Annotated in this window: 58 protein-coding genes, 2 pseudogenes and 1 riboswitch (1 of these 61 running past the window's edge); of the genes and pseudogenes, 46 read left to right on the top strand and 14 right to left on the bottom strand. The window is 38.8% G+C overall.

Translation table 11 applies throughout. The features are described 5' to 3' along the window. The 7 genes and pseudogenes from xerD to ORH16_RS17370 all read left to right on the top strand — a co-directional run. On the top strand, positions 1–633 hold the 3' portion of the coding sequence (gene xerD / locus ORH16_RS17400) for a site-specific tyrosine recombinase XerD (RefSeq protein WP_265460172.1). It extends 258 nt beyond the left edge of the window; the window shows 633 of its 891 coding nt (coding positions 259–891); its start codon lies off the left edge, out of view; the stop codon is at positions 631–633. Between the two features lie 35 nt (positions 634–668). After that, positions 669–1,427: a segregation/condensation protein A gene (locus tag ORH16_RS17395; RefSeq protein WP_265460171.1), complete on the top strand. Its 759-nt coding sequence runs from the start codon at positions 669–671 to the stop codon at positions 1,425–1,427. Continuing rightward, a pseudogene (gene scpB / locus ORH16_RS17390) lies at positions 1,420–2,028 on the top strand (SMC-Scp complex subunit ScpB); the annotation flags it as partial. The gene ORH16_RS17395 and the pseudogene scpB, both read left to right, overlap by 8 nt. 237 nt (positions 2,029–2,265) lie before the next feature. Beyond that, the gene (locus tag ORH16_RS17385) at positions 2,266–2,982 is read left to right on the top strand and encodes a pseudouridine synthase (RefSeq protein WP_265460170.1); all 717 of its coding nucleotides are present in this window, start codon (positions 2,266–2,268) and stop codon (positions 2,980–2,982) included. Between the two features lie 84 nt (positions 2,983–3,066). Then, a riboswitch (FMN riboswitch) is annotated at positions 3,067–3,192 on the top strand. Positions 3,193–3,321: 129 nt separating this feature from the next. Continuing rightward, on the top strand, positions 3,322–3,918 hold the full coding sequence (locus tag ORH16_RS17380; RefSeq protein ID WP_265460169.1) for an ECF transporter S component: 597 nt from the start codon (positions 3,322–3,324) through the stop codon (positions 3,916–3,918). A gap of 181 nt (positions 3,919–4,099) precedes the next feature. Beyond that, on the top strand, positions 4,100–5,569 hold the full coding sequence (locus ORH16_RS17375; RefSeq protein WP_265460168.1) for a UDP-N-acetylmuramoyl-L-alanyl-D-glutamate--2,6-diaminopimelate ligase: 1,470 nt from the start codon (positions 4,100–4,102) through the stop codon (positions 5,567–5,569). A gap of 117 nt (positions 5,570–5,686) precedes the next feature. Then, entirely contained in the window at positions 5,687–6,028 is a 342-nt protein-coding gene (locus ORH16_RS17370) for a carboxymuconolactone decarboxylase family protein (protein ID WP_265460167.1), read from the top strand. A gap of 46 nt (positions 6,029–6,074) precedes the next feature. Here ORH16_RS17370 and ORH16_RS17365 read toward each other — a convergent pair whose 3' ends face one another. Next, entirely contained in the window at positions 6,075–6,275 is a 201-nt protein-coding gene (locus ORH16_RS17365; RefSeq protein ID WP_265460166.1) for a hypothetical protein, read from the bottom strand. 226 nt (positions 6,276–6,501) lie between these two features. Here ORH16_RS17365 and ORH16_RS17360 point away from each other — a divergent pair, with 226 nt between their 5' ends. Then, entirely contained in the window at positions 6,502–7,398 is an 897-nt protein-coding gene (locus ORH16_RS17360; RefSeq protein WP_265460165.1) for a phosphate ABC transporter substrate-binding protein PstS family protein, read from the top strand. Between the two features lie 236 nt (positions 7,399–7,634). On the opposite strand, the gene ORH16_RS17355 is transcribed toward ORH16_RS17360, so the two are convergent. Then, the gene (locus ORH16_RS17355; protein ID WP_265460164.1) at positions 7,635–9,401 is read right to left on the bottom strand and encodes an ATP-binding protein; all 1,767 of its coding nucleotides are present in this window, start codon (positions 9,399–9,401) and stop codon (positions 7,635–7,637) included. Continuing rightward, on the bottom strand, positions 9,398–10,126 hold the full coding sequence (locus ORH16_RS17350) for a response regulator transcription factor (protein WP_265460163.1): 729 nt from the start codon (positions 10,124–10,126) through the stop codon (positions 9,398–9,400). The genes ORH16_RS17355 and ORH16_RS17350 overlap by 4 nt, the downstream gene beginning before the upstream one ends. 175 nt (positions 10,127–10,301) lie before the next feature. On the opposite strand from ORH16_RS17350, the gene ORH16_RS17345 reads away from it, so the two are divergent. From ORH16_RS17345 to ffh, 3 genes are read left to right on the top strand one after another with little or no spacing between them, the layout of a single operon-like run. Further along, positions 10,302–10,796: a DUF523 domain-containing protein gene (locus ORH16_RS17345; protein WP_265460162.1), complete on the top strand. Its 495-nt coding sequence runs from the start codon at positions 10,302–10,304 to the stop codon at positions 10,794–10,796. Continuing rightward, positions 10,786–11,124 carry a putative DNA-binding protein gene (locus tag ORH16_RS17340; protein ID WP_265460161.1) on the top strand — a complete coding sequence of 113 codons (339 nt, stop codon included), beginning with the start codon at positions 10,786–10,788 and terminating at the stop codon, positions 11,122–11,124. Before ORH16_RS17345 ends, ORH16_RS17340 begins: the two co-directional genes overlap by 11 nt. A gap of 16 nt (positions 11,125–11,140) precedes the next feature. Further along, positions 11,141–12,562, top strand: a complete 1,422-nt coding sequence (gene ffh / locus ORH16_RS17335) for a signal recognition particle protein (protein WP_265460160.1) — start codon at positions 11,141–11,143, stop codon at positions 12,560–12,562. A gap of 202 nt (positions 12,563–12,764) precedes the next feature. On the opposite strand, the gene ORH16_RS17330 is transcribed toward ffh, so the two are convergent. Then, the gene (locus ORH16_RS17330; protein ID WP_265460159.1) at positions 12,765–13,643 is read right to left on the bottom strand and encodes a MurR/RpiR family transcriptional regulator; all 879 of its coding nucleotides are present in this window, start codon (positions 13,641–13,643) and stop codon (positions 12,765–12,767) included. A gap of 167 nt (positions 13,644–13,810) precedes the next feature. On the opposite strand from ORH16_RS17330, the gene ORH16_RS17325 reads away from it, so the two are divergent. The 8 genes from ORH16_RS17325 (at position 13,811) to ORH16_RS17290 (ending at position 22,081) form a co-directional block, all read left to right on the top strand. After that, positions 13,811–14,374, top strand: a complete 564-nt coding sequence (locus tag ORH16_RS17325; RefSeq protein ID WP_265460158.1) for a sugar O-acetyltransferase — start codon at positions 13,811–13,813, stop codon at positions 14,372–14,374. Between the two features lie 13 nt (positions 14,375–14,387). Beyond that, entirely contained in the window at positions 14,388–14,714 is a 327-nt protein-coding gene (locus ORH16_RS17320) for a hypothetical protein (protein WP_265460157.1), read from the top strand. 708 nt (positions 14,715–15,422) lie between these two features. After that, positions 15,423–15,776: a hypothetical protein gene (locus tag ORH16_RS17315; protein WP_265460156.1), complete on the top strand. Its 354-nt coding sequence runs from the start codon at positions 15,423–15,425 to the stop codon at positions 15,774–15,776. Positions 15,777–16,058: 282 nt separating this feature from the next. Further along, a complete protein-coding gene (locus ORH16_RS17310; RefSeq protein ID WP_265460155.1) occupies positions 16,059–17,375 on the top strand; it encodes a hypothetical protein in 1,317 nt (438 codons plus the stop codon). A 14-nt stretch (positions 17,376–17,389) separates the two neighbouring features. Further along, positions 17,390–18,697: a hypothetical protein gene (locus ORH16_RS17305; protein WP_265460154.1), complete on the top strand. Its 1,308-nt coding sequence runs from the start codon at positions 17,390–17,392 to the stop codon at positions 18,695–18,697. Positions 18,698–18,712: 15 nt separating this feature from the next. Next, complete coding sequence (locus tag ORH16_RS17300; protein WP_265460153.1) at positions 18,713–20,008, top strand: hypothetical protein; 1,296 nt, start codon at positions 18,713–18,715, stop codon at positions 20,006–20,008. Between the two features lie 41 nt (positions 20,009–20,049). Then, on the top strand, positions 20,050–20,946 hold the full coding sequence (locus ORH16_RS17295) for an ABC transporter ATP-binding protein (RefSeq protein ID WP_265460152.1): 897 nt from the start codon (positions 20,050–20,052) through the stop codon (positions 20,944–20,946). Beyond that, the gene (locus tag ORH16_RS17290) at positions 20,927–22,081 is read left to right on the top strand and encodes an ABC transporter permease subunit (protein WP_265460151.1); all 1,155 of its coding nucleotides are present in this window, start codon (positions 20,927–20,929) and stop codon (positions 22,079–22,081) included. The genes ORH16_RS17295 and ORH16_RS17290 overlap by 20 nt, the downstream gene beginning before the upstream one ends. A 148-nt stretch (positions 22,082–22,229) precedes the next feature. On the opposite strand, the gene ORH16_RS17285 is transcribed toward ORH16_RS17290, so the two are convergent. The 3 genes from ORH16_RS17285 to ORH16_RS17275 are packed head-to-tail and all read right to left on the bottom strand — an operon-like array spanning position 22,230 to position 24,725. Next, positions 22,230–23,444: a hypothetical protein gene (locus ORH16_RS17285; protein WP_265460150.1), complete on the bottom strand. Its 1,215-nt coding sequence runs from the start codon at positions 23,442–23,444 to the stop codon at positions 22,230–22,232. A gap of 11 nt (positions 23,445–23,455) precedes the next feature. Continuing rightward, a complete protein-coding gene (locus ORH16_RS17280) occupies positions 23,456–24,343 on the bottom strand; it encodes an ATP-binding cassette domain-containing protein (protein ID WP_265460149.1) in 888 nt (295 codons plus the stop codon). After that, positions 24,333–24,725: a GntR family transcriptional regulator gene (locus ORH16_RS17275; RefSeq protein WP_265460148.1), complete on the bottom strand. Its 393-nt coding sequence runs from the start codon at positions 24,723–24,725 to the stop codon at positions 24,333–24,335. Before ORH16_RS17275 ends, ORH16_RS17280 begins: the two co-directional genes overlap by 11 nt. Positions 24,726–24,863: 138 nt before the next feature. Here ORH16_RS17275 and ORH16_RS17270 point away from each other — a divergent pair, with 138 nt between their 5' ends. Beyond that, positions 24,864–25,418 carry a DNA-3-methyladenine glycosylase I gene (locus tag ORH16_RS17270; protein ID WP_265460147.1) on the top strand — a complete coding sequence of 185 codons (555 nt, stop codon included), beginning with the start codon at positions 24,864–24,866 and terminating at the stop codon, positions 25,416–25,418. A 118-nt stretch (positions 25,419–25,536) separates the two neighbouring features. Beyond that, positions 25,537–26,517 (top strand): dipeptidase, encoded by a 981-nt coding sequence (locus ORH16_RS17265; RefSeq protein ID WP_265460146.1) that lies wholly within the window; start codon positions 25,537–25,539, stop codon positions 26,515–26,517. Between the two features lie 156 nt (positions 26,518–26,673). On the opposite strand, the gene ORH16_RS17260 is transcribed toward ORH16_RS17265, so the two are convergent. Continuing rightward, entirely contained in the window at positions 26,674–27,228 is a 555-nt protein-coding gene (locus ORH16_RS17260) for an NADPH-dependent FMN reductase (RefSeq protein ID WP_265460145.1), read from the bottom strand. 208 nt (positions 27,229–27,436) lie between these two features. Here ORH16_RS17260 and ORH16_RS17255 point away from each other — a divergent pair, with 208 nt between their 5' ends. The 7 genes from ORH16_RS17255 (at position 27,437) to ORH16_RS17225 (ending at position 31,923) form a co-directional block, all read left to right on the top strand. Further along, the gene (locus ORH16_RS17255) at positions 27,437–28,264 is read left to right on the top strand and encodes a GNAT family N-acetyltransferase (protein WP_265460144.1); all 828 of its coding nucleotides are present in this window, start codon (positions 27,437–27,439) and stop codon (positions 28,262–28,264) included. Positions 28,265–28,467: 203 nt separating this feature from the next. Beyond that, complete coding sequence (gene rpsP, locus ORH16_RS17250) at positions 28,468–28,743, top strand: 30S ribosomal protein S16 (protein WP_265460143.1); 276 nt, start codon at positions 28,468–28,470, stop codon at positions 28,741–28,743. A gap of 11 nt (positions 28,744–28,754) precedes the next feature. Next, the gene (locus tag ORH16_RS17245) at positions 28,755–29,000 is read left to right on the top strand and encodes a KH domain-containing protein (RefSeq protein ID WP_265460142.1); all 246 of its coding nucleotides are present in this window, start codon (positions 28,755–28,757) and stop codon (positions 28,998–29,000) included. A gap of 137 nt (positions 29,001–29,137) precedes the next feature. Beyond that, complete coding sequence (locus ORH16_RS17240) at positions 29,138–29,911, top strand: hypothetical protein (protein ID WP_265460141.1); 774 nt, start codon at positions 29,138–29,140, stop codon at positions 29,909–29,911. A gap of 212 nt (positions 29,912–30,123) precedes the next feature. Continuing rightward, positions 30,124–30,648: a ribosome maturation factor RimM gene (gene rimM, locus ORH16_RS17235; RefSeq protein WP_265460140.1), complete on the top strand. Its 525-nt coding sequence runs from the start codon at positions 30,124–30,126 to the stop codon at positions 30,646–30,648. After that, positions 30,638–31,375: a tRNA (guanosine(37)-N1)-methyltransferase TrmD gene (gene trmD / locus ORH16_RS17230; protein ID WP_265460139.1), complete on the top strand. Its 738-nt coding sequence runs from the start codon at positions 30,638–30,640 to the stop codon at positions 31,373–31,375. Before rimM ends, trmD begins: the two co-directional genes overlap by 11 nt. A 77-nt stretch (positions 31,376–31,452) precedes the next feature. After that, positions 31,453–31,923 (top strand): N-acetylmuramoyl-L-alanine amidase, encoded by a 471-nt coding sequence (locus ORH16_RS17225; protein WP_265460138.1) that lies wholly within the window; start codon positions 31,453–31,455, stop codon positions 31,921–31,923. Positions 31,924–31,963: 40 nt separating this feature from the next. On the opposite strand, the gene ORH16_RS17220 is transcribed toward ORH16_RS17225, so the two are convergent. The 3 genes from ORH16_RS17220 to ORH16_RS17210 form a co-directional block, all read right to left on the bottom strand. Then, a complete protein-coding gene (locus ORH16_RS17220; protein WP_265460137.1) occupies positions 31,964–32,347 on the bottom strand; it encodes an MmcQ/YjbR family DNA-binding protein in 384 nt (127 codons plus the stop codon). A 201-nt stretch (positions 32,348–32,548) separates the two neighbouring features. Next, complete coding sequence (locus ORH16_RS17215; RefSeq protein WP_265460136.1) at positions 32,549–34,369, bottom strand: ABC transporter ATP-binding protein; 1,821 nt, start codon at positions 34,367–34,369, stop codon at positions 32,549–32,551. Further along, positions 34,359–36,125, bottom strand: a complete 1,767-nt coding sequence (locus tag ORH16_RS17210; protein WP_265460135.1) for an ABC transporter ATP-binding protein — start codon at positions 36,123–36,125, stop codon at positions 34,359–34,361. The genes ORH16_RS17215 and ORH16_RS17210 overlap by 11 nt, the downstream gene beginning before the upstream one ends. A gap of 225 nt (positions 36,126–36,350) precedes the next feature. Here ORH16_RS17210 and ORH16_RS17205 point away from each other — a divergent pair, with 225 nt between their 5' ends. Then, positions 36,351–37,124, top strand: a complete 774-nt coding sequence (locus tag ORH16_RS17205; protein ID WP_265460134.1) for a MerR family transcriptional regulator — start codon at positions 36,351–36,353, stop codon at positions 37,122–37,124. A gap of 76 nt (positions 37,125–37,200) precedes the next feature. On the opposite strand, the gene ORH16_RS17200 is transcribed toward ORH16_RS17205, so the two are convergent. From ORH16_RS17200 to ORH16_RS17190, 3 genes are all read right to left on the bottom strand, one after another. Continuing rightward, the gene (locus ORH16_RS17200) at positions 37,201–38,181 is read right to left on the bottom strand and encodes a tRNA dihydrouridine synthase (protein ID WP_265460133.1); all 981 of its coding nucleotides are present in this window, start codon (positions 38,179–38,181) and stop codon (positions 37,201–37,203) included. 667 nt (positions 38,182–38,848) lie between these two features. Continuing rightward, entirely contained in the window at positions 38,849–40,123 is a 1,275-nt protein-coding gene (locus tag ORH16_RS17195; RefSeq protein WP_265460132.1) for a GHKL domain-containing protein, read from the bottom strand. 16 nt (positions 40,124–40,139) lie between these two features. After that, entirely contained in the window at positions 40,140–40,910 is a 771-nt protein-coding gene (locus ORH16_RS17190) for a LytR/AlgR family response regulator transcription factor (protein WP_265460131.1), read from the bottom strand. Positions 40,911–41,694: 784 nt separating this feature from the next. On the opposite strand from ORH16_RS17190, the gene ORH16_RS17185 reads away from it, so the two are divergent. The 17 genes and pseudogenes from ORH16_RS17185 to ORH16_RS17105 form a co-directional block, all read left to right on the top strand. Further along, positions 41,695–42,816 (top strand): tyrosine-type recombinase/integrase, encoded by a 1,122-nt coding sequence (locus tag ORH16_RS17185; RefSeq protein WP_265460130.1) that lies wholly within the window; start codon positions 41,695–41,697, stop codon positions 42,814–42,816. Positions 42,817–43,126: 310 nt separating this feature from the next. Beyond that, positions 43,127–43,873 carry a winged helix-turn-helix domain-containing protein gene (locus tag ORH16_RS17180; protein ID WP_265460129.1) on the top strand — a complete coding sequence of 249 codons (747 nt, stop codon included), beginning with the start codon at positions 43,127–43,129 and terminating at the stop codon, positions 43,871–43,873. A 120-nt stretch (positions 43,874–43,993) separates the two neighbouring features. Continuing rightward, positions 43,994–46,708 carry an isopeptide-forming domain-containing fimbrial protein gene (locus ORH16_RS17175; RefSeq protein ID WP_265460128.1) on the top strand — a complete coding sequence of 905 codons (2,715 nt, stop codon included), beginning with the start codon at positions 43,994–43,996 and terminating at the stop codon, positions 46,706–46,708. 186 nt (positions 46,709–46,894) lie between these two features. Continuing rightward, the gene (locus tag ORH16_RS17170) at positions 46,895–47,215 is read left to right on the top strand and encodes a hypothetical protein (RefSeq protein WP_265460127.1); all 321 of its coding nucleotides are present in this window, start codon (positions 46,895–46,897) and stop codon (positions 47,213–47,215) included. Between the two features lie 14 nt (positions 47,216–47,229). After that, a complete protein-coding gene (locus tag ORH16_RS17165; protein ID WP_265460126.1) occupies positions 47,230–47,556 on the top strand; it encodes an LPXTG cell wall anchor domain-containing protein in 327 nt (108 codons plus the stop codon). Beyond that, positions 47,549–48,364 carry a WxL domain-containing protein gene (locus tag ORH16_RS17160; protein WP_265460125.1) on the top strand — a complete coding sequence of 272 codons (816 nt, stop codon included), beginning with the start codon at positions 47,549–47,551 and terminating at the stop codon, positions 48,362–48,364. The genes ORH16_RS17165 and ORH16_RS17160 overlap by 8 nt, the downstream gene beginning before the upstream one ends. Positions 48,365–48,430: 66 nt before the next feature. Beyond that, positions 48,431–49,252, top strand: a complete 822-nt coding sequence (locus ORH16_RS17155; RefSeq protein WP_265460124.1) for a WxL domain-containing protein — start codon at positions 48,431–48,433, stop codon at positions 49,250–49,252. Between the two features lie 120 nt (positions 49,253–49,372). Then, positions 49,373–50,467, top strand: a complete 1,095-nt coding sequence (locus tag ORH16_RS17150) for a DUF916 and DUF3324 domain-containing protein (RefSeq protein ID WP_265460123.1) — start codon at positions 49,373–49,375, stop codon at positions 50,465–50,467. Positions 50,468–50,505: 38 nt separating this feature from the next. Next, entirely contained in the window at positions 50,506–51,195 is a 690-nt protein-coding gene (locus ORH16_RS17145) for a hypothetical protein (protein ID WP_265460121.1), read from the top strand. Next, complete coding sequence (lepB, locus tag ORH16_RS17140) at positions 51,164–51,958, top strand: signal peptidase I (protein ID WP_265460120.1); 795 nt, start codon at positions 51,164–51,166, stop codon at positions 51,956–51,958. Before ORH16_RS17145 ends, lepB begins: the two co-directional genes overlap by 32 nt. A 25-nt stretch (positions 51,959–51,983) precedes the next feature. Further along, entirely contained in the window at positions 51,984–52,352 is a 369-nt protein-coding gene (locus ORH16_RS17135) for a hypothetical protein (protein ID WP_265460119.1), read from the top strand. 242 nt (positions 52,353–52,594) lie between these two features. Further along, positions 52,595–53,617, top strand: coding sequence for an AraC family transcriptional regulator (locus ORH16_RS17130; protein WP_265460118.1), 1,023 nt, complete (start codon positions 52,595–52,597; stop codon positions 53,615–53,617). A gap of 325 nt (positions 53,618–53,942) precedes the next feature. Next, the gene (gene ttdA, locus ORH16_RS17125) at positions 53,943–54,869 is read left to right on the top strand and encodes a L(+)-tartrate dehydratase subunit alpha (RefSeq protein ID WP_265460117.1); all 927 of its coding nucleotides are present in this window, start codon (positions 53,943–53,945) and stop codon (positions 54,867–54,869) included. Then, entirely contained in the window at positions 54,866–55,477 is a 612-nt protein-coding gene (gene ttdB / locus ORH16_RS17120; protein ID WP_265460115.1) for a L(+)-tartrate dehydratase subunit beta, read from the top strand. The genes ttdA and ttdB overlap by 4 nt, the downstream gene beginning before the upstream one ends. 23 nt (positions 55,478–55,500) lie before the next feature. Continuing rightward, entirely contained in the window at positions 55,501–56,865 is a 1,365-nt protein-coding gene (locus tag ORH16_RS17115) for a CitMHS family transporter (RefSeq protein WP_265460114.1), read from the top strand. Between the two features lie 273 nt (positions 56,866–57,138). After that, a complete protein-coding gene (locus tag ORH16_RS17110; RefSeq protein WP_416207877.1) occupies positions 57,139–57,399 on the top strand; it encodes a hypothetical protein in 261 nt (86 codons plus the stop codon). Positions 57,400–57,415: 16 nt separating this feature from the next. Then, positions 57,416–57,671, top strand: a pseudogene (locus tag ORH16_RS17105) (acetyl-CoA carboxylase biotin carboxyl carrier protein subunit); the annotation flags it as partial.

The raw sequence follows: 57,671 nt of genomic DNA, 5'->3' as shown, positions 1-57,671 counted from the left end.
GAGCGTTTTGTCGATCACGATCCGATGCAGCACATTGATTCACCGAAAAAAAATCAAAAATTACCCAATACTCTTAGTATCGAAGAGGTTGAACGGTTGATTGAAACGCCGGATACAACCAAAACATTAGGAATTCGTGACCGGGCCATTTTAGAAGTAATGTATGCAACCGGTTTGCGGGTGAGTGAATTAATTGGCCTACGTTTAGGTAATTTACATTTGGCGATGGGCTTAATTCAGACGATTGGTAAAGGCGATAAGGAAAGAATTATTCCATTAGGGGATTATGCGATTCACTGGGTGGAGCGCTACTTGCAGGAATCTCGCCCGCTCTTGACCAAAAAACATCCCGATGAAACTTTTCTTTTCGTGAACAGTCATGGAACTGGGTTATCGCGGCAAGGTATTTGGAAAAATTTGAAGGCTCTAGTACGGGAGGCGGGCATCACGAAAACAGTCACTCCCCATACTTTACGCCATAGTTTTGCTACGCATTTACTGGAAAATGGAGCTGATTTACGGACGGTACAGGAGTTGTTAGGTCATGCTGATATCTCTACAACGCAAATTTATACGCATATTACCAAAAAACGGATGACAGATGTTTATAAAGAATATTTTCCGCGGGCTTGAAAGTGCAATAGTCCCAAGCCCAAAAGGAGTTTACTGTGGAAGAAATAAAAGTAAAATTAGATGTATTTGAAGGTCCTCTGGATCTGCTTTTGCATTTAATCAAAAAGTTTGAAATTGATATTTATGATATTCCGATTGCCGAGGTGACGGAACAATATATGCATTACATTCATACGATGAAGACCTTAGAATTGGAACTGGCTGGCGAGTATATCGTGATGGCGGCAACTTTGATGGCGATTAAAAGCCAAATGTTACTGCCAAAGCCTGAACTGGAAATCGATCCCGATGAAGAAGTTGAAGGGGAAGATCCGCGGGATGCTTTAGTAGCGCAGCTCTTGGAGTATCGCAAATTTAAATATGCCGCTGAAGTCCTTTCGGAAAAGGCCGAAGAGCGCAGTTTGTATTTTACTAAAGAACCGACGGATATTTCTTCTTATCAGGAGAAACCAAATCAGCGGCCAACGGTGCAATTAAATACGATAGATTTGTTCTTTGCCTTCCATCAAATGCTAGAGAAACGTCGGAAAAAACAACCGTTAGAAACCACCATCACTTCGGATAATATTTCGATAGAAGAAAAGATGGCCTATATTGAAACCAAGTTAAAACAAGTGCCCAAAACCGGTGAGAAATTTGAAACATTTTTTACTAGCTTCACCAAAGCTGACATTGTGACAACGTTTATGGCCCTTTTGGAATTGATGAAAGGCGGCGTGATTCGCGCCGAACAATCGGGAAATTATAGTCAAATTACCCTTTTTCCGATTGATAGGAGTATAGAAAATGAGTAAATTAAGAGATTTGGAAGCCCTGCTATTTGTCGTTGGCGAGGAGGGCATTGGCTTAGAGGAACTTAGCTATCTATTGGAAATGGAAACTGCTGATGTTTATCAGTCCCTAGACGAGCTGAAACAGTTGTATTATGAAAATAAAAACAGTGCTTTGAATATTTTAGAAACCGGCAATCATTTTATCTTGACGACTAAAAAGGAAATGTCGCCACTGTTGAAGCGCTATGCTCAATCACCTGCTTCCAATAAATTATCCCAAGCAGCTTTGGAAACATTATCGATCATCGCCTACAAACAGCCGATTACCCGGGTGCAGATTGATGAAATCCGCGGGGTCCAATCCAGCGGAGCCGTTCAAAAATTGGTAGCGAATCAATTAATTGCAGAAAAAGGTCGTGTGGAGGGCCCGGGGCGCGCAATATTATATGGAACGACGGAATTTTTTATGGATTATTTTGCGTTAAAATCTTTGGAGGAATTACCGCCAATTGATGGCATGGAAGAACAATTGGAGGCAGAGATGCCCTTTGATTTATTCTTTGAACGCTATAACAAAAGCGATTTAGCTTATGAAGAGGATGCAGTGAAGGATGAACAAGCTACCACTGATGTAGCAGAAATAAACTCTGCTACAGCCGATGGAACCGAAATTGCCGAGAATGTGGCTGATGAGGATGCCACAGAAAAGGCTACGGACAAAGCCAATGCATTCGACACAGCAAACTCTGATCAGGCAGCATTGAGTGAAAAAGACCAGCTACAATCTGACCCACTTGAAGAAACTTCTGAGGAAGAATAAAAATAGAACGCAATAAAATTCCTGAGGAGGAAAATGAATATGGAAAGATTACAAAAAGTTATCGCTCATGCGGGTATCGCTTCAAGGCGCAAAGCTGAAGAATATATTTTACAAGGACGGGTCAAAGTTAACGGCAAATTAGTGACAGAGCTTGGTGTCCAAGTCGCAAAAGGCGATCAAGTAGAAGTCGATGGGGTGCCGATTACCCAAGAAGATTACGTTTATTATTTACTAAATAAACCCCGCGGCTATATCTCGTCGGTTACAGATGACAAAGAGCGCAAGGTTGTCACTGATTTGATTCCAGATGAAACCCGCCGGATTTATCCAGTGGGGCGTTTGGATTATGATACAACCGGATTGTTATTACTAACCAATGATGGCGAGCTGGCCAATTTATTAACCCATCCGAAACATGAGGTCGACAAGGTCTATGTGGCAAAAGTCAAAGGCATTGCAACTAAGCCAGATTTGATGCCTTTAACCCGAGGCGTGTGCATCGAAGGGAAAAAAACGGCACCGGCACGCTTTGATATTATTTCTATCGATCATAAGACTGGTACGAGTATTGTGCAGTTGACCATCCATGAAGGACGCAACCATCAAGTGAAAAATATGCTGCAGGCGGTTGGTTTTCCCGTTCAAAAATTAAAACGGGAGCAATACGGTCCGCTGACACTTAAGGGAGTTCAAACCGGCCAATTTCGCGAATTAAGTCATAAAGAAGTCAATCAACTTAAGGAGCAAGTGAAATAATTCACTTTTTTCGAAACAAAAAGGTTGTAATTTTTTGGACAACTTGTATAATTAAATATGTAATACAAATAAAATATGAACGAGGTTCGTCTTCAGGGGCAGGGTGTAATTCCCGACCGGTGGTTATAGTCCACGAGCTGCTTTTTACCAAAGCGGCCGAATCGGTGTAATTCCGATACCGACAGTATAGTCTGGATAAAGAAGATAGGGCTTATTTGAATTAGATTGTTAATCAGATAACTCTATTTTTTCCTGTGGAAAAAATGGAGTTTTTTATTTTGATTTACGACTGATTTGATAGGTTCGTTGAAGATGAGTCCTTGCACTAGGAGGATTTCAATGAAAAGCAATCGTGTTCAAAAAATGGTGGTTGTCGCAATGTTGGCGGCGATGGCGACAGTGTTACAAACCGTACTGGAAATTCCAGTCATTCCAGCCTTCAGTTTTATGAAAATTGATTTTAGTGATTTACCAGTGATGATTAGTATGTTTTTATTTGGTCCAATGGCGGGCATTGCAACGGCATTGATTCGTTCAATCGTCCACCTATCGATTACAGGATTCAGCGTTCCCAATATGATTGGCGATGCAGCATCCTTCCTTGCAACAACAGTCTTCACGTTACCCATGTATTATTTCTTTAATCATGGTGCTGGCAAAATTAAAAATAAAGCCGCTGGAGTATTTTCCGGTATCCTTTGCTTAACTATTTTTATGAGTATCGCAAATTATTTTGTGATCACGCCGATGTACCTACACTTTTTCGGTCTTAATCTAGGTATGAGCATTGGCCAATACATTTTAGTTGGTGTTGTACCATTTAATATCATTAAGGGTGGTATCGTCAGCGCCGTCTTCTTGGTACTCTATACAAAATTATTTCCATGGTTATCGCGGCAACAAAAAACTATTAAAAATCATAGTATGATTAAATAAATCTACGCGACTCAAAAGCTAATCACCTGTCCCGTGACTTGGCTTTTGAGTTTTTTTATTTTGCGGTGAAATTTATCAGGATTAAAAACTTTTTCAAGAAAAAAATCAACACTACTCATTCCCTTTAATTTTGGTATAATGAAAGCTATAAAAATCAAAAATTAGAATTAGGTGAATGGAAATGAGATTATCAGAATTATTGTCCCGAGTTTTAGTCAATTCTCTAGAAAATATCACTGAAGAAAATTTAGATATGTTGGATATTAAAGGCGTGGCTCAGGATACCCGCAAAACCAAACAGGGGTTTTTATTTGTTTGTATTGAGGGTTATACTGTTGACGGCCACAAATTTGTCAAACAAGCAGTGGAGGAAGGCGCAATAGCAATTGTCGCTCAAAAACCGATTGAAACGGATGTGCCGGTAATCTATGTCAAAGATACCAATAAAGCATTGCCGCAATTGGCAGCGGCTTTTTATGATTATCCAAGTGAAGACTTAAAGATGTATGGTGTGACTGGTACAAACGGCAAGACGACTGTTACCCACATGATTGAACATATCTTAAGTGAAGATGGGCGTAAAACTGGTCTAATTGGAACGCTTTATAATCGAGTTGGTGACCGAGTGATTGAAACCGTCAATACAACGCCTGAAGCAGTGACTTTACAAGGTCTGTTTGCAGAAATGCGGGATGAAGGGGTCAGGGATTGTGTGATGGAAGTTTCCTCCCATGCTTTATATGAAGGCCGGACTTGGGGCGTTGATTTTGATGTGGCAGTCTTTACTAATTTATCCCAAGACCACTTGGACTTCCATAAAACAATGGATAATTATTTCTTAGCAAAAAGCTTATTGTTCTCTCAACTGGGCAGTTCATATGCCGGCAAAGAAAAATTTGCCGTGATTAATATAGATGACGAATACGGCGAGCGATTAGTACCATTGACTAGTGCCACGATTGTCAGCTATGGCTGTAAAGGTGTCGGCGATGTGCAAGCGGCAAATATTGTAACTAAAGTTGACGGGACTCATTTTGATTTATTAGTCAACGGTGCAAGCTATCCAGTTCGTTTGCCACAAATTGGTCATTTTAATGTCTACAATGTTTTGGCTGCGGTTGGTGCAACGATTGTCAAAGGGATTGCTCCAGAAACAATCGTGTCAGCGTTGAATACCTTCACAGGTGTTCGGGGACGGATGCAGCTGGTGCCTAATGTTCAAGAAAAGACAATTATTGTTGATTTTGCCCATACACCAGATGGTTTGGAAAATGTCCTAGACACGTTAAATAAGATTAAAACCGGAAAAATCATTACAGTGGTCGGTTCTGGTGGGGATCGAGATAAAACGAAGCGCCCTAAAATGGCTCAGGCGGCCGCGAAATTAAGTGATTATGTTATCTTCACTTCAGATAATCCGCGGACAGAAGACCCACAGGCGATTATTGATGATATGGTGGCAGGATTAGCCTTTGACGATTTTGAAACGGAAGTTGATCGTCGCACAGCTATTCAAAAAGCGTTAGCAGCAGCGGATGAAAATGATATCATCCTAATTGCTGGTAAAGGTCATGAAACTTATCAGATTATTGGTACTATTAAATATGATTTTGACGATGTCAAAGTTATTGAAGAGTTTTTAGCGAAATAAAGTCTTAGGATTGAACTGAAATAGTGGCTATTTTGGTTCAATCTTTTTTTAAATTTTTGATTTTGCCTAAAACCTTAGTTATTTTTAGTTAAGGAAAATTTATAAGGAGTGATAAAAATGGACTACAAAGAGGATTACAAGGATTTAGCAAAAACCCAAAGTGCTTTGCGAAAAAACGCACCTGAACTAATGGGAAAATTCAGTGAAGTAGCCAAAGAAGCTTTAGCCCCAAAACATTTGCCAACAAAGGTTAAAGAATTGATGGCTCTAGCGATTGGCATTTCGGTGCGTTGTGAAGGTTGTATCTTAGGTCATGTCAGAGACGCCATCAAAGCCGGCGCTACTATCGAAGAAATTACTGAAACAGTTGAGGTTGCCATTTTAATGGGGGGCGGTCCAGCAACTGCTTATGGTGCCAAGGCGCTTTCAATCGCTGAGTATTTATTTAGTCAAAAGTAGATTACTAAAAATGGTGTGTGACCGGTTAAAGTCACACACCAATTTTTTATTTATTATAGAAATTAAACAAGCCGCCAATTGTTTTTTCAGGTAGGGCTACTTCTTGGCCATCTAAAGTAACTTTGGAAATAGTGTAGTAGTCCTCAATGTCGGGGACTTCTAGTTGTTGCCGAGCGACAAACTCAGCAGGGCTTTTATACGTTTTTACTTGTTCATTTCCGGCAACGATATAATGGATTTCTAACATTTACATCAACTTCCTTCAGCTTATTCGCAGAGGTTCTCTGCTTTCTTACAAGATGAGTATAGCACCAGCCTAAAAATTATACGAAAATTTCGTATTGTAAAGAGGACTTAGTTTTCTTTACTTAAAATTTACACGAGTTTACTGCTAATTTACAAAAAGTCTATTCTCTCTTTACATGGGTTTGCTAAACTTTGTTTTGTAATAAAGAAAGGGAGAAAACAAAATAATGAAAAAAACAATTTTTAGTTTAGTATTTGCAGGAGTTCTATTAGCAGGTTGTGGTTCAACAGGAGCAACCGGCGATTCATCTAGTGGGTCATCAGCAACAGGCAGTGGAGACACAGTTCAAATCACAGCTGTGGGTTCAACCGCGCTGCAACCATTAGTCGAAGCAGCTGGTGAAGAATTTGCAGCAAATAATGCAAACTATCAAATTTCAGTTCAAGGCGGCGGCAGCGGAACTGGCTTGAGCCAAGTAGAGAGCGGAGCGGTGACAATTGGAAACTCTGATGTCTTCGCTGAAGAAAAAGATGGCGTGGATGCAAGCAAAATCGTGGACCATCAAGTAGCGATTGTCGGCATGGGACCAGTTATCAACTCTGAAGTTGGCGTGACTGATCTTTCTAAAGAGGATTTAGTCAAAATCTTTACCGGCGAAATTACCAATTGGAACGAAGTCGGCGGAGCGGATCAAGAAATCGTCGTCATTAACCGGGCTAGTGGTTCTGGTACGCGTTCAACTTTTGAAAAATGGGCCTTAGACGGCGCAACACCAATTGAATCACAGGAACAAGATTCTTCTGGTACAGTTCGTCAAATTGTCAGCTCAACACCTGGTGCTATCAGCTACTTAGCTTTTTCATACTTTGATGATTCTTTAACAGCTTTATCCATTGATGGTGTTGAACCAGTTGCCGAAAATGTTGAAGACAACAGCTGGACAATCTGGTCTTATGAACATATGTATACTAATGGCGAGCCGGATGCAGATGTGCAAGCATTTATCGATTACATCATGAGTGATGATGTTCAAAACGGTATCGTACAAGATTTAGGCTATCTGCCAGTGAATTCAATGCAAGTTCAACGTTCTGTTGATGGCGATATTACTGAAGTAAACTAATTTTCACCCCCGAAAATAGTTTTGTTTAAAACCTAAAAGACGCAAGTACCCAAAGTGGTAGTTGCGTCTTTTTACGTATTGGTTAAACAAATAAGGAGTTCGCCACTATTTTTTAAATAAAAGTATTGCGAAAAAAATAAGATGAGCTTAGGAAATTAAATGTAACGACACCTAAGGTTAAATAAAGAAGCTAACTCAGTAGTGTCGTTACTAAAAATCCCTTAGCATCCAGTGTTTTATAGATGAGTAGGGAGGGTGACTGTAAAAATTGTTCCTTGATTTAAGCGACTGCTGACAGTAACCTTCCCACCAAGGGCTGTTGTATATTCCTGCACGATTGCCAAACCCAGACCGGTGCCTCCGGAATCACGGCCACGGGCTTTGTCGACACGATAAAAGCGTTCAAAAATGCGTTCTTGTTCCTCTTCGTCAATTTCAATGCCAATATCTGTGATGGAAAAAATTAGCTGGGCTGTTGTCAGTTGATAAGCAATCGTAATCGTAGTTTCTTCGAAGGAGTAGTTAATAGCATTTTCGATTAAATTTTTAACAATTGGCTGGAAAAATTTCGGCTGGGTTACAAAATAAGCAGGCTCAGGACCATCGATGGTGATGGTCAAATTTTTCTCAGCAATCTTGCGGCGGTAATTACCGCTGATTGTCGTAAATAATTGATGTAGCTCAATACTTTCGGGTTCGGCTAAAACCGTTTTGCCATCTTGTGACAACTGAATGATTTCTTGAATTAGCTGCTGCAGTCGTTTGGCATCCTTTTGCATAATCAATAAAAATTCAGTTAAGGTCACGGGATCCTCTTTTGCACCGTCTAATAAAGTTTCGGTAAACCCAATCAAAGAAGTGACCGGTGTCTTTAATTCATGGGAGACATTGCCGACAAAATCCCGCTGCAATTTTTCTAACTGCTTGACACGGGTTAAATCATAGGCGATGCCAATCAATTGAGGTGCTTGATTTTCATCTTGGACATAGCGAATTGAGATGTCTAAGACTTGCTCTTTTGGAAATTTCATTTTCAAAATTTCATGCACGAGGGGATGCTCACTGGTCGCCTGGTGAATCAGTCGAATTAATTGCGGATCCTCAATAACATCTGTGTAAACGGTCGTTTCATCAATTGCAGTGAAACCCAGATGCTCCCGAATTTTTGGGTTTGCAAATTTTAATTGGTCCTCTTCATCAATGATAAAAACGCCAATCATTAAATCATTTAACAAGGTATAAAACTGATTTTCTGTGGAGGTATAGGCTAAGTAAGTACTGCTCATCTTCTCGCTCAGCTGATTAATCGTCAAATATAATTCTTCCCATTGATTGGAGGCCTCTAAAATATTGCTGGAAACCTCGGGATGGTCCACCATTTTTTTTAAAACTGGTAGAACAGTTTCCATCGGCCGATTTTTTTGACGGATTAGATACAGGACCATCAGGGCAATGATGATAAATGCAATCGTCAGCACGAATAAAATGGATCGGCGGAAATTCTCCGCTGAACTGGCAAAGCCGGCAGTTGTTTCGGATATTCTTAAAATACCGATGCGTTGATTGTCCAGTATAATCGGCAGAGCAACATAAAGTAATTCTTCTCCTAAAGTAGCGCTTTGGCGCAATGAGGAGCCTAAAGAATTCCCGGATAAAATTGCCTGAATCTCTGGCCGATCATTGCGCTCTCCCATAAGCGTTGGGTCGTAGCTGTCATATAAAATCGTGCCGTCACGGTCCATCAAGGTAATCCGCTCCGTCTCATCTGTCACAAAGTCATTGAGCATCTGTTTGATTTCATCCGTCACCTCAAGGCCTTCATCAATCGTCCGATTTTCTAGCTGAGTGACAATCAGACTGCCATTTTTTTGTAAATATTCAGTCTGCTGCTGGATAACTTCTTCTTTAAAAAAATGATTGATGGTCAGCCAGCTGCCGATAAACAAAAGTAAGACGACGACTAGACTGAGGACAAACTCAAAACGTTTCCGCTGAGTTCTCATTTTTTTGGCTCCTGAAACCGGTAGCCGAAGCCGCGGACGGTTTGCAGGTATTCTGGATGCTTCGGATCTTTTTCGATTTTTTCCCTCAGGTGGGAGACGTGGACATCGACAATTCGGCTTTGTCCGGCAAAATCAAATTGCCAAATTCGATTTAATAAAGTATCCCGGTCAATTACCCGGTCTTTGCGCTTCATAAAGTAAACCAAAAGTTCAAATTCTTTTGGTGTCAAAATGATTTCTTGACTGTTAACTAACACTTTGAAATTGGAGAGTTCAGCTTTGATGCCGCCCACCTGTAGCCACTCCTCTTCTTCATCAAAGGGCTTTTCTGATGTAGCATTTTCCCGTGGCTCTACCCGCCGAAAAATGGCCTTCATGCGGGCTAAAACTTCCCTTGGACTGAAGGGTTTTGTCAGATAGTCATCGGCCCCCATTTCTAAGCCAAGAATACGGTCGATTTGGTCGTCTTTAGCCGTCAGCATCAAAATCGGTGTATCAATTTTTTCTTGACGCAGGCGCTTAGTGACCTCCATACCATCTAAGCCTGGCAGCATGATATCTAAAATAATAAAATCAAAAGGCTCACTTAGCGCTAGTTCCAGTGCTGAGCGGCCATTTTCAGCAGTAGTAACGTGATAGCCTTCTTTTTCTAAATTGAATTTTAGCAAAGTGGAAATTGACGGCTCGTCATCCACTACCAATACTTTTTTTACATTTTCCTTCACTCAATTTACTCCTTATGTTCGACTTGAACTGATTTTAAATATAATAAGTAAAACTGCGTAGTTCTATGCTCATTTTAACATAGAAGTAAAGAGTAGGACTATTGTTCAGCGGGAATAAATGTTATAATAAAAAAGCAATTTTTAGACGTTGATTAGCCAAGGAGGCCAGCTAAAAATGAAAAAGCCAAGCATTGGAGTCAGCAGCTGTCTAGGCGGAGTCAAGTGTCGCTATGATGGCGGCAGTAATCCAGTTGACCAGCTGCAAACTTTGGTTCAACAAGGTGAAGCTGTAATGATTTGCCCTGAGGTCATCGGCGGTTTACAAACGCCGCGTACGCCAGCAGAGATTGTCGGCGGTGACGGCTTTGCGGTCTGGCAAAACCAAGCTAAAGTCATTACAAAAACTGGCGAAGATGTCACTGAAAGCTTTAAAGCTGGTGCTATAAAAGCTTTTGCAGAATTACAGGAGGCTGGTGTAACCACAGTGGTCTTAAAGGCGAAAAGTCCTAGCTGTGGCTGCGGTTTAATTTATGACGGTAGTTTTTCCGGTGTAAAAATCACCGGTGTTGGTGTAGCGACAGCTTATTTCATCAATCAAGGCTTGATGGTTTTATCTGATGAGGACTGGCTGAAAAAAACGACTGAAGGAGCGAGTATCCATGGAGCTTGAAAAAACCAATCGCATGAATGCATTATTTGAATTTTATTCAACACTGCTGACTGAAAAGCAGATGAATTATATGGAGCTGTATTATGCGGATGATTTTTCGTTGGGGGAAATCGCCGAAGAGTATCAGGTCAGTCGCCAAGCCGTCTATGATAATATAAAGCGTACGGAAAAAATTCTTGAGGACTACGAGCGGAAGCTGTCGATGTTTTCCGATTACATCGTTCGGGGAGAATTATTAGATACACTGAGTGACTACATCAGTGAGACCTATCCAAAAGATCAAAAAATTCAAGAAATTATCGAAGCAATCCAAGAAATTGACGAATAAAGGATGGAATTAAGTCATGGCATTTGAAAGTTTAACAGAACGCCTGCAGGGTGCGTTAAGCAAACTGCGGCGCAAAGGAAAAGTCAGCGAGGCTGATGTTAAAGAAATGATGCGAGAAATTCGGCTCGCTCTATTAGAAGCCGATGTAAACTTGCAAGTGGTGAAGGAATTCACCAAAAATGTTCGCGAACGGGCAGTTGGGGTGGAAGTTTTAGACAGCTTGTCACCAGCCCAACAAATTGTCAAAATTGTGGACGAAGAATTAACCAAGACCCTCGGCTCAGAGACCGTCGGCTTGAATAAATCCCCTAAAATTCCAACAGTCATTATGATGGTTGGTTTGCAGGGGGCTGGTAAAACAACCTTTGCTGGAAAACTTGCCAATCATTTAATCAAAACGGAAAATGCCCGGCCATTAATGATTGCCGGTGACGTTTACCGACCAGCGGCGATTGATCAGTTGAAGGTGTTAGGCCAACAGTTAGATGTGCCAGTATTTGATATGGGTACCGATGTCAGCCCAGTGGAAATCGTCCGCCAAGGGATGGCGTTAGCCGAAGAAAAGAAAAATGATTATGTCATCATTGATACGGCGGGTCGTCTGCATATTGATGAAACTCTGATGGATGAGTTGAAGCAAATCAAAGAAGTCGCCCAGCCAAACGAAATTCTTTTAGTTGTCGATGCGATGACCGGTCAAGACGCTGTCAATGTAGCAGATAGTTTTAACCAACAGCTGGGTATTACTGGGGTTGTCATTACCAAACTCGATGGGGACACTCGTGGTGGTGCGGCGCTGTCAATTCGTTCGGTGACCGGTGCGCCAATTAAATTTATCGGTTCCGGTGAAAAACTAACCGATTTAGAAATTTTCCACCCAGATCGAATGAGTTCCAGAATTCTCGGCATGGGAGATATGCTGACTTTAATTGAAAAAGCTCAGCAGGATTACGATGAGAAAAAGGCCGAAGAATTAGCCCAAAAAATGCGGGAAAATTCCTTTGACTTTAATGACTTCATCGAACAATTAGATCAAGTTATGAGCATGGGTCCACTAGAAGATTTGATGAAAATGATTCCTGGCATGAATCAAATGCCCGGTATTGAAAATATCAATGTTGACCCGAAAGACGTTGCCCGCAAAAAAGCGATGGTCCTTTCAATGACTCCAGCAGAACGGGAAGATCCTGATTTATTAAATCCAAGTCGTCGCCGACGGATTGCCGCTGGTTCTGGGAATTCTGTCGTCGAAGTCAATCGGATGATTAAGCAATTTAAAGAATCCCGCAAAATGATGCAGCAAATGTCTAAAGGGAATATGAATAATATTCCCGGCATGGATCAAATGTTTGGCGGCGGGGTCAAAGGTAAGCTTGGCAAGATGGCCATGAATCGGATGGTTAAGAAAAATAAAAAGAAGAAAAAGAAACGGAAATAAGCGAATTTCAGCGATTTCGTTCCATCAGCACTCACTCGCGATAATAAGAGTGGGTGCTTTTTAATTGAATGAGGTTTGTAGGCTTATCTTTTTGAGAGAAGAAGTTTTAGAGGTTTAGATATGAGAACAGCAGCAAAAACTGAAAAGTTTTTGCTGCTGTTTCTATTATCTTCATTTTTTAATTTTGCCTAAACTGCTACGCTCATTCCTCCCTCAAAATGGCAGAATCTGAGGAGCGATGTTTTTCAACTTGAGCGGCAAGAGTTTGTTTCAATTCGAAATTTTCAGTATAGTCTTGAGCGAAAACGCAGCTGTATAACACATCTAAAATGTAAGTGATTGAATAATCTGTTGCAAAGGAGGCAATTTTTGAGTATAGCTTTTCTTGCGTAGACAAATGCAAAAGGCAGTCAGCTGTTCGGGAGAGACTGTTTTCCCCGAGGCTCGTTAAAAGAATAATTGGAATCTGTTTTTGTTTTAATAAGTGACTGACATCCTTAAGAACTTCCGTTTCCCCAGAATAACTGATGATAATGGCACAAGAATCTGCTTCTGCCAAACCAGCCCGAAAAATTAATTCACTTTGCAGGGCATGGATGCGGACCTCTTTTTTGATGCGAGCCATATTATGAGCGAATTCTTGCGCAAGTAAAAGATTGTTGCTGACGGCAAAAAGATGAATTGTTTTGGCGTTAGTAAGCAACGTCAGTGCTTGGCGCAATTGATTGTGGCTGAGCAAATTTAATGAATCTGCAATCGCTTCTTCTTCTAAAGCGGCAATTTTGGCGGCGATTGACATCAAAGAATCAGCTTTTGTGAAGGGGCGATTGGCGTCGACCTTGGCAACAAATTTATCTAAATAATCAATTTCCCTCAAATAGTCAGCTTTAAATTCGCTCCAGCCTGAATAATTTAATTTTTGGGCAATCCGTACTAAAGTCGACTTTGAAGAAAAAGTCGACTGCGCAATTTGACTAGTGGATTTATCGGTAATATTGTCTCCTTCAACTAACAAATAGTCGACAACTTTTTGTTCGCCAGCCGTAAAAGAAAAGGTTTCTAAACGTTCCCGAATTAACATAGTGGCCTCTTTTCCAGAACAGTGTTTCAAAAATAGCACTCAAGAATCAGGCAATTTTAGAACACTGCTCCAATTTAAAGTTAACCCATTTCACTTCATTTTAGCAGTTGCTATGATAAATGAAAACAAGCAGATAAAAAATTCTGCTTGATTAAGGGGTGAAGTTGTTGAATGAACTAGACAAACAGGCTGCAGGTTTAGCATATGATTTTTTTGATAGCCAACTAGTAAAAACGAAAGAGCGAGCATTGAAACTTTGTCAGGAATTTAATCAGATTGATCCGACTGATTTAACCAGCCAAAACATCAAAATTCAAGAGATCTTTGGCTCGACTAAGGGGCCGGTTTATATGCAGCCCAATTTTTTCTGTGACAATGGCTTAAATATTCATGTCGGCAAAGATTTTTTGACGAATTATAACGTGACGATTTTAGATTGCGGGCCTGTGAAGATTGGTGATTTTTGCATGATTGGACCGAACACCTTGATTACGACAGTCGGCCATCCCTTAAATCCCCAAGCTAGAAGGAAAAAGTTGGCTCAGGCACAGCCGGTGATTATCGGCAATGATGTTTGGATTGGTGGCAATTGCACTATTTTACCGGGGGTCAAAATAGGTGATGGAGCAGTCGTCGCAGCTGGAGCAGTCGTGACCCAAGATGTCCCTAGTAATACGGTGGTTGCTGGTGTGCCGGCCCGTCCAATCAAAAAACGAATTGATGAGATATAAAAGGAGAGAATCGATGACTAAAAAGAAAATACTTTTTGTTGTAGAAGATGCAACGAATAGAAGACCTGTGATGAATCGGTTGTTCAGGGAATTTCAAGATACTGTTCAAAAAGAAGGAAGCCTTTATACAATTGAAAAAATCACTAAAGAACAACGCAAGCAACCAGAACTTAAAGCCAATTTAGTTGTTCTAGATTCGTCATTACGCTTTTTAAAAAATGATTTAGGGATATTGACGGAGGAGCAGGTGCCTGTGAAAGTGATTCCTGATGAGGTTTATATTATGGGAGAAGCAAAAAAATTGTTGGCGGAATTAGAGGACATGCTACTGACAAGCTGATATGAAAAAGATGATTTAGTCAGTAATATATCATGAAAAAAAGTGAGATTAGTTTATGGATAACTAATCTCGCTTTTCATTTATCAACACTACGTGAGTGGCGGGAATCGAACCTGCGCTGTTCTATAAATAACGCCAACAATCATAATCGTTTAGAATTATTTTTGAGCAGAATAGCATATAACACTCACAGCAGTAATCATACTGGAGTTCTGCTTGAAATCATAAAAATACGATTTTACAAAAATGTCTCGCAAATAAAAAGAGGAAAGATCTTCAATGCTGCTCAGTTCCAAAAATAGGTGCTAGCACAAAAGTATTCTTCATCTAGGAAATGATAATTTATGAAAACGTCATCCTACAGCTTTTTTTACAAGCTTGATAGACTAAAAGATTATTGATTTAAAAATCAATACCAATAATAATTTTTTCAACAAAACAATCCTGAAAAAATTCATTAATTTCGTTTAATATCTTTAATTTGAAGAAGCGGATTATGTCATAAAGAAGTTTCTTTTTTAAGCCAAAGAGTCCTGAGTATATGGGTAGAAAAGGCATGATTAAATTTGTAAACCGTTTTAACCTATTCAATTTGCCTCTTTTTTATCCGTAAGTTCAAGCAAAACAGTTTCCATCCATAAAGCTCCCCCGTATAGTGAAAGGAAGTTATCGTTAAGACGATAAATTTTGCTGATGGAGGGGAAATAAATGGTAACAAGAATAAATTTGGATAATACTGAATGGCCGCTAGAGAAAATTTTACAGCAGGTGGGAGACGAGCTTGAAGCAGTTGTGAAATTAGAGGCTGAAAACGGCACAGACGTGATGGTGATTGCCAATGATGAATGGCAGCATATCCTAGAATTATTAGGAGCGACCCAAGCGCAGGGCTATCGCTTGGATGACGAGCTGCCAGATTCAGTTGAAACTATCGTGATGCAACCAGATGATGCGAACACAACGACTGGCTTGGTGACTGATCAAGCAGAGCCACTACATCCGGAAGCCGACTTTGAGTTGGAGGCTGGCGAAATTGCTGAAAGTGATGATGTGCTAGATTAATCAGAAGAATAGCGGTGAAAGCTACTTATAAAGCTACTTAGGAATTTGCATTAGCAAGTTCTTAAGTAGTTTTTTTATGTCTCAAAGAAATAAAAAACTTGAGTAGTGTTTTTGCTCATCCAAAAAAATTATGAAATCCAACTCTTAAATAAAAAGATTTTTTTGCTTTATCTATAAAAAAATAGCGATTTTTGCTATTTTATCTTCTTTTAATAAGGTATCATTATTTTAAGAAGACAAGTGCTATGGTTCACATGCAGCTGGGAGATTATTGGAGACAATATGAAAAATAATTTAGGTTATTATCTAAAATTTAAACGGGCAACGAGAAAAAAAGATTTGTCAGCAACAATTTTAATGCTTTTGCCCTTTTTATTGATTATTGGTCTCTTTTTTGTAAACCAAACGTTGGCTCAAAGAGAGCAAGCGGCGATTTCTGCCCGAAATCAAATGATTAGTGAAAATGCTCAAGAATTTCTAGATAGAGACACTTCTCAAGATGACTATGACTATGATTATTCAGAACAGTATTATCAGGCTTGGTTTGAGAGTGGTCAAAATGATTTAGAGCGAATTGAAGTGTATGAACACGGGACATTTTTAGAACGCTTAAAGAGGGAAAATCAGGAATTTGATACTTTTTATAATGTGCCTTTACAGGAATGGGATTATCCAGAAGAGGAAGTGGAAACGTATGGGTTTTACGTAAAACCATTTGTTGATGGCAAAAGACTGGTCAATAATTATTTAATCGACCAGCAGATTGCTGATGATTCTATTCGTTATGGAACGAACACGGCAACTTTTTTAATTTCTCTTTCGGTCTACTTGACGGGAATTGGCGGACTTTGCTATTTTATGCTGTGTTTTGGTTTTAATCAGTTAAAACAAAATGAAAACGATAAATATCGTTTTTTAGCAGTCCAGCCTTTGCAGCGGCGAACTATTTTTTTAGCCGACTTTTTAGAGTTTTTAGGTCGTTCGGTTGGCTATCTGTTATTGCTAATTGTATTTGCCTATTCTCTGGCCTGGCTTTTTGGTGAGGCCAGTAGTTGGGACTATCCGGTATTGACCACGGTCAGCGGCCAAATGAGCAGTCTTACTATACTTCCGGTCTGGCATTATTTAGTAATAGTGTTTGGAATGTTTCTGGTTAATCTTAGCGGATTTTATTTTATCACGTTGCTGATTTTTTTACTTATCCGCAAAAGTTTTGTGAGTATTTTTTTCAGTTTGGCAATCTTTGCTTACTTCTTTGTCTTGAGTCAGGTAAGTTGGCCGACAAACCTGCAGGAGGCTATCAGCTATAGTCCGACAACATATGTTACACCATCAGCCATTTTAATCGGCCAAAGTAATGAAGAACAACAATTAATCAGTGATGGTGGTTCAAGGGGAAATCCTGAAGACGATACTTTTTCGCTTTTTTATTTTTTATTTACGGCAGAGAATGGTGGCTATTATACCGTAGCTAATTTAGCGAGGAAAACTGGCAATGGGCAAATTAGCTGGCAAAGAGGATGGTTAAGTTCGGGGATTTTTACTGGTTTAATGGCGGCCATTAGCAGCTGGCTATTTAAAAAGAAAATGTGTAGTTAAGTAAAGGAGTCGCTATGGGGGATGTGAAAAGTTATTTACGATTTAAACGTCAGCTGAATAAACACGATTTACCTGCCAAATTATTATTGCTGCTGCCTTTTTTGCTCATCAGTGGACTATTTTTTACGAATCAATTATTAAATAATCGAGAACAATCTGAGATTCAGCGGAGTTATCAAGAGCAAGAGGCGTATCAGCAATTTACGATTGATGCGGATTATTTGTACGATGATCCTTCGTTTCCAAAAACAATGCAGGTGATTCGTGAAGGAACAGAAGCCCTCGTTGCAAAATTTGCCTTGTATCATCAGGGAACGACTTCTGAAAAATTAACTTTAGAAATTACTGAACTGGAAAAATACTATCAATTGGCCCCACGAGTTTGGTGGCGCTATCCAGATATGGAACAAGAAGTTTATGGTTTTTATCCGACATTTTTTGTTGACGGCAAGCTATTAACTGACCGCTACTTGTTGAAAAATGATATGAAACCTGATTCCATGCGTTATGGGACTGGCACAGCAACTTTTCTCGTGTCACTATCGGGTTATCTGACGGGGATTTTAGGTCTTGTTTATTTTATTCTGTGCTTTGCATTTAGTAATTTGAGACGTAATGAAGCTGGCAAGTATCGTTATTTTGCCGTGCAGCCATTGGGTCGCAGTCGGATTTTTTTAGCGGATTTTTTTGAATTTATTTTGAAGTCATTTGTTTATTTGCTGGGAATTTTTGCTTTTGCCTATCTGCTAGCTAAAGTCTTGGGCCCGTCACAGGGCTGGGATTATCCTGTACTGATTGCTACAGGAAATCAGATAGGGCAGTTATCGATTTTACCTATTTGGCAGTATCTTTTCATTACCTCAGGTTTGTTTTTACTAAATCTTTGTTTTTTCTATTTTTGTGTGCAGCTATTATTTTGCTTATTGCGTAAAAGTTTTGTGGTGGTGGGGCTTACTCTGGCTATCTTTGCTTACTTTTTTGTTCTTAGCCAGCTTATTTTGCCGGAAAATATACAGCTAATCGCTGCCTACTCGCCGACAACGTATGTTAATCCCAGTCAGATAATGATTGGTCAAAGTCATGAGCCACAGCAACTAGTGATGGAGACCTATGAACAGTCTAATTGGGAAACCGATTTTTTTCTATTTGAAAACTACGCCTTTACTACTGAAAATGCAGGTTATTATATGGGCCATAATCTGATTGTTAGAACCGGTAATTCTCAGATAAGCTGGAGTAAAGGTGTGCTTAGTTTAGTTGTGATAAATGGTCTACTATTTTTACTGAGTATCGGACTGTTTAACAAGCGAATGTGCGATTAATCTTTAGGAGAACTTATGCAGACATTTAAAACTTATTTATTTTTTAAACGAAAACTGAGTCGCAGGGATTTGACGACAAACATTTTACTGATTATTCCTTTCCTTTTGATTGTCTTGCTCTTTTTCTCAAATCAAACGCTGCGTCAGCGGGAACAAGATCAGCTCTGGGTAAGGGATCAAGAAATAATTAAACTTAATAAACAATTTTTAGTAGACTACGGAGACAGTCCAGAAGTTGTGTTGCCAGAAAATCAAGAGGCTTTCAATGAGTCTACTCAAAAAGTCATTGATGAACTTGAATTATTTCATAATGGGAGTTCTACCGATCGCATAGCAATAGAAAATCAGTGGTTTGATGGCTATTATCGACTTTCGCCTCACCTTAGTGTCTATGGACCCACTCCTATGGAACTCTATGGTTTTGAACCGGGATTTTATGTCGATGGCCGCAAATTAGTCAATGATTATTTATTGGAACAAAATATTGCCAATGATTCTATTCGCTATGGGACGAACACCCAAACTTTCTTGATGTCACTTTCAACCTACTTGTTGAGTATTTTTGGTTTAGTTTATTTCATGCTTTGTTTTGGTTTTCAAAACTTGAAGTTTAACGAAGCCAATAATTATCGTTTTTTTGCAGTTCAACCACTTTCTCGAGTCAAAGTATTTTTGGCGGACCTGCTAGAATTTCTGTTTCGCAGTCTCCGCTTTTTAGTTGTACTAGGCTGTTTTGCCTACGCTATCCCATGGCTGTTTGGCAGTAGGAGTAGTTGGTTATTTCCTGTTTTAATGAAAGGGCAATTTTACCAATATCACATTATCCCAGTTTGGCAATATTTGTTAGTTGCCGGTGGAATATTTTTATTAAATCTAATGCTGTTTTATATAGTTAGCCAGTTATTTTTTCTATTTCTGCGGAAAAGCTTTGTCAGCATCTTTTTGAGTTTGGCGCTGTTTGCGTATCTATTGTTTGCCAGCCAATTGACTCTTCCAGCACAGCTTAGACCATTAGCAGCCTACAGTCCAAGCACATATGTGTCTGCTAGTGAAATTTTTTTCAGTAATAGTAACGAGGACCCCATCTTGATGGAGGGTGGTTATTCAACAAACCCGCTAGCTCCCAATTATGAGGAGGACTATTTTAGTTTTGATGCTGAGAATATCGGCTACTATTCTAATCTCAGCTTAGCTAGGCGAACATCAAATCCAAATATCAGCTGGCAAAAGGGTCTGCTGAGCTTAACGGTCTTTAACGGCGTAATGTTAATTGTATGCAGTCAAATTTATAAAAGAAAAATGTGTAGTTGAGACAGTCAAAAAAATATTTCGGAGCATAAAGGAGCAGCGAGATGATTCTTAAAATCAGTCAGTTAACAAAATACTTTAAAGAGCAGTGTGTATTAGATGAGGTTGACTTAGAAATTAGCGAGCCGACAATTATGGCGCTGGTAGCCCCCAACGGTACGGGGAAATCAACTTTTTTAAATATCATTACGAATATAGAATCGGCCAGTTACCAAGAAATTACTATTTTAGACAAAAAGCATACAGATCCTAGTATTTTTAAAGAGGTGACCTATCTGCAGGATAATTCGGTGCTTTATGGGGAGCTGACCGGCCAAGATCATCTAGACTTTGTCGCCAGTCTCCATGAGATTTCAAAGGAGGCACAGCAGGCTTTAACCGATCGCTTGCAGATGACTGGCTATTTGAAAAAGCAGGTCAAAAAATATTCTTTAGGAATGAAGCAGCATCTGCTATTTGCGATGGCGGTGTTGCCTGAACCGCAATTAATTATTTTAGATGAACCGTTAAATGGCTTAGACCCCTCCAGTGTTCTGCGGGTTCGGGAGATTTTAAAGGAGCTGCACCAAGAGGGGACGACGGTACTTTTTTCTTCCCATAATTTAGATGAAATCGATCGTTTGACGGATAATATTTATTTTCTTCATGAAGGAGATTTTATTTCTGCCAAAGACTATCACGCTCAGAGGTTGGATTATACTTTTGTGCTAGAGGAGATTGCCCAAGCTGCTGCTTATCTTGCTCAACAGCAGCTGACCTTTGAACAGCTGGCACCAAAGAAAATCGAAGTGACCTTGACACAAGACGAATACCAAGAATTGTTAGCGTATTGCCGACTTAATGAAATTCTGATTCATGATACGGCAATCAGTGAAGAGAGTACCCAAAATATTTATTTCGACTTGTTTAGGAGTAAAGATTATGAAACTGATGAAGTTTGAAGGAGTTAAATGGCTGCGGCAATTAAAAAATAAACTATTGGTGGTTGCACTACTATTAGCGTCATTTGGGTTTGTTTTTATCTCCAATCAGCAAAATGAAGAGCAACGGCAAACCCATTTAGAAGAGTTATCAGTGCTGTACAATCGCTATTATGACAATCTGATGAGTCTGCAGATGACCAACGAAGAAGTGAGCGAGGAGGCGGCTGCGACCATCAGCCTTTACAATCAAGGGATGCAGGCAATTGATGAAGAATATATTGGCATTGATCAAGATGATTGGCAGCGGGCCATTAGTGGGTATCTTGCTTGGCAAAGCAATCAGCTAGAGTTGCTGGCTGTAGGGGAGAATGTGGGTAGCGAAGTTGACCAGGCAGAAGTTGAAATGAACTTGCAGGTGAACCAGTATTTTCTTGACCAAAAGATTGAACCACTGCGTTATCAGAAAAAGATTAGCGGGTTGAATACCTTGCAATTGTTTTATCAAGGTGCGATTGGCATTGTCTTAGTTTTGGTGTTGGTCTTATTATTTTTTGATTTGTTCACCAGTGAGTTTGAAAATCAGAGCATCAAGCTTTTATACACACAGCCCTTTAAGCGGAGCGCTTTTATTAAAAGTAAAATTCAGTTTGCCTTTTTTTTAGTGATGGGATTAAGTATTGCTCTAACAATTGTAATAGTTTTAGGAGGCAGCCTCTACTCGCAGGATTTCGGAATCCTGCGTTATCCAATCGTGATTTCTGAAGACTTTGTTCTTGAATTATGGCAATATCTGCTTTTACTTTTTGCGACAGATGTTTTATGGAGTGTCTTAGTAATTTTGCTAATCGCTTGGCTGTCGTTGGTGACAAAACGCAGCCTACTGACCATTGTGTTAAGTATCTTTTTATTAGCTGCTCCTTATGCTTTTATTGAAATGCTGGATGATGGCGGCAGCTTATGGCGCTGGTTTCCCCATTATTATTTGCAGATGCCAACAATTATTCAAGAAGCAGCTATTGCCGACAACTTAGGGGCAGTGCTGTTACAAGGCGGGGTACTTTTATTACTCACTATGCTGATTCTAGGAGTTCTTTTGAGTTATCAAATAAAAAAAGAACGAACAGTCAATGACATGGCAATTAAAATTAATTAAGCAAATGTAATTTGTCAAAACAGAATAAAGAGTTTCATCAAAAAAGCAGCACTAGTCAAAAGCAGTATAACCGCTTATTGACTAGTGCTGTTTGGTATTTTATTCGCTAAATTCAAGAAAAGTATAATAATCAACAGAGAAAGCCCGCTTAACCTAGCTTAGCAATTTTTTTCTCCCGCCGCTCCTGCAGGCGTTGAATGAGGGTATCTGAGTATACTAAAAGTCCACAAATTAAAGTGACGATGACTAGTTGAATGATCAGCTGCACCACATACGGTAACAACGAGGCATTGGGCTCATAAAATGCTACGGTATATTGATAATTCAACAATGGTGGTGATACTAAGAAACTCACAATTAGATTTGCATAGAGAGCCATAAAAATAAAAATCGGCAACCGCCATTTAGGCACTAACAGAAAATGACCATTGTTTTCTAAGGACACTTTTTGGAAGGCTTTGACAGCTAAAAAGATAAATAAACAACCGAGTAGGATTAACACCACTGGTAACAGGACTGGATTCGTTTGTTTAGCCAGACCGAAATTGAAATAACTTGAAAAATCAATCGGTATCACTTCGGTAACCCCGTAAATTAAAAGCTGTAGATTATTAAGCAGCTCAGGGATTCCTAAAAACATCGTGCCGTATACCAGCACTGTCAAAGGTCCTAAAATTAAATTGCCGGTTAAAATCCCAATAAAAATCCCCATTATCAAGTTGAGGAAGGCTAGCGCCCAAGTGCTAATCAAGCTGGAAAGCAGCGGCCCAAGTTCACTATTAAAATACGGGTCCGGAATATTCAGACTGATTATGGCCAATTGGATTAAAGTTGCCATAATAAAAACAATCAAAATTGGTAGTGCAACTGTCAGTAATTTTCCCATAAAGATTTTTTTGCGGGAAATGCCGCTGGAAAATAGAAAGGTATTGAAAGATGTTTTTAAATCCACAAAGAATAATAAGAAACCTAAGGCTAGAAAAATCATCCCATTTAATTCAAGAGGGCGAAATGAATTGTAATAATATTCTCCGCTTGCCCGATAGTCTCTTTCATAGAGTCCCTCACTATAGCTATAGCCATTGCCTCTTGCAAAAACATAAAGCTGCTGGTCGCGATAATCCTCCAAAGATGTAGGTTCTTCTGAGAGGATATTTCCCTGCTCATCAAAGGAGGTTTCAATATTATCATTAGGTTGATAGTACTCACTAAAATCCTTTGAAAAATAATACTCGTGATTAGATTGCCAGTTGCCAATAAAATTTGTTGCTGAAAATATATAAAATAGAACAATCAGCAAGGCTGCAATCAGTACAAATTTCCCGTAGCGCTGTTTCATCAGCGCAAAAACTTTTTTATCCATCTTCTGCTCCTTTACATAAATAGTTGGTAATCAGCTTCCCGACTGAGATTGGCTTCAAATAAATCCTCTAAACTTAAAGGCAGCTCTTCAAAAACGATTGGCTCTAATTGTTTGATTTGCGCTTCTAATTCTGGCGTATAATTTTCAAAGACTGCCGTGATCACGCGTCCTTGAATGTTTACGACCTTACTATTGGCCTTCACCAGCTCTGGGACTTGTTTTTTCTGAAAGACTAGCTGCAACTTGCGAGATTGCTGACGAATCGTTTCCAACCGATAATCCTGGACGATTTGATTGTCTTTTAACAGCAATGCTCGGTCAATCAGGCTTTCTAGCTCATTTAAATTATGAGAAGAAATCAAAACTGTCCGATGGGCAGCCCCCATATTTTCCAACAGTAACCGAATCACGTTCTTTTTGACAATTACATCTAAGCCATCAAAGGGTTCGTCCAAGAATAGATACGGCGCATTGGAAGCCAGCGCTAAAATAATATTGAAGAGGCCTTGCATCCCCTTGGATAAGGAACGATAATTTTTCCGCAATGGTAATTGTTGCTTTTGCAGCAGATTTAAAAAGAAATCAAAATCAAATTCCTGATAGACTGTCTGGTAAAAGCGACCAATTTTTATCAAGGAATAATGGTTTAAGAAATGATATTGTTCATCCAAATAAAAAAGTCGTTCCTGCAGGTGAGGAGCTGTTAATAAATCTTCTCCTTCCAGCAAAACTTCGCCGCCATCTGCTAAATAATGGCCGGCTAGCGTGCGAAACATTGTCGTTTTCCCCGAACCGTTACGGCCGATTAAGCCGATGATTTCACCAGGAGTCAAGTCAACCGAAATATTATCTAGGACGACTTGGTCATCAATTTTTTTAGTCAGGTGTTCAATCTTCATGGAGAGCACCCCCCAGACTTTTTTCTGATTCCTGCAGCCAGTCGATGATTTCATCTTGGGAGACCAAGAGATGACCGGCTTCAATTACTAAATCGTTGAAACGCTTTTTTAATTGGGACACCTTGTATTCATCCCGTTGAATATCGTCAAGATTATTGACGTAAGTTCCTTTACCCTTCACAGTGGTCAAGACTTGTTCCCCCTCCAGTAATTTATATGCTTTACTAATTGTGTTGGGATTCATCATTAATTGAGCTGCCAGTTCCCGCACAGAAGGTAAGCGGTCGCCAGCCTGTAAAATCCCCTGCAAAATATCTTCCTTGATACTCAGCATTAATTGTTCATAGTAGGGTTTGCTACTATTCTTATTTATTGAAACCATTAGAAGCTCCTTTCTAAATTTAAAAAGCAACTGTTTCTTGTGTACTAGTATAAATAGTACACTGAATTTTGTAAAGTTTTTTTTGAAAAGTTTTGCTACACTAGAGAAAACAAAAAGAAAATATACGAGGTGATGGAGATGACCCGATGCGGTTGGGCAGATGCCAATCAAAAAATGCAGGAGTATCATGATACGGTCTGGGGAGTGCCGGTTTACGATGACCAAAATCTTTTTCGTAAATTAATGTTAGACATCAATCAGGCGGGACTAAGCTGGCAGACGATTTTAAATAAAATGGAAAATTTCGATGCGGCCTATGACAATTTTGATATTGAAACAGTGGCTAATTACGATGAGGAAAAAATTTTAGAGCTGCTGGACAATCCCGGCATTATCCGCAATCGTCGTAAGATTGAGGCGGCCATCAACAACGCTCAAAAAGTTTTAGAGCTGCAAAAGGAAATCAGTTTGAGTGACTATCTGTGGCACTTTACTGATAATCAAGTCATCTATGGTGACTATCAGACATTGGCGGAAGTTCCGGCGAATACGCCGTTATCTGATCAGATTGCCAAGGATTTAAAAAAACGTGGGTTTAAATTTGTCGGCTCTACGACGATTTATGCTTTTTTACAAGCCGTGGGCATCGTCAACGACCATCTGCAAAGCTGTTTTCGTTATCACCAAGACTAATCTGTTGAATGCAAGAAGGGCAGCATAAGCTAGTCCTTCTTTTTTAACTGACCAGTAGGATTGTCTAGTGAATAAAAAGTGGTATGATAAGTTTATTGAATTTCAAAGGAGTGCTGTTATGAAAGTTGCGGATATGCATTGTGATACCATTTTAAAAATCTATCAGAGCCATTTGGATGGTCATTACCAAGGACTGCGGGAAAATGATTTTCAAATTGACCGGCAAAAATTATTAGCAGGGGATTATCTGGTTCAAAATTTTGCGATTTATGTAGATCTTGAAACCGCCAAAAATCCCTATCAAACAGCTAAGGAAATGATTGCCTGCTATCAAGAGGAACTATCTTTAAATCAAGACTGGCTAAGACCGGTCACGACGGTTGCGGAAATTCTGGACAATCAACAGCAGGGCTTTATCAGCAGCATGCTGACTATGGAGGAGGGAGCGCCTTTGCAGGGAGAAATTTCTAAATTGGAGGAATTTTATCAAGCAGGGGTGCGGATGCTGACATTAACATGGAATTTTAAAAATGAAATCGGCTATCCCAATGCAATTTATGCTGATGAAGCAGAGCAAATCGTAACACTAGAGCAAGCAGGCTTAACTAAAGCCGGCTTTGGGATTGTAGAGCGGATGGCAGAGTTGGGGATGATTGTCGATGTTTCCCACGGCTCAGATCAATTGGTGAAAGATGTGCTGGCCACCACCAAAGGACCTTTTGTCGCCAGCCATTCCAATGGCCGCCAAGTAAAAAATCATTACCGCAATTTGCCGGATGACTTAATCAAAGCAATTGCCAATCGTGGCGGGGTTATCGGCATGAATTATTATGAAAAATTTTTACGGGCAGCAGATGACCAAACACATTTGCTGACTAAATTAGTCGAGCATATTTCGTATTTGAAAAATGTCGGCGGTATCGACTGCGTCGGCTTAGGTTCGGATTTTGATGGAATTCGCTTAAACTCGGATCTCAAGGACGCTAGCTATTTGCCGCAATTAGCGTTAAAACTGTCACAGGCCGGTTATTCTGATGGAGAAATTGAAAAAGTATTTTCAAAAAATGTTTTGCGCTTGTATCAAGATGTTTTAAAATAAATAGTAGCTGTGTGAGTTATAGAAAAGACAAAAAATTTTACTGGTAGCGTGCGCAGTCAAGACCTTACTATAATTTCTGACAACAAAAAGAGGGTTCATCAACTAACGCTGATGAACCCTCTCGATTATTTTTGAAAAATGGTTTGCTTATCGGTATTATTTTGAATTTGCTTCAAAGAATGGTACAAACGCATCTACGATTGTTTGTAAGAAACCTTTTGTATCTGCAACGATTTCGCCATCTTCACCGATTAAAGTGTGGATGCCGCCGATGTAAGCTTCAGGTTGTTGCAAAGTAGGTACGTTCAAGAAGACTAATGATTGACGCAAGTGGTGGTTAGCACCGAATCCAGCGATTGCACCTGGTGATACAGTGACAACTAAACCTGGTTTGCCATCCCAAACGCTTTGGCCATAAGGGCGAGAACCAACATCAAGAGCGTTTTTCAAAGCCGCTGGTACTGAACGGTTATATTCAGGTGTTACGAAAACAAAGCCATCCAAGCCTTTCACTTCATTACGGAAACGAGTCCAAGCTGCTGGCACATTGCCGTCAGTGTCAAGGTCTTCATTGTAAAATGGCAGGTCGCCGATTTCGATAAATTCAGCTTCGTATCCTGCTGGTAAAAGACTAGCAATTGTTTCGCCAACCTTTTTGTTGTATGAGTCTTTTCTTAAGCTACCGATAAAGAATCCAATTTTTTTTGTCATGAGTAAGTTCCCCCTGTTTTTTGTTTGTTGTTTTGCTATGAACCTATAATAAAAAAGATTCGGAAATAATTCAAACAAAACGACTTACAAAAAGTAAGGAAATTTATTTCGAAGGAGAAATAAATTTGAAAATACTGATTTAACAGCGTTTAGTGTGGGGAAAATAAGTAAAAAAGATTTTGATAAAACTAGCGAGGAGAGAAAAAATTTGGAGATTAAAAAAATTGCTGACTTAACAATCACCCAGCAGCAAAAGCTGACCCAGTTTATTAATAAGATGAAACAAGCAGCTCAACAAGAATATAAATTAGAAGAATTAGCTGTAGGAGAAAGTGAGCAGTACACCTATTTCGTGGCAGAAGCTGCCGGAGAAATTGTCGGATTGGGTGTTTTAAGCCAGTTTGATCCCAGTGAAAGTGAAATCACACTAGTTACAATTAATGATGAATCGATTATTGAAAAATTATTAACAGCGGTTTTAGCGGCTTGTCAGTCACCGATGATTAAAAGTATTCTTGTGATTGTCGAGGCAAAGGATGTCCAACAAGAGCAAGTTATCCGCCAAACAGGCTTTAAATATGCCTTCACAGAATTGGCAATGATTTTAGATATCGAAAAATCGGCGGCCTTTACTGAAACGAAATTGCCGCAAGAGTATGAAATCGTCCCGGCCACTCTTGCAGATGATTTAACCATTTTAAAATTTTGGCAGCCAGAAGCTGAAACAGCAGAAAATATTTTTTCTGAAGCGGATATCTTAAGAACCTTTCTTTTGAAAAAAGACGGGCAGGTTTTAGCGTCAATGCGGGTCGACCATGGAAAAGAGCGGCTAGGAATTTATGGGGTAGTCGTCAAAGAAGAGGTGCGAGGACAAGGCCTCGGCCGCTTATTTTTAGCGGCAATGATAAATCGCTTGAAAAAATATCAGCTGCCCCTTTATTTAGAAGTGGAAAAAGATAATGGTTCAGCTAAACATCTATATCAAAGCTTAGGCTTTCGTGAAATAGCTCAGTTTAATTATTTCAAAAAAGAGTAGTCTGCTAATCAGCAAACTACTCAAAGGTACTCCTCGGACTTGAGGAGTTGCCCCTGCCAAGGTGCTTTTATTTTAGCATAGGCGGCTGCTTTTTGAGAGTTTTTTGAATTAATTTTGAGGTGTCAAGAAAAAACTCTTTACAAGGTCGTAGAAACCTGTTAAACTAGCTTTTGTGATTAAGTTAATGGAGGTGTAATTAAAAAATGGCAGTTAAAATTCGTTTAAAACGTATGGGTTCTAAAAAGAAACCTTTTTACCGTATCGTCGTAGCAGATTCTCGTTCTCCTCGTGATGGACGTTTCATCGAAACTGTAGGTACTTACAACCCTTTGAAAAACCCTGCAGAAGTAGTTTTAAAAGAAGATTTAGTTTTAGAATGGTTATCTAAAGGTGCGCAACCTTCTGATACAGTTCGCAATTTGCTTTCAACTGAAGGCGTAATGCAAAAACACCATGAAGCTAAATTTACAAAGAAATAAGGTGAGTCTCAATGAAAGATTTGCGAGAATTAGTCTTAACAATCGTTCAACCATTAGTCACTCATCCTGATCGGGTTCATTTAGAAGTTACAGAATCAGATGACTTTTATGAGTATAATCTTTCTGTAGATCCTGAAGATATTGGTCGTGTGATTGGAAAACAAGGTCGAGTTGCCAAGGCAATCCGGACTATTGTTTATTCGGTTCGCACCAATGGCCCCAAGAGAGTTCGACTAAATATTGTAGATAAATCCTAATATCAAAACACCTGATTGTTTAGACAGTCAGGTGTTTTTTTATGCTGTTGATAAGAAGACTGCTGAAAAAAATGCAAGCGATTTTTTTGGTAACTTGAAAAATGAAGCGTATTATAAAAGTTCAGGAGGTAAGTCATATGAAAAAAATTGTTTTACTCTGTGGACTGGTTTTATTGGCAGGCTGTTCAACCGAAAATAATCAAGAGACAGCAACAACCGAAGAAGCAAGTGTCAGCAACGAAATTAGTTCAACATCAACCAATGACTCTACGACAATCTCAAGCTCTAGTGAAAATACAGTGGCAGAAGACACGTCGGCACTGGCGGAATTGCAACAGCAATACCCCAGCCAATTATTTCCAACAGATATTCCCTATGATAGCACCAATTTTTTAAATATCGCAGCGGATATTGAAGCAAATCATGTCTCAGTGTTATATTATCAATTGCCACAAGCCTATGTGTTGAATGATCATCATTTAAATGATGCCCAGCCTCTTGCGGCCTTCAAACAGGATAATTTTTCCACAACCGCCGAGGCTCAAGCGGCAGTCAGTAAAATTCCAGCTGACGGGGCGAGCCAAGTTGATTTGGGGTCCAACATTACCGGCTTTTTAGAAGGAGCAGCTGGTTCAACTTATTTAGCTTGGGATGAAGGTAACTGGTCATTTAATATCCGAGCCAACAATAATGCCAATCAAGATCCTGTACCAATCGCCAAAGAAATCGTCAATTATCTTGAGACAGCCTTGCTGCCGGCTCCCGACACCGACGGCCAAGTGACAATTGATATGGCAGTGTCTGATTACACGATGACGGCAATCAGCTGGCAGGAGGGAACAGTAGTCTATACAATTGAAAATTTCAATTACTTAAATGGCTTGAAGATGGCTGTTTCCATGGCAAATTAAATTCTAGTGTAGCAATTTTTTTAGGAAATAATTCTTTAAATCATTCTGTTGCTAAGATTTCATTTTACTTCTTCAGAAAAATAATTAAAAACTGTGTGGGTTTATCAAAATTTTTTATTGAGAGATGGTAAAAGTCGCTTTCTTACTCAAGCTAGAATTCTCCGCTCAATTCTGCTAAAATATAGCAGATAATAAAAGAAGCGAGGAAGCTTATGACGGACTATTATAATGTTGGAAAAATTGTCAATACACAAGGCATCAAAGGAGAAGTGCGGGTGATTTCCCAAACAGATTTTCCTGAGAAACGCTACCAAAAGGGCGCTGTTTTAACCTTGTTTCAAGAAAAGAAGGCACCACTTGAATTAACGGTGAAAAGTCACCGCAAGCATAAAAATTTCGATATCTTAAGTTTTGAAGGCCATCCGACTATTAATGATGTGGAAAAATATCGTGATGGTATTCTAAAAGTGGCTGCCACTGATATGGGTGAGTTGGAGGATAATGAATTTTATTACCACGAGATTATTGGCTTAAAAGTCGTGGATGGTCAAGGCCAAGAAATCGGCAAAATTAAAGAAATTTTATCTCCAGGCGCCAATGATGTGTGGGTCGTACAGCGACCGAAGAAAAAGGATGCACTGATTCCTTATATCGAATCAGTTGTTAAAAAAGTTGATTTAGCAGCCGGTGAAGTTGAAGTGGACATACCTGAAGGATTATTAGACGATGAAGATTGATGTGCTAACTTTATTTCCCCGAATGTTTGAAGGGCCACTAGGCGAATCGATTATCGGCAAGGCCGTTGAAAAAGATTTATTGGAGATTAAAGTGTCTAATTTCAGAGAGTTCTCTGACAATAAACATCAGGCAGTCGATGATTATCCTTACGGCGGCGGTGCCGGCATGCTATTAAAAGTGCAGCCAATCTATGATAACTTAACGGCCATTCAAAAAGAAAATCCCACAACCAAAAAGCGGGTGATTTTACTCGATCCAGCGGGGAAACAGTTCGATCAAAAAATGGCGGAGGAATTTTCAAATGAAGAGCATTTGATTTTTATCTGCGGCCATTATGAAGGCTACGATGAGCGTATCCGCAGTCTGGTGACAGATGAGGTTTCTTTAGGAGATTATGTCTTGACCGGCGGAGAGTTAGGTGCGATGGTGATGATTGATGCTACAGTACGCTTATTACCAGAGGTTTTAGGCAATCAAACATCGGCGCAAACCGATTCTTATTCTACTGGACTTTTAGAACACCCGCAGTATACTCGCCCAGCAGTCTTTAACGACATGGAAGTGCCGGCCGTTTTAACCAACGGCAATCATCAATTAATTGCGAAGTGGCAGCTAAAAGAATCGTTGCGGCGGACGTACTTGCGGCGCCCGGATATGCTGGCTAAGCTGACACTAACGGATGAAATGGAAAAATTGTTGGCTGAAATAAAAAAAGAAGAAGCCTGAAGCAAAATTTTAAAAAAGCTATTTCTCAAGGCTCAGCTACGTGCTGAGTCTTTTTTTATAAAAGGAGGCAATTAAACATGGCAGTCAGTTCATTAGCAGAAAAATATCAATTTGAAAATTGGGGCGTTGTCCGTTGGGGGAGTCGTGATGGAACCGTGGTTGACACGATTGTCGTTCATCATATGGCGATGACCGATTTTGATGGTGTACCGGATGTCTGGCGTGAACGAGAAGCATCCGCTCATTATGGCATCGGCCCGGCTGGCGAAATCCGGGCCTACGTAGACGAAGAAAAACGTGCATGGCACGCAAAAGATGAAAATAGCCGCTCGATTGGTATCGAGTGCTGCAATGTCAGCGGTGAACCTGATTGGTTAGTGTCTGATGCGACAGTCGCTAGTCTGGTAAAATTAATTCAAGATATCCAGACTCGTTATGATATTAAAATAATTGAAGGCCATTGCGATGCGCCGGGAAATGAGACCGCCTGCCCGGGGCCATCTCTTTATCCCAGATTGGCAGAAATTCGTCAGCAGGTGGGGCTGTAATAAAAAATACCGGCATTTTTTTAAAATGCCGGCACGGATATTAACTAGCTAATTCTGTCTTCTGAGCCTTCGTTAGTTTAGCGAAGACCAAATCATAAGAGGTTTTAATCATCGTTTCAATCATCTCATCAGAAATTTCAGGAGCCGCTAAGCGAATCGAGTTCCAATGTTTTTTATTAGCATAATATCCTGGGATGATGATGTCTGGATATATTTCCCGCAGCTCTTCATTTTTTTCAGGAAGATTTTTTAAGGTAATCAAGCTCTCAGCACTAGCTTCTGGGCTCATCATGCCAAACTGCTTACCTAATAAATCAAAATAAATCGTACCCCAGTCCTCACGGAAATAAACCTTAGCTCCTTTTAGAGAATTGCCATAGTCTTTAAAATGTTCAATTCTTTTTGTAATCAGCTGTGTCTCCATCTCAATACTCCTTAGCTTTTCTTCAAGAATATAATGAAAAAAGTTAAGCTGCAAGTGTATTTTGTATAGAAATTTTTTTGCAACTGCATTTTTTTCGAGAAATCAATTTCCGTTCTCAATCGAATCCCTATGTTTACCAGTAATAGCCGCTGATTTTTTAGAATTGTTCTGAAAATCAGCGGCTATTTTTTTGTAATTTAATTAGGCTTGGAACTGGCTATTATAAAGACGGGCGTACAGAGAAGGCTGACCGAGCAATTGGCTGTGGGTTCCGTGTTCGATGATGTTGCCTTTATCCATCACGAGAATCAAATCAGCATTTTTAATCGTCGACAAGCGATGGGCAATCACGAAGCTCGTCCGGCCCTGCATCACTTGATTCATCGCCGTTTGAATATCTTTTTCAGTCTTCGTATCAATACTTGAGGTGGCCTCATCTAAAATCATTACGCGGGGATCAGTTAAAATGGCCCGAGCAATGGTAATTAATTGCTGCTCACCTTGTGATAAGGTGCTACCTTCACTTGAAATGATTGTTTGATAGCCTTCTGGTAACTTTTTGATAACGGAATGACAGCGGGCCAATTTTGCAGCAGCTTCGATTTCATTTTGTGTTGCCTTGGGATTGCCGTAAGCAATATTTTCGGCAACTGTGCCATGAAAGAGCCAAGTGTCCTGTAGCACCATGCCGAAATTGCGGCGTAACGCTTTTCGGGAGAGCTTGGTAATCGGCTGGCCATCAAAGGTAATCTGTCCGGCATTGACATCATAAAAACGCATTAGCAAATTAACAAGTGTCGTCTTGCCGGCACCGGTAGGACCGACAATTGCCACCATTTGTTTTTCTTTAATGGCTACATTGACATCTTTCATTAAAGGTTTTTCCTTTGTATAACTAAAGGAAACATGGTCGAATTGAATGGCGCCCTTTGGTTGATCTAAGGTGATTAATTCGTCATCGCTAACTTGCACTTCCTCTGGTAAATCCAAGATTTGATAAATTCTTTCGGTTGCGACTAGCGCTCCTTGAAATGAATTGATCATATAAGAAGAGTTTGTAATCGGTTCGGAAATTTGAGTGACATATTGCAGGAAAGCCTGCACCAAGCCCACCGTCAAAATTCCTTGAATGGCTAAATTAGCACCGATTAAGGCCGCCAGAATAAAGGCGATTTGATTGATAAAACGGATAGCTGGATAAATCGAGTAAACAACAAACTGAGAAAATTTGTTGGCTTGATACTGGGCTTCAATGTCTTGGTCAATCGTTTGGATAAAACGTTCCTCTTGACCGTAGACCTTGACCACCAGATTTCCTGCCAGTGTTTCTTCTGTGGTAGAGCTTAATGCGCTCAGAGTAGCCATATGCTTTTCAAAAAGCTCATTATTAATTTTTGAAATAATCGCCGTACCCACGCCGCCTAAAATTAAAACGGCTAAAATCACAAAGGTCATATCCACCCGAATTGTAAAGAGAATTCCAATTCCTAGGAGAATACAGACGACTGAATAGACCATCTGATTAAAGCCAGTGACAATCATATCAGAAATTTTATCAATATCCGTGGTGGCTTTACTTAAAAGCTCACCGACCTGGGTTGTATCATAAAAATTCATCGGTAGCTTCGTCATTTTTTCCGTCAGCTTTTTCCGTAACGAGAGGCTGAGATTCTCTGAGACGCTGGCAATCACGTATTCTTGGAAATAGTTCATGATAAAAACTAAAAGACCAATGACTGCCAAAGCGATAATGCCACTGATAATCTCCATTTGAATGGCGGCCCACTTATTTGAAATGCTGCCGTCACTTATCACGGCAATCACTTTATCAATTAAAATCGCCGCAATCCATGGCACTAGCATATAGAGAATCGTGGAAATGACATTTGAGAAAAAGACCGTTACAACCTTAACTTTTTCTTCCATTAAAAGTTTCCAGAACAACAACACGGCCCGCTTCGTATCTTTAGGGGTATCCGCTAAGGCAGTTTTGGGAATTTTTTTTCGTTTATTAAACAACATTTTTCTTTCCTCCATCAGTAATCAAGCCTTGGGTTAAGGCGAGTTCACGATAGTATTTATTTTCGTGAAGCAATTGTTTGTGCTGGCCAACTCCGACAATCTGACCTTCATTTAAGACGACAATTTTATCGGCAGCGGCAATTGTGCTTAAGCGTTGAGCCACGATAATCGCTATCTTATTTTTTAAATAGGATTTCAGTTGATGACGCAGTTTGGCATCTGTTTCATAATCCAAGGCTGAAAAGCTATCATCAAAAATATAAATATCCGCTTCTTTTGCTAAACCCCGGGCAATTGCTAGCCGTTGTTTTTGACCGCCAGAAAAATTGGTGCCGCCTTGGGCTACCGGAGCATTGAATTGTTCAGCCGGCGAAGTGATAAAATCATGGGCTTGCGCCACTTTAGCTACCTCAATAATTTTATCCATCGCTAAGTCTTGATTCGAAAACTGTAAACTGTCCTTGATGGTGCCGCTAAATAAGAAAGCCTTTTGCGGAATATAGGCAATTTTTTTTCGTAGTTCCTTTAAAGGCAGTTTGCGGGTGTTGATATTATTGACTAAAATTTCACCGCCGGTAGTGTCCTCTAAACGTAACAAAACTTTTAAAAGAGAGCTTTTGCCGGAACCCGTGCCGCCGACAATCGCTAGCGTTTCGCCAGCGCGAATCGAAAAATTAATATCCGTCAAGACGCTCTCTTCAGCGCCGGTATAACGAAAATCAACCTGCTTAAACTCTAATTGTTGAATTGAAACGCCTGCTGTTTTGGCTAATTTTTTGACGCCATCTGCTTGATCTTTTTGATCTGAAATGCTGCTTTCCATAGTGATTATTTCACTGATACGTTTAATTGAAGCAATCCCTTTTGGAAACTGGAACAATACTAAAGCCGAAGTAATCAAGGTCGAAATTGTCGTGACGGTATATTCGACTAGTGCTGTGATACTGCCGACTGCTAAAGCGTTTTGTGAGACTAGCTGTGAGCCAAACCAAATAATTAAAGCCATGACAATTACCATCAAAGAAAAAGCTAAAGGTGTTAATATAGCGAAGTGCTTGTTTATCGCAATATTATTATCGGTATAACTTTCAAAGGTTTTATTTGAACGTTCTTGCTCTTTATGGGAATTGTCAAAGGCCCGAATAATTCGAACACCGGTGAAAAATTCCCTTAGAACTAACGTCATTCGGTCAATTTTAATTTGAATCTGGATGATATTTTCTACCGAACGGCTCATAGTGACATAAATCGCCGCTCCAAAAATTACAATTGAAAAAAGCGGAATCAGCGCAAGCAACGGATTGATTTGAATCGTTAAAATCAAAGAAAAAATCGACATAATCGGGCTCGGTAAAATCAGCTGCAAAAAGGTCAAAATAATTTGCTGAGCATTGACATTGTCATTGGTCATTCTAGTGACCAATGAGGCGACGCCCACATCATCGACTTGTTTAATCGATAATTTTTGGATGCTGCGGCTCAGCTGTTGGCGATTTTCTTTGGCAAATTTTGCCGAAAAGTCTGCTGAAAAATAGCTGCCTAAAATACCCGCTAAAGTTCCCAAAATCAAGATAAAGACCATCTGAATACTGACTTTTGTAACCATTCCAGCATCTTTTAACAAAATTCCTTCGTTAATCATATGGGCGACTAAAAAGGGAATAATGAGTGTCGCAAAGGTGGTGATGGTGATAAAGAAAATACTGATTGCCAATAAGCCCTTATTCTTTTTAGAAAACTCTTTTAATAAATACATGATATCCTCCTGATTGATTTGCAGTAAAGTCACTGCAAAAAAATAGCTTGATCTTCATTCGAGTAAAATACTAGCGAACCACTTTTAGAACTAGCAGCCAGCAACAGGTTTGAAAATCAAAAAATGAAATTTTTCTGGAAGGTCTTTACTTTCCAGTAGCTCTAGTCTAAACTTTAAAGTAGCTTTAATGTCAAGGCTTTTTTTAAAAAATTTAGGAGGACTGAGATGCAGGAAATTTTTTCGATTGATGATGTTGCAAAAATTTTTAATGTCGCAAAATCTTCTTTAAGATATTGGGAATCGGAGGGCTTGATAAGCTCCACTCGAGATGCCTCCAGTCGCTATCGGCAATACACAATTAAAGATTTATTGGAGATTGGTGACATTGTTTTTTATCGCAAGTTAGGGATTGCAATTGAACAGTTAAGGAAAATCGACCAGATGAGCTCAGCAAATATGAAGGAAGTTCTGCAAAAAAAACGTGAGGACCTGCTGACAGAAATTCAAAATCTTGAAAAAACTGTTATGAAAATTGATACGAATATGCAACACATTGAAAAATACAATTACCTAAGAGACCATCAATACCAATTGGAGAAATCAGATATTCAGTATCTGATTGATTCTGCTGTCAGTGAAATTGAAGGTACCCAGCTCTTTATTGAGGATTCTTATAATTCGGCAATCTATTTTAAGTCAGACAAACAAGCCTTTTTTTCCGGTAGTGTCGTTCACAGTCTAAAAAATGATGAGGCGCAACGGGTGATTTTAACTAGTCAGGAAGCAGCCGCTAAAACATTTGTCACTTGTTTATTGACGATGACAGATATGCAGGTAGCGCAAACGGATTTAGACAGCCAGCTAATGGCTATTAAAAAAATGGGCTATCAGATTGGGACAACAATTTTTGGGCGGTATTTATTTGCGGCGGTAGAGGATGCAAAACTCGGTAAGCAAGAATTTTATAAATTATGGGTTGAGGTAAAAGAGGAAAAATAAAGGTTGTTCTGAGTTTTCCTACTAATCTAAAGAAGCAAATTCTTTAGTGGTGGAGGAAACTCAGAACAACCTTAGTTTATTGAACGAAGATTTCTGGATTGCTATGACGGAAAGCGGCTAAAATCTCACGAACCTGATCAGTTGATTTAGTATTCATTAATTGAACCCGTAAATCGTTGGCGCCGGCAAAGCCTTTGACATAGATTTTGAAAAAGCGATGCAGGCCCACAATTGAACGGGGAACTAGTTGTGCATAGTGATCTTGTAAATCCAGCTGTAGCTCTAACAGCCCAATTAATTCAGCAGGAGTGTGCTCTTGTGGTTCTTTTTCAAAAGCGTAGGGATTTTTAAAAATTCCCCGGCCAATCATTATACCATCAACACCATATTCTGCAGCGAAGGCTAGGCCCATTTGCCGATCTAAAATATCGCCGTTAATTGTAATCAACGTTTGCGGAGCGATTTTATCTCTAAGCTCGAGAATTTTGGGAATAAATTCAAAATGGGCGGCTGCTTTACTCATTTCTTTTCTCGTTCTTAAATGAACGGAAAGATTCGCAATATCTTGTTGCAGCAGATGGGTAATCCAAGGCTCCAGTTCAGCAGTTTGTTCAAAGCCAATGCGGGTTTTAACGCTGACTGGCAGCCCACCAGCTTTTGCAGCTTGAATTAATTCAGCCGCCACCTCAGGCCGCAAAATCAAACCGCTGCCTTTGCCCCGTTCGGCAACGTTAGGAACCGGACAACCCATATTTAAATCAATTCCCTGAAACCCCATCTCGGCTAAACTGATACTCATTTCTTTGAAAAACTCTGGTTTGTCTCCCCATATATGAGCTACTATCGGCTGTTCATCCTCAGTAAAAACTAAACGGCCCCGCACGCTGTCGATGCCTTCAGGGTGGCAAAAGCTATCAGAATTAGTAAACTCCGTAAAGAAAACATCCGGTGCCCCCGCCGTTTTGACAACATGGCGAAAGACAACATCTGTGACATCTTCCATTGGAGCTAAGATGAAAAAGGGCTTCGGCAAATCAGCCCAGAAATTTTTTAACATGATTGACTTCCTTTCAGTACACGGATTCCTTCAAAACATAGCTATTGTACTAGGAAAAATTGAAAGAAGCAAAGTTTCTGGTTAATCAGTAGCGAAAAATTTTTAAAGCTAGATAATTAAAGAAGTCTAGATAAAAATTAAAGGAGATTTTTTAGTCTGACAAAGTTTCACTTTTTTTAAAAGCAGCTCGGCGTTTGCACCTTAATTTTTCGGGAGAAGCATTTTTACTCTCTCAGATTTATTATAAGGATGAATGACTTTGGGAACCAAAACTCTGACATAGAGCCAGATGATAATAAAAAAGTAGCTGGGCAGACTTAATTCCAAAATTATTCTCAACAGCTGATTGCTGAGATTATGGGTGATAATCTAGGTGATATAACAGCTACAAAAAAAGTTCAGTAGCACGTCTTGCAGGTAAATAATTTTAAAGCTCTTTTGATTTTCTTGCCATAGCGTAATTCATAATTATTTGGGTTAATTAAAAGGGTAACCAAGATACCTAAAACCCCCAGTTTGCCGCTTCGGTCCGCCAGCAAAATCAAAAATCAAGAAAATTCTATCAACACAGGTATTGTATACATTTTAATAGGCTTGTTCCGTTCATCCGATACAATTTTATGTAAGCCGGCTTTTCAATATAAATGGTAACTAAAAGCTAGCTGAGTTAAACTGACATAATAATTTTAGCAGAAAAAGTATCAGCAGAGATTTCTATTTTAAAATCTAGATTAGTGTAGTCTGCAATAATATGATTTAAGGAGTAGAGCCCTCGACCACTGTGATTGATTTTCGTCGTAAAATTTTTCCTAAAAATTTTTTCAAGGGATACTTTTTCGTGAATTGTATTTTTGACCTCAAAAACTATCACATTTTTACTACGAAAAATTTTTAGCCAGATAGCTGTATACCCATTTGGTTGGATAGCTTCGTAGGCATTATCCAAAAGAATGGATAAGCATCTTACAAGATCAATTACTTCAACAGTAAATTCTTGATTAATTTTTTCAATTTTCAAGTTTAATTCTGATACCTCTTTGACCAACTCTAAGCGATTGATAAAAGAAATAATTAAAGCTTGCAATGGATAATTATTTAGATTCATAACGGAGTAATATTTAGAATCAATTATTTTATTGGAATAGACAACGATTTTAGCCAGATAATCTTTGGCACTTTCCAAATCATCATTTTCTAGATATTGAGACAAGCTAATCAAGATATTTTTGTAGTCATGGCGAAAATTCTGTAATTCGCTATAGCTTTTATTTATCGAGACAATCGAGCTATCGAGATAATCACTCTTTGGGTCGTTGGTAGAAAAAGTTGTAAACACTATTGTAAAAGCTGTCAAAAGTAGAGCAGTGACAATCATCAATGCAAAACTCAAGACGATTGCAGAAAACGTCATTCGATAAATATAATACTGGTTAATCGCAAAAAGAGTCACATAAGCAACACTACTAATAATCGAGTATTGGAGATACTTTTTTTTTATTGCAATAAATCGTTGGGTTAGTTGATATTTTTTGTGAACCTTATTAGAAATCAGGGTTAGTAGAACTAGTAATACTAGATGGAGGGGGATAAATATAGGCCAGTGGGTATCCCCGTCGTGAATGTTGCTACCAAAGAAGATTCTTGAAATGCTGTAGGTGACTAACCAGACGATAGAGTAGATTAGGCCACTTCTAAGGGAAGAATATGCGGACACGAGCCAAGTATTAAAGGAAGTCCGAATTAAATAAAATTTTAAAATAAAATATAAATATAACACTAGTAAGCTGAGAAAAATGGATATAAATGAAGTCAAAAAGACAACAGCGAGCATTACCGCTAAGATTGCTGTTTTTTTCTTAGGTAGCAGTCTCTCGTGATCGCACTGGAGGAGCAGCCAAAGGTGGCTCACAATCATTAATCTGAATAAATTTGGATAATCCATTGTGTGAACTGCCTCTCTATGCCTCCAGATTTTTAAAGCGTTTTTTCAATTTAGCGACGTGTCTTGATCCGATAAACAATTCCCGATTATCTTTAAAATAAATCATCCCTTGGCTTTGATTAAGGGAGCTAATCATTAAAAGATTTATTATGTATGATTTAAGAGAATTAAAAAATGCAGGTGAATTGAGCTTTTTTCTGATATCAACTAATCTTTCATTTGCGATAAACTCAATATCCTTAGTTTTCACAACAGTCTTTTTCTGCAGGCCTGAGACCGTTGTAATGTAAGAGATATCAAAAGGGTTAACGAGTGTTATACCTTCTGAAGTCTTTAGTTCAATTACCACATTTTTTTCAAGTCTGTTTAAGATGGTATTTTGAATTTCATTTAAAATAGGGAATAGTGCATCATTAGTCATGATATTTTCAGAGATGTTTTTTGTAAGATAACCTGATGGATAAATTTGCTGATTTATCGAAAATTGACTCAAAGTATCATCGCTTGTCAGAAATATTATAAAAGCATTTGAGTTCCTCCCACGTAATATTTTGGCCAACTGAATCCCAGTGAAATCTGTATTAAGATGAATATCAATAAGAAAGACATCATTGTCACAAATGGTAAAATTCGCAACATCTCGATAAAGTTGGATGTAGTTGAGGGTATCATCAATACACAGATTGATGTATTCACTTTTCTCGGTAAAATCGAGCAAACATTTGGAAATCGCCATTCTGTGAGCCAGTTCATCCTCAATGATATACACGTTAGCCTCATATTTCATTCTGTCACCCCTATCGATAACAATTTAAGTGGATTCAAACTTTTTTTCAAGAAAAAAGCTTTTTTGAAGTCAATGTTATATAGCTTTGGTGTCGTTTTTGTAAAAAAAGTACTTTTGAAGTTTAACTTCAAGCTCGGCAAACTTTATCCAGATTAAAAGTACAAAAAAATTGCTGAGAGAAACGTCACAGCAAAAAGTAACCTCAGACATGTAGATTTGTTTGAATTTTTTTAAATATCAGAGAAAAATAAAAAAGTACCTGCCGATATTGAGAGCTCTTGAAGAATAGAAAATTTGTTATTTTAATCTGCTTTAGTCAAACAAAGTTACAAAATTTTCCATCAAGATTCAAAAGTAAATTAGACTTCTGCTACATTGGTTTAAAATAGAAGAAATTTTTTTCTAGTTGCAGAAAAAAACAAAACAAAAACAGTTATTTTTCAATTGATAAAATAACTGTTTTTTTATGTATTAAATTATTCAAATCAACAAGAATGTTACTCCAACAAGCAACAAACTTTCTTTTTGAAGGCTATAATATGAATTCAATATGAATCATAACATTTTCATGAATGTAATTTTCTCAATTCTCTCACAATTGAGAAAGGCTATTGATAAGGATTATTTTTGATAACCTTTGTGATACAAAATATTGTAGCACATTTTATTTTTAATGCAAAGAAATATTATTAAAAAATGATTCTTTTCTTCAGTTTAACTGCAAGCTGCTTTATTTTATTGTTGTTTTCCGTCAATTAAATCGTCAAAAGAAAGTGGGATTACTATGGCCAGAAAAGGCGAAAATATCTACAAAAGAAAAGATGGACGTTGGGAAGGTCGCTATATTTCTTCTCGAACAACCACAGGAAAAGCTAAATACTCTTCTATTTATGGAAAAAAATATGAAGACGTTAAAAGAAAACTACTTCAAAAAAAGGTCGAGCAAATTAGTGACTTTACTATCAGTAAGCGAACTATAAAGGCAGAAAAATATTCTGAATGGCTAGCTTATTGGATAGACAAGATTGAAAAGAAAAGGGTGAAAAAAACTACTCTGTCAATTTATTCACGACTAGTAGAAGTCTATATAAACCCTTCTATTGGCGATCTGTTGTTAAATGAGATTTCCTCGAAGAAAATCGATAAGTTCTTGGAGGAGCTGCAGGAGAAGGATTTAGCTCCTGGTACTGTCAGAAATATTTTTAATGTTGTTAAGAAGTCCTTAGTTGATGCATATCAACAAGGTTATATTCGTGAATTTCCCTGTAAAAGCGTTCAATTACCTAAACTTATCAAGCATGAGGTAAATACCTTAACCTTAGCTCAGCAAAAAAAATTAGAATGCACGGCCTTAAAAGAGACAAGCTGTTCTGCTATTATCATCGCTTTGTATTCTGGTATGCGTATTGGTGAAATTAGCGGTTTGCAATGGAGAGATATCGACTTTGATGAAGATATGATCTATATCAGAAGAACGGTCTCAAGGATTTTTAGCCTTGACTCAGTTCAAACCAAAACTGAATTAACGGTTGGTAGTCCGAAATCGGCTAGCTCAATCAGAAAAATTCCTATAGCTAAAAATTTAAAAAATTACCTACAAGAAAAAAGAAAAAACGCAACATCGGAGTATGTAATCGAATCATCAAAGGAATTAACAGAACCTAGAACCATTACCAATCGCTTTAAAAGAATTTTAGTAGAGACCAATTTGGAAAATATCAATTTCCATACATTAAGGCACACTTTCGCCACTCGTTGCTTAGAGCAGGGAATGGATATTGCAAGTCTCAGCAAAATATTAGGACATCAATCAACAAAGATGACTTTAGATACTTATGCGGGTTCATTAATGGAGACCAGAAGAAAAGGAATCAGCCAACTGGATACTCTTTTAGAAATTGTCTGAGAACAATTAAGCGTCAGAGAGAATGGTCAAAAATCATAAAAACTCTCAGAATAAGCCGCTTGAAAGGAAAATTCTCAATTGTGAGAGAATTGAGAAAAATAACTAGCTGTTTTTTGTAAAAGCCTGATTGAAAAAGCCAACTTACAATATTATAACAAAAAAACCGATAATAACAAATATCCATTCCTTCTGTTTTATTTTAAATTTTAATTTTTGTGAAGTAACAACTACAACGCTGAACTATATGTAATTTGTAAAGATGGATTAAAAAGAGTAAACAATATATTTATTTTAGAAAGAAGTTGATTTTTTGAAGTCTATCATGATCTTGACTAAAAACATCCTAGTCGAATCGGAATTAGAACAGAAATTAAAAAGTTTAGGATATGAGGTGTTTTCCTCATCCCAAATTTTTAATGAAATTTTATTGGGATTCAAAATAAAGATTACACCAATCTTTAATCTCGTAATTATCAGTTCGAGTATTAGTGAAGAAGAAGTTGAGACGATACTAAGCATTGGTTTTCAAAATGTCAGATTTTTGCGACTAGAAAATTTTGAAGGGGATGACAACGCACTGATAGAGTCTCAGAAATGTCATTCAATTGATTATATTGATGAGGATTGTTCTTTGAAAACATTACGAGAAGCTTTATCAAAAAAAGTAGAAACTGAAATCAGCGATAAAAAAAATCCTTTAAATCAGTATTTGCATCAAAAAAGGAACTTTCAGCAGGGAGATAAAAAACTATATTATGAAAACTTCATATCATCAATGTCTGCGAAGGAGCGTCAAGTTTTTCGGGTATTGGTTGATTCAGAGGGGGACTATATTGACAGAAAAAGCCTCGCTTCGCATATTTGGAACTCAAGTTCTTCATCAAATCTAGCACAGCTTTCTCAAATTATCAGCAGAATTCGAGTAAAGATGGAGAAAAACAATATTATCAATTTATCAGAATCAAATAGTTCCTATTTAATCACTCATTGGAAAAAGGGCTATACACTCTCTGAAACTTTTTTTCAAGATTATATCCCTGTAAGGCTTGTTGAGTAAATTAATTAGTTTCATTCTTAAAGGGTATGCCGCAACAGGATTATTGAACGAAGATGACCTTTATGTACCTTGGGTTAGAGAGTGTTACTTAAGATTTAAGCAACGAAGGGAGGTGAAAATATGAGAAACAGAAAAAGAAAATTACTTGGTGTTCTTTTTCTAGGATTGGTGCTGGGACTTAGCTTATTCTTTAAGCCATCTGCTGTCAGTGCAACAGAAGTCACCGTTTCTGATTGGAGTAGCTTTAAGACAGCTTATGAAGATCCAAATGTCACGAAAATCAAGCTGAGCCAAGATATCATTCGATCTGATACTACTGCTTCTAACAATATTCGGACACATCGTTCCACATCTCTTGAAATTGATGGTTCTAAACCTAATCCAGCAAATGACTATGATCATTATCAACTTTATATAGGTAGAACTTATCTTGGTGTTGTAAATCCAGCTGCTGGCGTAACCAATGCAACGCTTCATGTGCATGATGTCATCATCTCCAATTACAGTACTGGAACTACTGCGGATTCTTCTTCAATATTTGGACTACCGAATTACACTCCAACCGATGCGAACTGTTATACAAAGAATTGGACATTGAGATTAGGAAATATTGTGGTACCCAAAAGTGACACTGAACGGGTAGCGCGGTTCACAAGAGGTCAAGTAACTATCTATGGAAAAAATAAGGTTAGTACATGGGGAGAAAACTTTTATACAGGCGGTATGAAATTTGAAAATGGCACCGAATATTATGGTGATATTACTCGCAGAAACTATTCAGTAATCTGGTATCGACATAATACAAAGCCAACTGATACTGGGAGTTCAGAGTTTGATATCGGTGAGAATTGTGACATTAAGCTAAGAAACGTTGGTAGTCTTAGTAACACAACCTATCCGGCTATCTATCAATATTTTTCAAAGATTAATGTGGGGGAAAACAGTAAATTTACTGCCACAGTACCAGGTTCATCTTTGCAGTTTCACGGTGATGGTCAAACAATGACCGCAGAAAAAGGTTCAGTTGTCACTTTAACAAGCTTGGCTTCTGACATTAGTTTGCGGGATAGTTCGACAATGGGTGGTGATTCAACAATCGTTGGCAGAAACGAAGGTCGTATTCCATTTAATAGCGGTTACGCAACAAATTTATCGATTAATTTCAAACCGGGTTCTTCTTTCTTTGTTATTGGTAGTACGGGTAGAAACGAAGCTTTGATTACTTTAGGTGAAGCAACGAATAGTAGTAATAACAAAATTACATTAGATTCACCTTTACAATTTGACTTTAGAAACACTGGTTCCCAAGATGCAGTTCAAGTCAATCGAAGCAAAAGTAATTCATTTAGTGTTCTAAATAGTAATTTATCTTTCTGGCAAGTTGGCTCAGATATATTTGGTAATGCAACCTTTGATTATCCAGATGTCACAAGTTTTATTTATCAGGACTTAAATGTTCCAACTTCTAGTGAGACAGAGTTACAAACTAAGCTTTCGGCGATTAAAACAAACACCAGAAGCAATGTTTCCCGGATTTCAGGACTAAATTCCAAACCAGATGTTCTTTGGCAGTACCAATTGACAGATGCAGATAAAAATCTGTCAAACTTAGCTCGTATCCGACTAGGCTCTGTGCCAGATAATACAGGGTTAGATGAGAACGGTGATTTACATTATATTGACGTGTTTGCAAACTCTGGCTTGCCAGTTAAGCTGACGGATTCGGTTTCTTCTGATGAAAAAGATTTAGTAACGGATGCGACTGGTTATATTTCCACGACAGTCGATAATTTTTATGCTGCAGGCACGATTTTAAGTGCAATGGCAACTCGTGGAAAATTGATTTCTGATACTACGGCATCATTACCAGTATTTGATATCACACCACCTGAGCCGGTTCAAATCAATGGCGGAAAAGTAACAGATACTGACTTGTATTTGAAAGGTGACGGTGCAGAGGCGGGAGCAAGGGTTCTCGTTAAAGTTAACGGAAGCTTACTCAGTTCGACTGCTGTTGTTGGCGCTGACGGAAAATTTTCAATTACTCTGCCAAACAAGCTAACTATTGGAGATAAAGTCACAGTATATTTACAAGACGATGCCGGCCTTGCTCCTACAGGGTTAAAAAATGTAGCTCCAGCTACTAACGATTCGATAGGAAATATCAATCCTGATAATGCTTTAAACTACGGAGATGCCACTTTCAATCCGGCTGCCACTTATACTGTTGAGAAGTCGATTATTGATACTGCATCTGCGAAAAAGAGTTTCACTATTTCGAGCGGAGCAGCCAATGTCTCCACAGGCGAAGTCTTGCGTTATTCTGTCGCAGTGACTAACGATGAAGCGGAAGGTAGCAATATTTTATGGTCTGATGTGGTGTTAACTGACATTTTAGATGAAGGTCTTGACTTTGACAGTTCCAGCGCCGATGTTCAAATCAACGGTGTAAGTGCTGCTAGTACATTTGATGCTGAGACAAGGAAATTGAGTGTTTCGCTGGGAGATATTTTGCCAGTAACCAGTACCGGTGAGAATAAGATAATCCTATCATTTAATGTTTCTGTGAACCGAAAAGCAGTTGGTCGCACCATTGTCAACACGGCTAATCTATCAGGGAAAACAGCATCTGACGGAACCTTCGAGATTGCTTCAAACAAGTCTGAAACTAATCCTATTTTAGACAATACCTTGACAGTTAATTTTAAAAATCTTGACGGTGAAGTGATTCATGAGCCGGTTGTCATTTCTGGAAGCCTGAATCAAGTCGTTGATTTAACAAAAGAGCAAGATGTGTTAGATGCCATTGCTTTAATTGAAACGCAAAACTATTAATTAGAGGAACGTCCAAGTTCTGAACAAGTAACCATTACAGGTAATGGAGATGAAGTAACTTACGTTTTCGATGGGATTCTGATTATTAAATCAGCACCGAGTGTTATCGATTTTGGCAATATTATTTATGACTCGACTGTAAAACGTGTAGACAATCCTAACTTAGGGAATGAGAGTCTTTCAATTTTGGATACACGCTCTAGAAGCAAAGGTGGTTGGACATTAACAGCCAAGCTAAGTAAAGAGATGAAAAATAATAGTACCCAATCGATTATGAATGAGGCACTCCATTATATTACCGAAGATGGTACGGATATCACATTGGATACCAACGCGTCAGACATTGTCGTTAATCCTAGCGGAGGCAGTGTCGATGTTTCTAGCACCTGGGGGACGACCGCGTCCACACCAGGGTTGAAGTTAGTAGCCGATCCATCTAAAACGACGATTTCTAATATCGGTAGTTATTCAGCAGAAATTACTTGGACGATTGCAGCAGGACCATAGGGGGAGTTAGTAAGATGAAAAATAAAAGATTTTTGGTTTTCCTCAGTTGTTTGGTTCTGCTGTTGGGCTTTACAGTACAGGTTGCGAGTGTTCATGCCGTAAAAGATGCAGGTGGTCAGGTCACGGTAGATGGTGGGATTACGTTTTACGAAGGAACTAAAACTTCCGAAAGTAGTACCACTTCTTCAGAGCCGACGGGAAAAGAACCTGGTGGAAAGCTTCCGCAGACAGGTGAAACTGTACGTAATTTTAGTTTCATCGGCGGGGGATTGATACTGTTTAGTTTATTGATAGTCTTCTTGCGTTATAAGAAAAAAAAGGAGGCAGAGGGAAATGGTTAAAAAATATCATAAATCATTCATGGCTTTTGCTACTTTGCTAACTTTTCTTATCATCTTTTTCGGAGGAAGTCAATCCGTCTTGGCCCATAGTACTGTTTCAAAAGGGGCTGTTTCTGTTGAGGATACCGGTAAGACGAATCCAGTTGATCCGGAGAATCCTGAAAATGAGGTGGATCCAGGAGAATCACCTTCGACTGAGGGACCTTTAAGAATTGATTTCGTATCGGAATTAAAATTTGGCTTAAATGATTTATCTAAAGAAAATCGAGTATATACCTCTTTAGCCCAGTTGTTTCATGATGAAACAGATGCAAGAGGATATTACATTCAAGTTACTGATCGCCGCGGAGACTCCAGTGGTTGGGAACTGCAGGTCTCCCAAGACCATCAATTTAGTAACTCAATTATTCAATCAACAGATGGCCAAGAACTAAAGGGGGCCAGCTTATCCTTTGACCATGGCTGGGCGAATTCCGTCAGTACGGCGGAAGCTCCCCTCGTTACTCGCGACACAATTGCGATTAATGAAATGAACTCGGCGTATACCGTAGCGACTTCTTCTAAAGGTGCAGGCACAGGAGTTTGGACAATTGAATTTGGTGCGTCGAGCGGAAATAAAAATAACCAATCGAACACATTATCACCTTTAGTTGATAAATCGGGAAATCCGGTAATTGATGAAGTTTTCAATAAACCAGCTTACAGTAATTCAGCGATTACTTTGAGTGTTCCAAAGACAACTAAAATTCAGCCAGTAAAATATTCTACGACATTGACATGGATTCTTACTGCTGGTCCCACAAATTAATATTTTTGGCAAATAGAGGAATCCCTCTTTTGTAATAAAGGAAGAACTATTAGGAGGAAATAAAAAATGAAATTCAAACGTTTATGTGCAACAACTTTATTATCAGTCATTGCTGTAGGGGCAACAGCTCCAGTATTAGCTAGTGCAGCAACTCAAACTCACTCTGCAATCTCTGAAGGTCGTGTGACGGTTGAAGCGGGTGATTTAGATCCTACAGATCCAATCGTTGACCCAGAAGATCCAGGTAAAGATATTGATCCGGATAATCCAGAAATCACTCCAGGAACAGATCCAGGCACATTAGGGATTACGAACGTTTCAAAATTAAATTTTGGAACAATTAAAACTGCTTCTAAAGCAGTAACTGCAAATGCGGCTGCTTTAGTGACTAAAACTGATGACACTGGTGCCACCACAGAAACTCGTGGAGCTTTAGTTCAATTTGGTGATACTCGTGGTACAAACGCTGGTTACACAGTAACCGCTCAAATTACCAGACCTTTTGAACTGAAAACTGATACTACTAAAAAATTAGACGGCACGACAATCAAATACAACTATGGAATCATGGAAACTCGGGCAGATAATATGGCAACACCAGGTACAATGTCTACATCATTAGACGCATTGGGCTATGATTCTACTACAAGTGCTGGAAATTCGATTACAGTTGTATCTGCTGCTCAAGGCAGTGGTGCTGGGGTTTATGTTTTAGAATTTGGCCAAAGTAAAGATTATACAGGTGCTAATACAGTATTAGGGATGACCGGTACTAAAGAGACTGATGACAAAGCTGTTACATTAACAGTACCAGCAGCAACTGCTTCATCAATGGTCTTAGGAGATTATACTGCTGATATCACTTGGACAATTGGTGCATTAGCATAATTTAAGCTCTTAGGTTTTACTATTTTATGAGCTGATGAGAGCATCTCTCATCAGCTCATTAGTTTTGTAAACATATACATATATTCATGATAATTTATTTTTAAAGGTGGTATGACAGCAATGATGTTTAGACATATAAAAAAATTTGTAAAACTCTTTTTTCTATTTGTTTTAGGAATGATTAGTGTAACAATGGGCAACCAGAAAGCTTTGGCCACTGCTGATCAAAGTAACGGTAGTTCAGCGACAGGCTTTAATTATCAAGTTATGCTTCCAGAAAATCAAACAGATTCGAGTTTAGGCTATTATGATTTAGCTATGAATCCAAGCCAACAGCAGGTAATATCGATGACGCTGACTAATCCGGGAGAAGAAGCTATAAGGGTTGGCTTAAAGCTTAATGCTGCTAAGACCAACAATAACGGCGTGATTGAGTATAATCGTCCAGATATCGAAAATGATCCCTCACTGCAGTTTGATTTTAATCAGATTGTCTCCGTACCAGAGACGATTGATTTAGCTGCAGGTGAGACTAAACAATTAGATATCTCAATTCAAATGCCCGAAACAGCTTATGATGGTGTGATTGCGGGGGGACTTACGATGCAAAGAATTGTTGATGAGACAGAAGGCTCTGATTCCGAAGCAGGGTCCTATGTGAATAATAAATATGCGTATGCGGTCTCCATTTTATTGAGAGAAGGAAATAACGATTTACAGCCTGATTTACAATTCAACAAAGCTTATGCTGGCCAGCAAAATTATCGAAATACGATTTTTGTTAGTTTTTCAAATATCGTTGCAACCTATGTTAATAATTTAACAGTAGACGCTCAAATTACGGCAGAGGGATCAAATGAAGTCCTGTGGGAAACTCGAAGAACGACAATGCGGATGGCCCCTAATAGTTTCATAGATTTTCCAATTAGCATGGCTGGCAGCCAGATGGAGCCGGGACAATATACTGCCCATGTAAATGCTTATATTGGAGATCGAAAATGGGAATGGCATGAAAATTTTGAAATCTCTGAAAAAGAAGCAAATGAATATAATGAAAGAGATGCAGGCTTGGTCCAAGAAAGAGGAATTGACTGGCGCTTGATTGCTACAATTGTAATAGGGTTTATTGCCTTAGTTGGCATCATCTTTTTTATTGTAACAAGAAGAAAAAATAAGAAAAAAAAGTTGGCTAAAAAATCCAAAAAGAAATCTTAGTCACTATTTAACAGAATTCATAATTCAGGGGGGATATGATGTCTATCATAGAATGGGGTGTCATCATTGGAATTTCAATTACACTGATTCTGATTTTTTTCACTATTTATTTTTTTATAGCGGTGCTATCACAAACAAAAAAGCTGGCAGGTATTCCGAGTTCTCCCCCAAAAAATTCTAAACTAAAAAAACGATGGCGGGTAGTAAGAAAAAGAATCTATTTAAAAAGAAAAAAAGATGTGAAAATGGTTGTCGTTTTTTCTTTATTGGCTCTACTATTTGGTGGTGGAACAGCCTACCTTAGCTATTATCAATCCACAAACTTATCTACAGAAGATTCCGATTTGGTTGTACGGTCATACTTGTTACTGCGTGATTTTGAAGGGAAAATAAATGATGCCGCAAATGCAACAGAAGATGCCGATACGGTGAATAGAGATATCCGGTATTTAGCAACTAACCTAGCAAGCTATGCGAGTAAAACAGCGAGTTCGGCAAATACCGCAGACGGTCAAACTGTTTTAAACAGGTATTACGCAGCACTAGGAGAACTTGGAATGAACGCAAGTCGTCAGGTGACAGAGTTTTACAATAACAGTGAGCTGGTTGTCACCTATGAAGGTGATATAAAACGACTTAAAGAACTTGAAAGTAAAGCTTTTGACTATTATAGCGTCAATCAAGAGGCACTAGAAGATGAGGCTAGTGAAAATTCCGATGGAAAATAAAAAGAAGCTGAGGAAAAGACCGAAAAAATCGGTTGGTTCAGCTAAGCAGCACAAAACTAAAAAAATAAATTCAAGTACTCAAATAGTTTCAAAAAAATCAGCTTTGCTTCAAACAAGTGGCAAAGCAGAATTTCGTAAAAGCAAAGGTGAGGAGCCGTTAGCATGCCCTCAAAGAAAAACTAGAAAAAAAGGCAAAAGATTTAAGCCTCAAAACTCGCTATCAAAGAAAAAGCAGGTTGGTAGGTCAAAACAGCGTTTTAAAGAGCTTTTGCTTGTATTCAGTATGACTCTGATTACATGTCTATTTGTTAGCTCCTTCCTTTTTGAAATTTATCGAGTGAATGGGTATAGTATGGTGCCGACTTTAAGAGACAGGGACCTTGTGTTGTTAAAGAAAAATAAAAGTGTTCAGCGTTTTGACTTGGTTCTAATAAAACGAGGTAATACTTATCAGATTAGAAGAGTGATAGGCCTACCAAAGGAGGATATTCAATATATAAATGATAGCTTATATGTGAACGGAGAAATGGTTGTTGAAAGATTTTTGATTAATCAAATTAATGAGGCGCAACAATCTGGTGGGAATTTTACGAAGGATTTTAATCTTATAGATATCTCTGGTGCTTCGAAGATACCAGAAGAAGCATATTTTGTCTTAGCGGATAATCGAGAGTACAGCTCTGATAGTCGTGATTATGGTCTGGTGAGTGAAAACCAAATTATAGGTGTAATAACAATCAATTTTTCCGATTTAAAAACATGAGATGATTTATTCGATGGAGGATAGGATGACTGCTGCTAAAGAAAAAAGAATTGAGACAATTTTGGGAGTATCTTTAAAGAAGCAAATATTAAGGAATAAATATGGATCCGTAAAAGAGGTTCAGAAGATTTTCAAAATGGATGTGGAACAGTTTTATTTTGCCTATTTCACTTTAAAAAATGAAAAAAGAACCTGGAGCTTGTTTCTTATTTACACCATAATAATCAGTTCAATTTTTATTGTTACTGGATTGGTGGGAATGATCTCACCTTATACATCACTAATTTTATATCTCATCTTAGGCTCTTTAGGATTGCTAGTCGCTATTCTTTATTTTAATTTTGAAAAGCGGAAATTGGCACTCTATGAGTATGTGTACTTTAAATTGAGATGAAAATTTAAACAACAATTCCTAAAAACTATCAAAAATTACTCCTCTAAAGCGATGATTTGCTACATTGTAGAGGCAAATATACCATGATTTACCCCTTTTCTCTTTGTAGCTTTTTCATGACTCTGGATAAGTTTTTTCAAAATGATTGGAAACATCCTATTTGATTACTAAACAGTGAGTACTCTTACTAGGAAAACAATGCTATAATCAAGAAAAAAAGTGTCCTATTTGGAGTTTTTACAATGAATTTAAGAGAGCAGTATCAATTTGATAATTTAAGTGTTCAGTTTGACCAGCTGGTGTATCGGGTTGGCAGCTATCACTACAATTGGCATTATGAAATCGAATTATTGTGGCTGTTAAAAGGTCATATTGAAATTAATGTGGACGGAAGCATTCATGAGCTGCAAACAGGGGATTTGTATGTAATCAATTCCAATAGTGGGCATGCGACGTTTGCTATTGATCCTGATAGCACCTGTTTGCGGCTATATCTTTCCCCTGATTTTTTTATTAATCAAGGAGTGGAGCTGGGCGGGGGCAATTTCAAATTGGACTCTAGCCGTGACCAGCTTAATCCCCTCTATGCTTCTTTTAGGAAAGATATGGCACAGCTGCAATTGTTGGATAATCAGGCGAGTGCCGCTTTTCAAAAAAATAGTCTCTTTTTTTCAATTAGTCAAAAGCTACTGGAATTTTTTGTTCCCGCTGAAAATAATAAGGAGAAGCCGCTAGCTAAGCGGCAGTCTTTATTGGATGATGCAATTTCCTACCTGGAGGAAAACTTTAGAAAAGAGGTTTCACTGGAGTCGTTGGCCCAAGCGACCAATTATTCCACGACCTATTTGTCAAAATTATTTAAAAGCGAGTTGGGGATTAATTTTTACGAATATCTGACTCGTTGCCGCTTGCAACATGCAGTCAAAGCATTGGCAGACACCCAGTTGAAAATTGCCGATATTGCTTATGAAAATGGTTTTAGTGATATCAAAGCCTTTAATAAAATGTTTAAAAAACATTTTGCCCTGACGCCAAGTGAGTATCGGAAGCAATTGAATCCTGATTTGCGGGTAATTGATCGATCCTTTAAAGAAGAATTATCACCAGAAGATCAACAAGCGGCGTTGGCAATTTTACAGGAACAAGCCATTAGTCAAGAAACACTGCAGATTAATCCTTGTAGCTATTGTGCCAGAGATGATTACCAAGAAAAATACAACGAGCTTTTAGCTAAGTTAAAAGCCATCACTTCAACTGCTGATTAAAAAACCATTTCCTCAAAAATTGCCTGTTTTCAAAAAGCATTTAATCTTATGCAAATTTTTGATTTTCAATGCTGATTTTTGAGGATTTATTTTTAGGCTATCACAAAAATCGGGATACCTTTTTTTTTGCTACTCAGTATTATGAAAACGGAAACAATTGCCGGCGCTGTCGCAAACAGCAGTGGCTTTTTTTGTGTTGAAGGAGTGAAAATGACGACTTTATTTAATGTTATTACTTTCACAAGGAAGCTGCATCTCGATAATTATTGGCTAGTTGAAAAGAGCTTTTCCGAAGATAATACAGATAACAGCAAGGAGGAGTATCATGACTACAAAATATACGTACCAAGAAAAAACTTTATCACCTAAGGCTCAGCAAATGCGAGATATTTTAGTTGACTACATTGCCGTGGTCAGCCGTCGTTTACCAGATGATGTGACAGCAAAATTAAGCGAGCTTTCTAAAATTGAAGTCGATCCATTGCAACAATTGGTGTACAACACCATGTGGGAAAATCAAATGTTAGCTGAAAAATTGGAACGACCAAGTTGTCAAGACACCGGCGCATTACAATTTTTTATCAAATGTGGCAGTCATTTTCCATTATTAAGCGAATTGAATGACATTTTAAAGGAAGCTGTTTTTTTAGCAACACAAAAAGCACCACTGCGCCACAATGCAGTGGAAACTTTTGATGAGTACAATACTGGCTTAAACATTGGTTCTGGCTTACCAAGTGTCTTTACTGAAATTGAAGGCGATTCCGATAAATTGGAAATGTACGTTTACATGGCAGGGGGCGGTTGTTCCTTACCAGGAGCAGCCAAAGTTTTAATGCCCGGAGAAGGCTACGAAGGTGTCGCAAAATTTGTGATGGATCAGATGACTAGCTATGGAATTAACGCTTGCCCACCATTATTGGTAGGTATTGGCATTGGAACGTCTGTGGAAGTTGCCGCTATGAATTCTAAATTAGCTTTAATGCGGGAAGTCAGTAGTGAAAGTCCAAACGAAAATGCCCGCAAGATGGAACATTTACTAGAAGATGGTATCAACAATATTGGCTTAGGACCGCAAGGCTTTGGCGGAAAAAAATCCGTCATGGGGGTTAACATTATTAACACTGCCCGCCATCCTTCCGTTATTGGCGTAGCCATTAATGTCGGCTGCTGGTCTCATCGCCGAGGCAAAATTTTATTTGATAGCGAATTAAATTATTCATTACCGTTACATCAGGAGGTAGAACTATGAGAGAGTTTCATTTAAAAACACCCGTGTCCGCTGAAGATATTGCCGATATTCGTGTAGGGGATATCGTTTATTTAGAAGGAATTTTAGTCACCTGTCGCGACGTGGCTCATCGGCGAGTTGTCGAAGAAGGATTGCCTTTACCGGTGGATGTCAAAGATAAGGCAATTTTACACGCTGGCCCGATTGTCAAAGAAAAGGAAGATGGCAGCTATCAAATGATTTCTGTTGGACCGACGACTAGCATGCGGATGGAAAAATTTGAAGAGGATTTTATTAAAGAAACCGGTGTTCGTTTGATTGTCGGCAAAGGCGGTATGGGAGCGGGCACACAAGCCGGCTGTAAAAAGTATCAAGCCTTGCACCTTGTTTATCCAGCAGGTAATGCTGTTTATGCAGCTGAAAAAGTTGAAGAAATTATCGATGCGCAGTGGAAAGACTTAGGGATGCCAGAAACTCTATGGGTGAATCAAGTTAAGGAATACGGTCCATTAATCGTTTCAATCGACACTCTAGGAGACAATTTGTTTGAAAAAAATAAAATTGAGTTTAACCGACGCAAAGATGCAGAACTAGAAAAAATTTATCAGGAAGTGCGTTTCATCAAATAGCTTTATAGAAAAGAGGAAGCCTTATGCTTTTATTCTTGGCATTGTTAATGATTGTTTCATTTGTCGTTTTATTGGCGAAAAATAAACTTTCAATTGTCGGCGCTCTGGTTTTAGTGCCACTGTTTTTCGGATTAATTGTGGTTGTTCTAACAGATGCCACTTTTGCTGATTTATTTCAATGGATTACGGATGCGCTGTTCTTCAGTGTCAATGATGAATCCGGCAGTGTTTCCATGGGAGTTATTTCCCCAGGCTTGTTAATTTTATTTGCGGTGATGTATTTTGATTTAATGTTAAATGTGGGCTTGTTTGACCCCTTGTGCGAATTTTTTATAAAAAAAGCCAAGGGTGACCCGCTAAAAGTGACGATGGCTACTGTCTTAACAGCCACAGTTGTCACGATGAACGGTGACACCACTACGACGATTATTATCTGCGTAGCTGCTTTTTTGGAATTGTATAAATTTATGAATATGAAACTCAGTTATTTAGCAATTTTAATTGTTGCCCCCATCGGAATTTTCAATCAGCTCCCTTGGGGCGGACCGACAATTGCTGCTAGTACAGCCATTGGAGTGCCGGTGACAGAACTATTTAATGCCCTGCTGCCAGGGATGCTAGTGGCAGAAGTATTTGTCATTTTTCTAGCTTATCGCTTAGGACTAAAAGAACGTAAGCGCTTAGGTTTTTGCGACGGTTCTGATTCAGCGATTGATGACGTGATGATGGCAAAAATGTTAGCCTCGATTCAAAATAAAGATCCTGAATTAAAACGGCCAAAACTATTCTGGTTTAATCTGCTTTTAACTGCTGGCATTTTATATTTACTGATTCAAGATGTAGCCCACGGCGCTGTGTTGTTTATGATTGGTAGCGCTATCGTGCTGACGGTGAATTATCGCCAGGTAAGTATCATCAATGACCGAATTGATGATATTGCCTCTGACGCTTTAGCGCCAGCCTTGGCAACCTTTGCCGCCGGTGTTTTCTCCGGAGTCTTATCCGGCAGCGGCATGGCAAATGCTTTAGCTCAAGGCATCACCATGATTATTCCCGAAAATTTAGGCGCCCATATGGCACCGATTTACGCCTTTATCTCTGCACCGGCAATTACCTTTTTACCACAGGATGCCTTTTACTTCGGCATCGCCAAAGTTGTTGCTGAGGTGATGGAATCCTATGGCTTGTCAGCTACCCAAGCAGCAGTTGCCTCCATGGTGGGACAATCCTTCCGTTTGATTTCGCCAGTTATTCCAGCTTTGTTTATGCTGACAGCTTCAACTGAATTAAATTTTGTTGATTTTCAGAAGAAGTATATCAAATATTGCTGGCCAATTTTAATCATTTATCTTGCTGTGTACGCAGCAACCGGGTCATTGCCGCTTTAAACATAAGAGGCTGTGGCATAAGTCCAACGAACGGTCAAAAATCTGACCTATTCAGCAGCTCATCTAATTTCAAAAGTAATATTTTAGAAATTACAAAAATGAACTGTTTAGTAGAAGCATCAAGGTGTTCAGAATTTTGACAGAGGGAACTTATGCTACAGCGTCTTTTCTTTTTGAAATTTTAAAAGAGGAGGGAGCAAATTGTTTCAATTTTTAAAACGCAGAGAATCAACGAAAAATCAACTAGACAATAAAGGCGATTATCAGCAGGCGATAAATCAAGCAGCTGAAGATGCAAATTCTTTTGAAGCCTTACCAGCATTTATTCCGACAAGTCCCGAAGAATATCAGTTGGTGAGTGTGATTGCCACCGCAATTGCGGCTGGCGAAAACAGCGACAGTCAATTTGTGGTTAAAACAATTTTAAAACGCAATCCAGAAGCCCGCACAGTTGCGTTAATTGCCGCCAGTCTTGCCGCAGAGGCAGCAGAAGACAGTCAGCTCATTGTCAAAACGATTCAAAAGAAAAAATAAAACGGAGGGTTCATCAATGTTACGTAAATTTAAAATTTCAATCGATGGTCAAGAATACTTAGTAGAAATGGAAGAAATCGGTGGCGTGCCACAACCCCGACAGCACCCGTTGCTCCGGCTGCACCTGTTGCGCCCGCAGCTCCTGCTCCAGAAGCACCAACACCAACACCCGTTGCTTCAGCTCCAGCCGGCGCCGATGCAATTACGGCTCCTATGCCTGGCGCTATCTTAAAAGTCTTAGTGAATGTTGGGGATGCAGTTTCCGAAAACCA

It is taken from the genome of Enterococcus sp. HY326 (assembly GCF_026157065.1).
GTDB lineage: Bacteria > Bacillota > Bacilli > Lactobacillales > Enterococcaceae > HY326.
Note: the sequence above shows the minus strand (reverse complement) of the source record. Positions and strands in the feature narration are given on the sequence as shown.

Bases quoted from the DNA above. Each gene is read 5' to 3' on its own strand.
- ORH16_RS17375 (WP_265460168.1), top strand. From the start codon at position 4,100: ATGAGATTATCAGAATTATTGTCCCGAGTTTTAGTCAATTCTCTAGAA.
- trmD (WP_265460139.1), top strand. From the start codon at position 30,638: ATGAAGATTGATGTGCTAACTTTATTTCCCCGAATGTTTGAAGGGCCA.
- ttdB (WP_265460115.1), top strand. From the start codon at position 54,866: ATGAGAGAGTTTCATTTAAAAACACCCGTGTCCGCTGAAGATATTGCC.
- ORH16_RS17360 (WP_265460165.1), top strand. From the start codon at position 6,502: ATGAAAAAAACAATTTTTAGTTTAGTATTTGCAGGAGTTCTATTAGCA.
- ORH16_RS17330 (WP_265460159.1), bottom strand. From the start codon at position 13,643: ATGTTAATTCGGGAACGTTTAGAAACCTTTTCTTTTACGGCTGGCGAA.
- ORH16_RS17220 (WP_265460137.1), bottom strand. From the start codon at position 32,347: ATGGAGACACAGCTGATTACAAAAAGAATTGAACATTTTAAAGACTAT.
- ORH16_RS17130 (WP_265460118.1), top strand. From the start codon at position 52,595: ATGAATTTAAGAGAGCAGTATCAATTTGATAATTTAAGTGTTCAGTTT.
- ORH16_RS17215 (WP_265460136.1), bottom strand. From the start codon at position 34,369: ATGTTGTTTAATAAACGAAAAAAAATTCCCAAAACTGCCTTAGCGGAT.
- ORH16_RS17290 (WP_265460151.1), top strand. From the start codon at position 20,927: ATGAAACTGATGAAGTTTGAAGGAGTTAAATGGCTGCGGCAATTAAAA.
- lepB (WP_265460120.1), top strand. From the start codon at position 51,164: ATGAGGCTAGTGAAAATTCCGATGGAAAATAAAAAGAAGCTGAGGAAA.
- ttdA (WP_265460117.1), top strand. From the start codon at position 53,943: ATGACTACAAAATATACGTACCAAGAAAAAACTTTATCACCTAAGGCT.
- ORH16_RS17225 (WP_265460138.1), top strand. From the start codon at position 31,453: ATGGCAGTCAGTTCATTAGCAGAAAAATATCAATTTGAAAATTGGGGC.
- ORH16_RS17365 (WP_265460166.1), bottom strand. From the start codon at position 6,275: ATGTTAGAAATCCATTATATCGTTGCCGGAAATGAACAAGTAAAAACG.
- ORH16_RS17175 (WP_265460128.1), top strand. From the start codon at position 43,994: ATGAGAAACAGAAAAAGAAAATTACTTGGTGTTCTTTTTCTAGGATTG.
- ORH16_RS17280 (WP_265460149.1), bottom strand. From the start codon at position 24,343: ATGAAGATTGAACACCTGACTAAAAAAATTGATGACCAAGTCGTCCTA.
- ORH16_RS17200 (WP_265460133.1), bottom strand. From the start codon at position 38,181: ATGTTAAAAAATTTCTGGGCTGATTTGCCGAAGCCCTTTTTCATCTTA.
- ORH16_RS17245 (WP_265460142.1), top strand. From the start codon at position 28,755: ATGAAAGATTTGCGAGAATTAGTCTTAACAATCGTTCAACCATTAGTC.
- ORH16_RS17295 (WP_265460152.1), top strand. From the start codon at position 20,050: ATGATTCTTAAAATCAGTCAGTTAACAAAATACTTTAAAGAGCAGTGT.
- ORH16_RS17205 (WP_265460134.1), top strand. From the start codon at position 36,351: ATGCAGGAAATTTTTTCGATTGATGATGTTGCAAAAATTTTTAATGTC.
- ORH16_RS17385 (WP_265460170.1), top strand. From the start codon at position 2,266: ATGGAAAGATTACAAAAAGTTATCGCTCATGCGGGTATCGCTTCAAGG.
- ORH16_RS17190 (WP_265460131.1), bottom strand. From the start codon at position 40,910: ATGAAATATGAGGCTAACGTGTATATCATTGAGGATGAACTGGCTCAC.
- ORH16_RS17300 (WP_265460153.1), top strand. From the start codon at position 18,713: ATGCAGACATTTAAAACTTATTTATTTTTTAAACGAAAACTGAGTCGC.
- ORH16_RS17115 (WP_265460114.1), top strand. From the start codon at position 55,501: ATGCTTTTATTCTTGGCATTGTTAATGATTGTTTCATTTGTCGTTTTA.
- ORH16_RS17275 (WP_265460148.1), bottom strand. From the start codon at position 24,725: ATGGTTTCAATAAATAAGAATAGTAGCAAACCCTACTATGAACAATTA.
- ORH16_RS17260 (WP_265460145.1), bottom strand. From the start codon at position 27,228: ATGACAAAAAAAATTGGATTCTTTATCGGTAGCTTAAGAAAAGACTCA.
- ORH16_RS17210 (WP_265460135.1), bottom strand. From the start codon at position 36,125: ATGTATTTATTAAAAGAGTTTTCTAAAAAGAATAAGGGCTTATTGGCA.
- ORH16_RS17370 (WP_265460167.1), top strand. From the start codon at position 5,687: ATGGACTACAAAGAGGATTACAAGGATTTAGCAAAAACCCAAAGTGCT.
- ORH16_RS17355 (WP_265460164.1), bottom strand. From the start codon at position 9,401: ATGAGAACTCAGCGGAAACGTTTTGAGTTTGTCCTCAGTCTAGTCGTC.
- ORH16_RS17270 (WP_265460147.1), top strand. From the start codon at position 24,864: ATGACCCGATGCGGTTGGGCAGATGCCAATCAAAAAATGCAGGAGTAT.
- rpsP (WP_265460143.1), top strand. From the start codon at position 28,468: ATGGCAGTTAAAATTCGTTTAAAACGTATGGGTTCTAAAAAGAAACCT.
- ORH16_RS17160 (WP_265460125.1), top strand. From the start codon at position 47,549: ATGGTTAAAAAATATCATAAATCATTCATGGCTTTTGCTACTTTGCTA.
- rimM (WP_265460140.1), top strand. From the start codon at position 30,124: ATGACGGACTATTATAATGTTGGAAAAATTGTCAATACACAAGGCATC.
- ORH16_RS17145 (WP_265460121.1), top strand. From the start codon at position 50,506: ATGTCTATCATAGAATGGGGTGTCATCATTGGAATTTCAATTACACTG.
- ORH16_RS17305 (WP_265460154.1), top strand. From the start codon at position 17,390: ATGGGGGATGTGAAAAGTTATTTACGATTTAAACGTCAGCTGAATAAA.
- ORH16_RS17340 (WP_265460161.1), top strand. From the start codon at position 10,786: ATGGAGCTTGAAAAAACCAATCGCATGAATGCATTATTTGAATTTTAT.
- ORH16_RS17315 (WP_265460156.1), top strand. From the start codon at position 15,423: ATGGTAACAAGAATAAATTTGGATAATACTGAATGGCCGCTAGAGAAA.
- ORH16_RS17165 (WP_265460126.1), top strand. From the start codon at position 47,230: ATGAAAAATAAAAGATTTTTGGTTTTCCTCAGTTGTTTGGTTCTGCTG.
- ORH16_RS17265 (WP_265460146.1), top strand. From the start codon at position 25,537: ATGAAAGTTGCGGATATGCATTGTGATACCATTTTAAAAATCTATCAG.
- ORH16_RS17320 (WP_265460157.1), top strand. From the start codon at position 14,388: ATGACTAAAAAGAAAATACTTTTTGTTGTAGAAGATGCAACGAATAGA.
- ORH16_RS17285 (WP_265460150.1), bottom strand. From the start codon at position 23,444: ATGGATAAAAAAGTTTTTGCGCTGATGAAACAGCGCTACGGGAAATTT.
- ORH16_RS17240 (WP_265460141.1), top strand. From the start codon at position 29,138: ATGAAAAAAATTGTTTTACTCTGTGGACTGGTTTTATTGGCAGGCTGT.
- ORH16_RS17345 (WP_265460162.1), top strand. From the start codon at position 10,302: ATGAAAAAGCCAAGCATTGGAGTCAGCAGCTGTCTAGGCGGAGTCAAG.
- ORH16_RS17380 (WP_265460169.1), top strand. From the start codon at position 3,322: ATGAAAAGCAATCGTGTTCAAAAAATGGTGGTTGTCGCAATGTTGGCG.
- ffh (WP_265460160.1), top strand. From the start codon at position 11,141: ATGGCATTTGAAAGTTTAACAGAACGCCTGCAGGGTGCGTTAAGCAAA.
- ORH16_RS17310 (WP_265460155.1), top strand. From the start codon at position 16,059: ATGAAAAATAATTTAGGTTATTATCTAAAATTTAAACGGGCAACGAGA.
- ORH16_RS17150 (WP_265460123.1), top strand. From the start codon at position 49,373: ATGATGTTTAGACATATAAAAAAATTTGTAAAACTCTTTTTTCTATTT.
- ORH16_RS17135 (WP_265460119.1), top strand. From the start codon at position 51,984: ATGACTGCTGCTAAAGAAAAAAGAATTGAGACAATTTTGGGAGTATCT.
- ORH16_RS17155 (WP_265460124.1), top strand. From the start codon at position 48,431: ATGAAATTCAAACGTTTATGTGCAACAACTTTATTATCAGTCATTGCT.
- ORH16_RS17185 (WP_265460130.1), top strand. From the start codon at position 41,695: ATGGCCAGAAAAGGCGAAAATATCTACAAAAGAAAAGATGGACGTTGG.
- ORH16_RS17195 (WP_265460132.1), bottom strand. From the start codon at position 40,123: ATGGATTATCCAAATTTATTCAGATTAATGATTGTGAGCCACCTTTGG.